Here is a 57671-nt window from a genome sequence, read left to right as displayed (position 1 = left end):
CTGAATCTCGTGCTCGGTGCCGCGCTGGAGGCCGTACAGGTAGTCGCGGGTGTCCAGGACGGAGATGTTGCCGTACGTCTCCACGCTCTTCAGGTAGTCCTTGGTGGGGCCATCGAAGAGCAACCGGTTCAGCGTGTGCTGGCGGGTCTTCGAGTCGGATTTCAAGGCGGCGCTGTCCTCGGAGCTCAGTTCGACGTCGCGGACCTTTACGCTCCTGCCCTGCAGGGCCTTGGTGCGGAAGGGCTCGGGCCAGCCTCCGGGAGGATCACCGAGCTCGCCGGACAGGAAGCCGATGACTGAGTCGGGGATGTCGTAGTTCTGCGGGTTCGCTTCGAAGTCCGCAGGATCGGCATTGAGGCCCACCAGGTGCAGGGCGAGGTCGCCCACCACCTTGGAGGACGGCGTAACCTTCACCAGGTGTCCCAGGATGCGGTCGGCGGCGGTGTACATATCCTCGATCGCTTCGAACCGCTCCCCCAGGCCCAGGGCCATGGCCTGCTGGCGCAGGTTGGACAGCTGGCCACCGGGGATCTCGTGCTTGTACACCCGGCCGGTGGGCCCGGGCAGCCCCGATTCGAAGGGGGCGTAGACGCGGCGGACCGCTTCCCAGTACGGCTCAAGTGAGCTGACGGCGTCCAGGCTGAGGCCGGTGTCCCGGGGTGTGTGGGCCAGGGCAGCAACAAGGGCCGACGCCGACACCTGGCTGGTGGTGCCGGCCAGGGACGCGGACGCCACGTCCACGGCATCCACGCCGGCGTCGACAGCGGCCAGCAGGGTGGCCAGCTGGCCGCCCGCGGTGTCGTGCGTGTGCAGGTGGACCGGCAGGTCGAAGCGCTCACGGAGCGCCGCAACGAGCTTGGCAGCAGCGGCGGGACGCAGCAGCCCGGCCATGTCCTTGATCGCCAGGATGTGGGCCCCGGCGTCGACGATCTTTTGCGCCAACCCCAGGTAGTAGTCCAGGGTGTAGAGCTTCTCTGCCGGGTCCAGCATGTCGCCGGTGTAGCAGAGCGCCACTTCCGCCACGGCGGTGCCGGTGGCACGGACGGCACGGATGGCCGGAGCCATTTGGTTGACGTCGTTCAGGGCATCGAAGATGCGGAAGATGTCGATGCCCGTGGCGGCGGCCTCGTTGACGAAGGCTTCGGTGACTTCTTCCGGGTAGGGCGTGTACCCCACCGTGTTGCGTCCGCGGAGCAGCATCTGGATGCAGACGTTTGGCATGGCCTTGCGCAGGGCCGCCAGCCGGTCCCAGGGGTCCTCGCCCAGGAAGCGCAGCGCCACGTCGTAGGTGGCTCCACCCCACGCCTCAACGGACAGCAGCTGCGGCATCAGGGCTGTAACGGCGGGGCCCGCCGCCACGAGGTCGCGGGTGCGGACGCGGGTGGCCAGCAGGGACTGGTGCGCGTCGCGGAAAGTGGTGTCGGTGACGGCAACGGCATTCTGCTCACGCAGTGCCTTCGCGAAGCCTTCCGGGCCCAGCTCAAGGAGCTTCTGCCGTGAACCGGGCTCTGCCTGCCTGTCCTTGACGTCGGGCAGCTTGTGGGCGGGATCCGAATGCACCGTCAGCTCGCCGTTGGGCTTGTTGACGGTGACGTCGGCCAGCCAGGTGAGGAGCTTGGTGCCGCGGTCGGCCGAGACCCGGGCCTTGAGCAGCTCCGGACGCTGATCGATGAAGTTGGTGGCAACGTCCCCGGCAATGAAGTCGGGATCGTCCAGCACGGCCTGGAGGAAGGGGATGTTCGTGGACACACCACGGATGCGGAACTCCGCCAAGGCACGACGGGCGCGGGCAACCGCGGTGGGGTAGTCCCTGCCGCGGCAGGTGAGCTTGACCAGCATGGAATCGAAGTGGGGGCTGATCTCGGCGCCCGAGTACACCGTGCCGCCGTCCAGGCGGACGCCGGCGCCGCCGGCGGAGCGGTACCCGGTGATCTTTCCGACATCGGGGCGGAAGCCGTTGGCGGGATCCTCCGTGGTGATGCGGCTCTGGAGGGCCGCGCCGCGAAGCTTGACCGTGTCCTGCGAGAGGCCAAGGTCGGCGAGGGTCTCGCCGGAGGCGATCCGCATCTGGGCCTGGACCAGGTCCACATCCGTGACTTCCTCGGTAACCGTGTGCTCCACCTGGATCCGCGGGTTCATTTCGATGAACACGTGCTGGCCTGCCCGCTCACCCTCGGTGTCCACCAGGAACTCCACCGTACCGGCGTTGACGTACTTCAATGCCTGGGCAAACTTCACGGCGTCCCGGTAGAGGGCCTGGCGGATATTGTCGTCCAGGTTGGGGGCGGGAGCGATCTCGATGACCTTCTGGTGCCGCCGCTGGATGGAACAGTCGCGCTCGAACAGGTGCATGACGTTGCCCTCGGCGTCCGCCAGGATCTGCACTTCGATGTGCCGGGGACGGAGGACCGCCTGCTCAAGGAACATGGTGGGATCACCGAACGCGGCGTCCGCTTCACGCATGGCCGACTTTAGGGCTTCGGGCAGGGCCTCGCGGGTATCCACCCGGCGCATGCCGCGGCCGCCACCGCCGGCAACAGCTTTGGCGAAGATGGGGAATCCGATCTCATCGGCCGCTGCCAGGAGCTCATCCAGGTCCTTGGAGGGCTCGCTGGACTTCAGGACCGGCACGCCGGCATCGCGGGCGGCCTTCAATGCCGCCACCTTGTTGCCTGCGAGCTCCAGCACTTCGGCCGGCGGCCCCACGAAGGTGATGCCCGCTTCCTTTGCCGCACGTGCCAGCCCGGGGTTCTCAGAGAGGAAGCCGTAGCCCGGGTAGATGGCGTCAGCGCCGGACTCCTTGGCAACGCGCACCACCTCCGCAACGTCAAGGTATGCCCGGACGGGGTGTCCTTCCTCGCCAATCAGGTAGGCCTCGTCCGCTTTCTGGCGGTGGATTGAGTTTCGGTCCTCTTGGGGAAAAACGGCAACGGTCTTGGCGCCCAGCTCGTAGCCTGCGCGGAAGGCCCTGATCGCGATTTCACCGCGGTTGGCCACCAGAACTTTGGAAAACATACTTCTCCTGCATCATTGCTGGGTGGATCGATGAGTGGTCACAGTGTCTAGGACCTACAAGGACAAACACAAATCTTTGTGGTCACGGTCACAGATTTTCCCGTCATGTCCCGAACGCTTTCAGCCTGGCTGGCGGAAACCGCCCCGGCAGCACAGTCGCTGGCATGCCGACGCCCGATAAAGCAGGATTCGCCGACGCATCAACATATGATGAGTAGGGCGGCAGGACCGTCCGGCTTCGGCTCTGCCGAGGCAAACATTACTCCCAACACGGCATCCGGCGTTAGGTTTTGGTCTCTCAAGTGCAAGTAGTCAGCATCAGCAGCCTCAAGGGTGGAGTCGGCAAGACTTCCGTCACCACAGGATTGGCGTCTGCGGCGCTGGCCGCGGGCGTACGCACGCTGGTGGTGGACCTCGACCCGCATGCCGACGCCACCACCGCCCTGGGTGTCCAGCCGGGCGACCAGTTGGACATAGGGAGGATGCTCAAGAGCCCCCGCAGGGCGAAACTGGCGGAGAACGTGGTCCGCAGCAGCTGGGCTGACCGCACCGCCTCGAACGGCTCCGGGCCCGCCGTCCTGGACGTCGCCGTCGGCTCCGCCTACACGGGCATCTACGACCGGCCGGACCTGGGCCGCCGCGACCTCCGCCGGCTTTCCGCCGTGCTTGCCGGCGCCGACGACTACCAGCTGGTGCTGATCGACTGCCCGCCGTCCCTCAACGGCCTGACGCGCATGGCCTGGGCCGCCAGCGACAAGGTTGCCCTGGTTGCCGAACCCGGCCTGTTCTCCGTGGCCGGAACGGAACGCACCATGCGGGCCATCCAGCTGTTCAAGCAGGAGTTCGCTCCGAACCTGTCTCCGGCCGGGATCGTGGCAAACCGTGTCCGGAGCGGCTCGTCGGAGCACACCTACCGCCTTGCGGAAATGGAGTCCATGTTCGGTGAACTCCTCCTGAGCCCGCGCATACCGGAACAGGCCAACTGGCAGCAGATCCAGGGCGCCGCCCATCCCGTCCATCACTGGCCCGGGGACTCGGCCAAGTCCGCCGCCGGCCTGTTTGACGACCTTTTGTCCAACCTGATGGCCACCCGCAGCGGCCTGCGGAGCCGGGCCAGATAGGCGGGAAGCTGGTCAACCTTTTAGCGCGCCCAGGCTTAAACGCCCAGGGGCCGTCCTCCAGCCGGAGGGCGGCCCCTGATGCGTTGTCCTACGGGTCAGCTGATTTTCCGCGCGGCCCGTCGCTTGCTGAGTTCGTCGTCGGGAAAGGACTGCTCGGCGGCGTGTTCGCTGGGCAGTGAAGCCAGGCTGCCTTCCACCTCGCGCCATACCCGCCCCACGGCAATGCCGAAGACGCCCTGGCCGCCCTGGACCAGGTCAATGACCTCATCTGCCGACGTGCATTCGTAGACGCTGGCGCCGTCGCTCATAAGCGTGATCTGCGCCAGGTCCTCAACCCCACGCTCGCGCAGGTGTTCCACTGCGGTGCGGATCTGCTGCAGGGACACACCGGTGTCGAGGAGCCGCTTGACCACCTTAAGCACCAGGATGTCGCGGAATCCGTACAGCCGCTGGGATCCGGATCCTGCGGCGCCACGGACGGCCGGTTCCACGAGGCCGGTACGGGCCCAGTAATCAAGTTGTCGGTAGGTGATGCCTGCAGCCTTGCAGGCGGTGGGTCCCCGGTAGCCGGCGTCTTCGTCCAGTACGGGAAGGTCCTCGGTGAACAGGAGGCCCTGGGCACCACTTACGGGCACAGCAACACCAGCCTTGGGCTGCTTTAGCCCGCCTGCTTCGCCTTTGGGACTCACCTGGATCCTCCTTGTCGTACGCTCCCTTGGTACTGATACGGCTGCCTGGGCCTGAAGACCATGCGTGTAATTTTTCCGCGGGGCGCACTTTCCAGTGTGACTTGCGCGGCTGCCGTAAGCAAGGAAACTTGATACTTCGACGTTAGGCCCGGCGGGTCCGGAGGTCAAAGACCTTCGGGGCTTTGAAGAGGCGTGTCGAAACTTTCAGCCTTAACTTTAACCTTAACGTGACCTTAGCCGTCGAAATCCTCGGGTTCCACGTCGTCCAGGAACTCGCGGAAGCGGCGCATTTCGCGTTCCTCATCGACGGTGGGGCCGGGCTCGGCGTCCTCCCCCTCGTCGTGCTCGGTGATGCGGACTCCTGCCTCGTCCATCACCGAATCGGCGCACCAGATCCGGCACTTGGCGCGCAGTGCCACCGCCAGCGCATCCGAGGCACGTGAGCTGACAGTGGTTCCGTTTTCAAACTGCAGCTGCCCGTAGAAGATGTTGTCCTCCACCGCCACGATGTTCACGCTGACCACGGAGTGGCCCAGGGTCTCCACGACATCCACGAGCAGGTCATGGGTCATGGGCCGGGGCGGGACCACGCCCTGCTGGGCCAGGGCAATGGCGCTGGCTTCCGGGGTGCCGATCCAGATGGGCACGTGGCGTTCGCCGTGCATCTCCTTAAGCAGGACCAGCGGCTGGTTGGAAGGCAGTTCAATGCGAACGCCTACAATCTCGACTTCGATCATCAGATGTCCATGCGTGAGATGTGGTCCTGCACCAGGGCCCTGTGCAGGGTGAGGCAGAGGTCGCTGATTTCGCGGGCGGCCTCGGCTGCCCGTGCCTGCGATGCCGAGTCCTTGCGGGAGGCAAGCGGCGCGACCGCACGTTCCACCAGGCCGAATTCCCTTTCGGCCGCTGCCTGGAAGGGCCTCAGGTGCCGGGGTTCCAGGCCGTGGCTTTCCAGCTGGACGCAGGCGCGGGCCACCTGGAGGGCGTGCTCGTCGAACTGTCCGTTGCTGTGGCTGATGAGGCCGAAGCTCAAGAGTGACTGCAGCAGGGGAACGCTGGCGCCGGATTCGGTGCGGAGCTGTTCCTCGCTGAGCTTCCGGCCGCGGTTCTGCAGCTCCGCAGCCAGCTCGTCGGAAACGATGCGTGGGGAAACCACGACGCCGGGCGGCAGGTTCTCCGGGCGCTCTCCCCTGTCGATGGCGTCAAGGTAGTCCTTGATGACTTTCAGGGGCAGGTACTGGTCCCGCTGCAGGGCCAGCACAAAGCGCAGCCGCTCCACGTCGCCGTCGGAATACTGGCGGTACCCGGCAGGGGTGCGCCGCGGGTTGATGAGTCCCTTTTCTTCAAGGAACCGGATTTTCGACGCGGTCATGCCCGGGAAGTCGGCGCTCAGCTGGGCGAGGACTTCGCCGATGTTCAGGACCTGGGGGCCCCGGCGTTCCGGTTGTGCCATTGCCACAGGCAGCGGTCCCCGGGTCAGCTGCGGCCTGCAGCCGTGGCAGGGCTCAGGTAGAAGGTGAGGCGGAACTTGCCAATCTGGACTTCGCTGCCGGACTTCAGCTCAACGCGGTCCACCCGGTCATGGTTGACGTAGGTGCCGTTGAGGCTGTTCTTGTCCACCACTTCGAAGCTGCGCGCGGTGCGCCGGAATTCGACGTGGCGGCGCGACACCGTGACGTCGTCCAGGAAGATGTCCGCATCCGGGTGGCGGCCCGCGGTGGTCACGTCCGAATCCAGCAGGAACCGGGCACCGGCATTCGGGCCGCTGTGGGCCACGAGCAGCGCCGAACCTGCGGGCAGCGCCTCAACCGAGTTGCGCTCGTCCGAGGACAGCTTGGGCGCGATGGTGGGTTCATCGGTGACGGGGGTGAGATGGATCGAGGTGGTCTCCGACGCCCTAGCCGCACCCGTGCCGTAATCCCCATCGGCAGGGTTGTGTCTGTGGCCAGCCATGGATTCCTCCTCTTAGACGTTGCGGGCACCAAACCCGCAACCAACGTTTGCTCTGCCGGCCCTGCCAGCAGGTCCGGCACCGGCTCCCGTTCCCGGCTTGACGTGCGAAGACGCGTTGCCTGCGGCGCGGGGCCGGACCGGAATTACCGGTTAGCTTTAGCCTACCTGTTGTTCGTACTCGGATGCACTGAGCAAAGACTCAACGGCGTCCGGTTCGGCGAGTTTGACCTCGATGAGCCAGCCGTCACCGTAGGGATCGGTGTTGATCAGGGCTGAATCGCTGTCCAGGGAGTCGTTGCGGCCCACGACCTCCCCGGAAACGGGTGCGTAGATGTCGCTCACGCTCTTGGTGGACTCGACTTCGCCCACCACTTCGTTTGCCGTAATCTTCGTGCCCACTTCGGGCATCTGGGCGTAAACGACATCTCCAAGGGCGTCCTGGGCAAAGTCGGTAATTCCCACGCGGACCACGCCATCGGCATTGGGGGCGGTGACCCACTCATGTTCCGCGGTGTAGGACAGGTCTTCGGGAATGTTGCTCATGGGGGGCCTTTCATCGGGGTACACGCCAATGTCAAAAGGGGCCCGCAAAACGGGCCGCCGCTGAAAGTATAGGCATAACTGCCGGGGCCGGCACCGGGGCTTTCTGACAAGATGGGGCCATGAATGAAAGCAACGGTGCAGCGTCCCCGGAACTGGGCGGGTAGGCCATGCCTGAACTGCCTGAAGTCGCCGGCCTCGCCGGGTTCCTGGATGAGCAACTGCGGGGCTGCGTGGTCACCAAACTGCAGATCGTCTCCTTTGCCGTGCTCAAGACGGCGGATCCGCCCTTCAACGCCATCGAAGGACGCACGGTGTCGGGCGTACGCAGATTCGGAAAATTCATCAGCGTCGACACGGAGGGCATATCACTGGTGTTCCACCTGGCGCGGGCAGGCTGGGTGCGTTTCACCGACTCCCCTGCCGACAGCCAGCTCCGGATGGGCAAGGGCCTCATAGCGGTCAGGTGTGCATTCTCGGGTCCGGAAGGGCCCCGCGGGCTGGACCTGACCGAGGCGGGCACCAAGAAGAGCCTGGCCGTCTACGTGGTGCGGGACCCGCAGGAGGTGCCGGGCATCGCCACGCTGGGTCCAGATCCCTTTACCGAGGCGTTCGACGCCGACATGCTGGCTGAAATCCTGGCCGGCAGTTCCCAGCAAATCAAGGGACTCCTGCGCAGCCAGAGCGTCATTGCAGGCATCGGGAATGCCTACAGCGACGAAATCCTGCATGCCGCCCGGATCTCGCCCTTCGCGATCGCAAAGTCCCTGGACCGGGACACCGTGCAGGTGTTGTACGACGCCATCCACAGCGTGTTGGGTGAAGCGCTGGCCGAGGCCAGCGGCAAGCCTCCAAAGGACCTGAAGGACGTCAAGCGCAGCCACATGCGCGTGCACGCCCGGGCCGGCCAGCCCTGCCCTGTATGCGGCGACACCGTCCGGGAGGTGTCGTTCGCGGACACGGCCCTGCAGTACTGCCCCACGTGCCAAACCAAGGGCAAGATCCTGGCGGACCGCAGGACCTCGAAGTTCCTCAAGTAGGGAAGGCCCGGCACCGAAGCCTGTAATTCGGGACTTCCGGTCCTGCCCGGACACACCCCTGGGGCGTAGCGTCTTGATCAAGGCTCGCAAGTCTCGATCAGTTCTAAGGGGCCACAATGCGCCGGTCTCGATTCGCCGTCCTCGGAACAGCCTTGGCCCTCGCCCTCGGCGGTGGTCCCGGGGGCACCGCCTTTGCGCCGCCCGTGGCCGCCGCGCCGGCGGTGGCTGCCCAGCGGAGCGTTCCAGCGTCCATAGCCGTTGAGCAGGCCGGCGATGACGCGATCGTCCAGCACTACGAGCAGCTCGGCGGCAGTGCATCATTCCTCGGCACGCCCGTCGGCGGCGCGTATGACATTGCTGGGGGCCGCGCCCAGGACTACACCGCCGGCACGATCTACTGGAGCGCCGGCACCGGGGCGCGCGAGGTGCACGGGGCCATCCGCGCACGCTATCTCGCGCTGGGCGGGCCCGCCGGGTTCTTTGGCTTTCCCCTGACCGACGAAAACGCCACCCCCGGCGGCGGCGGCCAGTACAACGACTTCGTCCGCGGCACAATCTACTGGAGCCCCGCCACCGGAGCACATGAAGTGCACGGGGCCATCCGCGCACGCTATCTCGCACTGGGCGGGCCCGCCGGGTTCTTTGGCTTCCCCGTGACGGACGAAAACGCCACGCCCGGCGGCGGCGGCCAGTACAACGACTTCGCCCGCGGCACAATCTACTGGAGCCCCGCCACCGGAGCGCACGAGGTGCACGGGGCCATCCGCGCACGCTATCTCGCACTGGGCGGGCCCGCCGGGTTCTTTGGCTTCCCCGTGACGGACGAAAACGCCACGCCCGGCGGCGGCCAATACAACGACTTCGCCCGCGGCACAATCTACTGGAGCCCCGCCACCGGAGTGCACGAGGTGCACGGGGCCATCCGCGGACGCTATTTGGAGCTCGGCGGGCCGGCCGGCGTGCTCGGATTTCCCGTGACGGACGAGACTGCCGCCCCCGACGGGGCCGGCAGGTACAACCACTTCAGCGGCACGAACGCCGGCTCGTCGATCTACTGGTCGCCTGCCACGGGAGCCCACGAAGTGTACGGAGCCATCCGGGCCCAGTGGGCGGCCCTCGGTTGGGAGCGCAGCCGGCTCGGTTACCCCACCAGCGGCGAGTACGGCATCACCGGCGGGCGAAGAAACGACTTCCAGCACGGTTCGATCCTGTGGCACGCGGCCAGCGGCAGGACCGAGGTCGTCTACACCAGCGTCCCCTCGGCGCTCCTGGGCGTAGACCTCGAGCGCATTCCGACTACCCAGAAGGTTGTCGCGCTCACGTTCGACGCCGGCGCGAACGACGCCGCTCTCCGCCCGGTCCTCGCCATCCTCGCAGCCAACGGCGTCCCTGGTACGTTCTTCCTCACCGGAGACTGGGTCAACCAGTTCCCCTCAGACCCGGCGCTGATCTACAACGCGGGGCATCGGATCGGCAACCATTCGATGACCCACCCGGATTTCACCACCCTGACCGACGCCGGGATCGCAGCTGAGATCAGCAGCGCACAGAGGACCATCGAGGCCGCTGGAGGCGACCCGCTCCCGTTCTTCCGCTTCCCGTTCGGGGCCCGCAATTCCCGCACGATCGCAGACGTCAACGCCGCCGGCTACGCGGCAGTCCGGTGGACCATTGACACCCTGGGCTGGGAAGGGACCATGAACGGAACGCGGGGCCCGGACTTTATCGTCCAGCGCGTCATGGCGTCCGCCCAGCCCGGGGAGATCGTCCTGATGCACCTCGGCTCGAACCCCGACGACGGCTCAACACTCGACGCCGCAGCCCTCCCACAGGTAATCTCCCAGCTTCGGGCGGCGGGCTACGGCTTCGTCACCCTCGACGCCGCCCTCGGCTGACTGTCCCCCGGGCCCGGCACCGCCCAGGACACCCTCAAGCGGACAAATCACCTCCGGCTTCCGGGGTGAGTTGTCCAAATGAAGGTGCGCGGGCAAAGAATGGCCAGGAACCCAAAAAAGCGGAAAGCGCCGGAGAAATTCTCCGGCGCTTTCCGCTTTTCGGTCGGGCTGACAGGATTTGAACCTGCGACCCCTTGACCCCCAGTCAAGTGCGCTACCAAGCTGCGCTACAGCCCGCTGGTTCCGCCGTTCTCCGCTGAATACAACCCGAAGGTTTTCATCAGCAGTCCGGCCGAACCACCTAGAAGAGCTTACACGATCCGGAGGGGTGCCTGTGACACTTTCCGGTGATCAGCCCCAAGGTGTGTCGCAATTAACGCTTCCGGCTGCGCTTCTCGCGCACGCGCATGCTGACTTCGATGGGGGTGCCTTCGAATCCGAAGGTTTCACGCAGCCGGCGCGTGATGAAACGGCGGTACCCGGGGTCCAGGAATCCGGTGGTGAACAACACGAACTTCGGCGGCCGGCTGGAGGCCTGGGTGCCGAAGAGGATGCGCGGCTGCTTGCCGCCGCGGACCGGGTGCGGGTGCGCGGCCACGAGCTCGCCGAGGAAGGCATTCAGGCGCCCGGTGGCAATGCGCCGGTCCCAGTTCTCCAGGGCCAGGTCCAGCGCAGGAACCAGGCGGTCCTTGTGCCAGCCGGTCTTTGCGGAGATATTGACGCGCGGAGCCCAGTCGACGTGCGCCAGGTCCTGCTCGATCTCGCGCTCCAGGTAGCGGCGGCGTTCGTCATCGAGCAGGTCCCACTTGTTGAAGGCCAGGACCAGGGCGCGCCCGGACTCGATGGCCAGCTGCAGGATGCGCACGTCCTGCTCGCTGAGGACCTCGTCCACGGCGAGGAGCACGACGGCGACCTCCGCCTTCTCGAGCGCGGCCTGCGTCCGGAGGGAGGCGTAGTAGTCCGCGCCCTGGGCCATGTGCTGGCGGCGGCGGATGCCGGCGGTATCAACAAAGCGCCAGGTGCGGCCGCCGAGTTCGATGAATTCGTCCACGGGGTCCCGGGTGGTGCCGGCGGTGTTGTCCACCACCACGCGTTCGGATCCGGCGAGCTTGTTCAGCAGCGAGGACTTGCCAACGTTGGGGCGGCCGATGAGGGCCACGCGCCGGGGACCGCCGGAGCGTTCCACGCCTTCGATGGTGGAGAACTCGGGCAGCACGTCCATGACGTGGTCCAGGAGGTCGGCAACCCCACGGCCGTGCAGCGCCGACACCGGGTAGGGCTCGCCGAAGCCGAGGCCCCAAAGCGCGGCGCTGTCGGCTTCCTGGGCAAAGTCGTCCACTTTGTTGGCCACCATGATGACCGGCTTCTTGCTGCGGCGGAGCATCTTCATGACGCCCTCGTCCGTGGCCGTGGCGCCCACCGCGGAGTCAACCACGAACAGCACGGCGTCGGCGAGTTCCACTGCCATCTCGGCCTGTTCGGCAACCCGGGCGTGGATGCCGCGCGCGTCATGCTCCCACCCGCCGGTGTCCACCAGCGTGAAGTTGCGGCCGTTCCAGTGCGCGGAGTACATCACGCGGTCCCGGGTGACACCCGGGGTGTCCTCCACCACTGCTTCGCGACGCCCGAGGATGCGGTTTACCAGGGTGGACTTGCCCACGTTCGGCCGGCCGATGATGGCCAGGACGGGATCCAGCTTGAGGGGGCCCTCAAAGTCCTCGTCGCCGTACTCGCCGCTCAGCAGGGCGGCGTCGTCCTCGTCAAGCTCGTAGTCCTCCAGGCCGGCCCGGAGGGAAGCGGCACGCAACTCCGCTTCGTCGTCGTCAATCGCTGCCAGCCGTTCGGCAACCTGGTCGGTGCCTGTGGGCCTGTAGTCGTCGTCGGCGCCGGAATGCCCGGAAGTCTGGGTGGTGTCGCTCATTGCAAGTCCTTTGTGGTCATCTGCCGGCGTCCCCGGCTACTGCTGTCAAGTCTTTTTGGTCAGCATTGGGCAGTGGCTGCCCGCTGACCTGGATAGTGTCCTGGACGTGCCCTGCCAGCGCTGCACGGATCTCCTGCGCCGCCCTGTCCATTGAAGCACGGCCGGTTTCGCCGGCCCGGCGTGCCAGGGTGAGGGCGGAGCCGAAACTGACGTGGAAGCGCCGCCCGGGCCGCGGAACGAAGTCCAGGTGCTCATCGCCCTGGCGTGTGCCCAGGATGGCGACCGGCACTACCGGCGCCCCGCTGTTCAGTGCCAGCCAGGCCACGCCGCCGTTGATGTCCGCGGCTGCCCCGCTCCCCCGGGTCCCTTCAGGAAGGATCCCAACGCACCGCCCGGCGTCGAGGACGTCCTTGCAGCGCTGCAGCGCGGTGCGGTCCCCGCGCCGGTCCACCGGAAGCTGGCCGGAGGCGGTGAGCACCCTGCCCAGGAATCCTTTGAACATCTCCTGCTTCACGAGGATGTGCATGGGCCGCGGCGCAGCGCCGAACATCACCGGCCCGTCAAGGAAGCTGATGTGGTTGCCTGCGAAGATCACCGGGCCGCCCGTGGGCACGTTGGTCCGGCCGGTCACGGTGGTCCGGTAGACCAGATGGTCAAGGATCCAGCCCACCGGCCGGCTCCATGCCATGGTCAGCCCGGACGGCAGGCCGGCGCCGGCGTCAGTCACGGTTGAGGACCTTGGTGACAATCACGAGGGCAGCATCCACGGTCTGTTCGAAGTCCAGGTCCGAGGAGTCCAGCGTCACTACGCCGGAGGCGGCCTGGGTGAAGTTCACCACGGTGGAGTCCTTGGCGTCCCGGTGCGTGACCTGGGCAGCCAGCTGCTCGGCGTCCTGTGTCCCACCCAGCTGGAGGCCGCGCCGGCGCAGCCGGGCTTCCTCGCTGGCGGTGAGGAGCATGCGCACCTCGGCCCCGGGCGCGACGACGGTGGTGATGTCCCTGCCTTCCACCACCATCCGGCGGTGGTGCTTTTCGATCAGGTCCCGCTGCCGCCGAATCAGTTCGGTCCGGGCGCCGAGGGTGGTGGCGACGGCGCTGACAGCGGCTGAGATGGCCGGCTCCCGGATGGCGTCCGTGACGTCCACGTCACCCACCCGGACATATTCCTCCAGCGGGCTGGTGCTCAGCTCAAGGACAAAGTCCCGGGAGGCCTGCTCCACGGCAGCCCCGTCCTCGAGGTCGATGCCTTCGGTGACGCAGTACCAGGTCAGGGCCCGGTACATGGCACCGGTGTCCAGGTAGGCCAGCCGCAGCCTGCGGGCAACTTCCTTGCTCACGCTGGATTTTCCGGAGCCGGACGGCCCGTCGATGGCCACCACCAGCGGGCGGCCGATACGCAGGGCGCGCATGGATTCGAGGAGTTCCTGTGTCATTACTGAAGTACCCGCCATCCGCGGTCGTTAAGGGCTTCGATCAAGTGGTCGTGCTTGTCCGGCAACACGGAGATTTCAACCATACCTACGTTTTGGCCCGACGAGTGGTCCAGCCGCATGTCCTCCAGATTGACGCCGATCTCGCCGATCTCGGTAAGCAGCTGTGCAATTTGGCCAGGCTTGTCGTCCACCAGGACGGTGAGCCACGCGTAGGCCTGCGGGGGCCCGCCGTGTTTCCCGGGGATCCGCGCCTGTCCGGCGTTCCCCTCACTGATGAGCTGGGCGAGATCCAGCCTGGCGCCGGGGGCAGCGGGGTTCTCCAAAGTGCCGATCAGTCGGTTCAGGTCTTCCCGGACACCGTAGAGGATCTCCACCACCTTGGCCGCGTTGCCGCCCAGGATCTGGACCCACAGGGTGGGGTCGCTTGCTGCGATCCGGGTGACGTCGCGCAGGCCGTTGCCCGCCAGGGACAGCGCGTGCAGCGGAGTCCCCTGCAGCCGGCTGGCCAGCAGCGAGGACATGACCTGGGGCAGGTGCGAGACCAGTGCCACCGCTTCATCGTGCTCATCTGCGGTGAACTGCGAGACGACAGCCCCAAGGTCGGAGGCGAGCGACCGGGCCACCTGCAACGCGTGGCCGGAGGTTTCCTCCGAGGGGCACAGCACCCACGGCATGGAAGTGAAGAGCTCGCCGCGCGCAGCTACCGGGCCGGACTTTTCGCGTCCTGCCATGGGGTGCGTCCCCACGTAGCGGGACAGGTCGACGCCGGATTCCCGCAGCCGGGCCAGGATCTCCGCCTTAACACTGGCGATATCGACAACCACGGCATCCGGGTAGTCCGACAGCGCGGCAAGGACGACGCCGGCCGTGACATCCGGCGGAGCAGCCACCACTACAAGCTGCGGCGAGGCGTCGCCCAGTTCCGGGAGCGGGCGGCCGGCACCGATGTCAACGGCCACCGCCTGGTTGGTGGGCGACGGGTCCGAAAGGAACACGGGCACGCCGCGCCCGCGCAGGCCCAGCCCAATGCTGGTTCCCAGCAGCCCGGTGCCAATGACCACCACCGGGCCATCCAGATGGCCGCGGCCTTGGCTTTTGAAGGCGGACATGCCTCAGAGCCCTACGGATGCCAGCAGGTGGCCGACTTCCTGCTTGCCCAGGTTGCGGATGCTGCCCTGGCGCTGGTCGCCCAGCCCGATGGGGCCCACCTTGACGCGGACCAGCCGCTGGACCGGGAAGCCGACCGCATCGAACATGCGGCGCACGATGCGGTTCTTGCCGGAGTGCAGCACAACTTCGATCAGCACGTGGCCAGGGGTGGAATCCACCAGGCGGAAGGAGTCGACGGCGGCCATGCCGTCTTCCAGCTCCACGCCGGCCTTCAGCTGGGCACCGACGCCCTGCGGGAACGGCCCGCGGACCTGCACCAGGTAGGTCTTGGGCACTTCGTAGGACGGGTGGGTCAGCCGGTTGGCCAGTTCGCCGTCGTTGGTCAGCAGCAGCAGGCCCTCGGTGGCGACGTCCAGCCGGCCCACGTGGAAGAGGCGTTCGCCGGTGTTCTTGTTGTTCTTGAGGAAATCGCTGATGCAGGGCCGGCCTTCGGGGTCCTCCATGGTGGACACCACGCCCTTGGGCTTGTTGAACACCATGTACACCAGGTTCTCGTCCAGCTGGATCCGCAGGCCGTCGACGTGGATCACTGCGGTCTTGGGATCAACGCGGACACCGAGCTCGGTGACAACCTGGCCGTCCACCTCGACGCGGCCCTCGGCGATCATTTCCTCGCAGACGCGCCGGGAGGCGACTCCTGCGGACGCCATGACCTTCTGGAGGCGCACGCCGTCGGCGTCGTGGAGTTCGGACTGGGGAACATTGCCGCGGGGATGCTTCTTCCGGGCCGGCTTGCGGACCGGCCCCAGGTTCTGGCCGAAGCGTTCGCTGCCGAATGCGCGGGAAGCTGCCGCCCCGGGCGCGCCGGTGCGGGGCTTGGGCTTGGGTGCGCCGGGAGTTCCGGGAGCCTTTTTGGCGCCGGGCTTCCTGGCGGCAGGCTTGCGCGACGACGGCTTGGCACCTTTGGCGCCCTCGGCGCCGCGTTCGGGCCGGCTCCCGGCGAGGTCGGGATCGATGAAGCGTTCCTCGCGCGGTTTCGGAGCGCGATGCGGACGGTCGCCGCCGAAGCCGGCAGAGCGTTTTCCTGTCCCGCCGCGGGAGCCCCCACTGAAGCTGCCTCCCTGTGAACCGCGCTGCTGGGAATTGTTGCGTTCGTTCCCGCCGCGTCCCGAACCGTTACGTGGTGAACCCTGGCGTCCCGCCTGTGTCATGACCCGTCCTTCAATATGTTTTGACCGGCAGCGATGTCCAAGGACAACCCTAGCCAGCCGTGCAGACTTCGTCTGCCCTGATAACTAAACCTGAAAATATTTGCTGCGGGCAGGGTGGCCTGCCTACATGGTTTCGGCGTCGTAGAACTCCGCGATTCCGTCGAGCCCCGGAAGGTGCGGCGAGAGCTGGGGCAAATCCTCAACGGAACTGATTCCCATCCGTTCGAGGAAATAGGAGGTAGTCCGGTACAGGATTGCGCCGGACTCGGGATCCGTTCCTGAGTCCTCGATCAGCCCGCGCTGGGTGAGCGTCCGCACGACGGAATCAACATTGACGCCGCGAATTGCAGACACACGGGCACGGGAGACTGGCTGCCGGTATGCGATGACTGCCAGTGTTTCCAAGGCCGCTTGGGTGAGCCTGGCAGTCTGCCCCTCCAGCACATATTTGCCAACAATGTCGGCGAATTCAGTGCGGGAGTAAATCCGCCAGCCACCAGCGATGTTCCGCAATTCAAAACCCCGGGGGCTGGAACCGATACCAGCGTGGCTGGCACTATCCATCTCCGGGGCTTTAACAGTATAGCCGTCAAACTCACGTTGCAGTTCGGCCAGAAGAGAACGGACTGCATGGACTGTCAAGCCAAGCCCTGCCGCCAATTCTTCCTCATTGGCGGGTTGGTCCAGGACCATGAGCACGGCCTCGAGGGCGGCTTTGGCACCGCCGGGAAGATGGTCGAGGTCGTGGTCGGAGTCCTCCTGCGGGTGGGTTTCGGGAAACTGGGGCGTCACGGTTGCTCCTCGTATTCTTCGCTCAGGTTGTCCGCTGACCAGTCCCGGCCTTCGGCCGTCCAGTGGATGGCAAGCTCCGCCAGCGGGGAGAGCTGGTCGAATGCGACTGCCCGGTCCCGGAACAGTTCCAGGAGTGCCAAAAACCGGGCCACCACCACCAGGGTGGAGCCGGCGTCGGCAATCAGCGAACGGAAGGTCATTGGTGACTCCTGCTGGAGCCTACGCCCCAGCAGTTCTGCCTGCTCCTTGACGCTGACGTTGCTGCCATGCAGGTGACCAAGCCCCACCTGCGGTGGCTGCGCCGGCGCCTTGGGCCGCAGCGCGGCCTCCGCCAGCGCTGCAAAATGCTGGGGCGTGTGTTTCCAGACCAGTTCGGGCAGCATCGCCGCGAAGTGTTCTTCCAGTGCCACTTGCCGTGGAAAGCGGCGGCCTTCCTGGTCCAGGGTTTCACCGAGGATGCCTGCCACCTGCTTGAAGGCCTTGTACTGAAGCAAGCGGGCGAAAAGGAGGTCCCGGGCCTCCAGCAGGGCGATGTCCTCGTCGTCCTCGACTTCGCCGGCAGGGAGGAGCCGCGCCGCCTTGAGGTCAAGCAAGGTGGCGGCAATCACCAGGAACTCGCTTGCCTCGTCCAAGGCCCATTCTTCACCTAGCTGCTGCAGCTTCCGGATGTACTTGATGAACTCATCGGTGACGGTGGCGATGGCCACTTCGGTAATGTCCAGCTGGTGCTTGGCGATCAGCCCCAGGAGGAGGTCGAACGGACCTGTGAAGTTGGCCAGCCGCACCTCGAAGCCGGGTTTGGATTCGGCCACGACGTGGTTAGGGTGCGCCGCCGCGGGAGATCAGCTCCTTGGCGAGCCGGCGGTAGGCGTCGGCGCCCACGTGGTTCCCCGCGTAGCTGGTGATGGGTTCAGCGGCCACGGTGGCGTCCGCGAACTTGATGGAGCGCTTGATGACGGTTTCGAAGACTTTGTCTCCGAACGCTTCCACCAGCCGGGTGATGACCTCGCGGCTGTGCAGCGTCCGTGCGTCGTACATGGTGGCCAGTACGCCGTCCACCTGCAGCCGCGGGTTCAACCGGTCCTGCACCTTGTCGATGGTTTCGACCAGGAGTGCCACTGCACGGAGGGCGAAGAACTCGCAGATGAGCGGGATGATGACGCCGTGGGCGGCCGTGAGGGCATTAACCGTGAGGAGCCCCAGGGACGGCTGGCAGTCGATCAGGACAACGTCGTAGTCGTCTTCGACTTTCTTCAGCGCACGGTCCAGGACCTGTTCACGTGCCACTTCATTGACCAGCTGCACTTCAGCCGCGGAGAGGTCGATGTTGGCCGGCAGCAGGTCCACGTTTTCGACGCCGGTCTGGTGGATGGCGTCCCGGATGTCCACCTTGCGGTCCATCAGGACGTTGTACACGGTGAGGTCCAGCTCGTGCGGGTTAACGCCCAGGCCGGCGGACAGCGCACCCTGGGGGTCGAAGTCCACCAGCAGGACGCGGCGGCCGTATTCCGCGAGCGCGGCGGCAAGGTTGATGGTGGAGGTGGTCTTCCCGACGCCGCCCTTCTGGTTGACCATGGCGATCACGCGGGCCGGCCCATGGGAGGACAGCGGTGCGGGTTCCGGGAACTCGCGGTACGGGCGACCCGTGGGGCCCATCACCGCGTTTTCCAGGTCGAATTCCGTGCCTTCCAGAGTTGCTGAACCCTGTTCGCTGCTCACGTATCTGTCCACACTTTCGATGACGGTGATTTCCTGCCGCCGGCTTGCCTGCGGCGTTCGTTCTGCTCCCAAGGTTACAGCGCCCGACACGGTATTCGACGGAACTTGACTTTCCGCGAATGTTGAGCCTTGACCCTCTAGCTGAGGTCGAAGGTTGAGGCACCGGGGATCGAAAAACCGCCCCCGCAGCCATGCTGCGGGGGCGGTTCTGGTTCGGTTGAGCGCGGGGGCTAGGCCTTCGAAGCCTCCAGTGCGCCTTCTTCCTTCGGAGCCATTTCGCCGTGGCCGGCGATCATGGTCTGCTCGTCGAAGGGCAGTTCGCCGGAGAGGACCCTGGAAACCTGGCCGCCGTCGATCTCCTTGACCCAGGTGCCCACCAGGACCGTGGCAACTGCGTTGCCCGTGAAGTTGGTCAGGGCGCGGGCCTCGGACATGAAGCGGTCGATGCCGACAATGATTCCCACACCGCCCAGCAGTTCGGGCCGGTGTGCCTGCAGGCCTGCTGCGAGGGTGGCCAGGCCGGCGCCGGTCACGCCGGCGGCGCCCTTGGAGGCGATGATCATGAAGACCAGCAGGGAGATCTGGGCGCCGAGGTCCAGCGGAGTTCCCATGGCGTTGGCCACGAAGAGGGACGCCATGGTCAGGTAGATGGCCGTGCCGTCCAGGTTGAAGGAGTAGCCGGTGGGAACGGTGACGCCGACGACGGGCTTGGAGACACCCAGGTGCTCCATCTTGGCGATCAGCCGCGGGAGGGCGGCCTCGGAGGACGAGGTGGAGAAGATGATGAGGTATTCGCGGGCCAGGTACTTCATCAGCTTGAAGATGTTGACGCCGGCGACCACCTGGAGAAGGCCGCCCAGGATGACGACGATGAACAGGGCGCAGGTGATGTAGAAGGCGATCATCAGGGTGAACATGCTCACGATGGCCTGGACGCCGGTTGCACCGACGACGGCGGCAATGGCGCCGAACGCACCTACCGGGGCGAGCCACATGATCATGATGAGGATGCGGAACACGAGCGCCTGTCCGTGGCCGATGGCCCGGAGGATGGGAGCACCCTGGGTGCCCATCTTCTGGAGTGCGAAGCCGACCAGGATGGCTGCCAGCAGGGTGGGCAGGACGGGGATGTCCCCGGGAATGATGCCGAGCAGGAAGTCCACGGTGCTGTCCGTGGCGGCCTTCTTGTTGGGATCGTAGGGGGTGAGCTTCAGGCCTTCGCCCGGGTGGATAATGTTGCCGACCACGAGGCCGATGGCCAGCGCGAAGGTGGACATGATGATGAAGTAGCCAAGCGCCAGGCCGCCCACCTTGCCGACCGTCGCCGCCTTGGCGATGGAACCGATGCCGAGCACGATGGTGCAGAAGATGACCGGTGCGATCATCATCTTGATCAGCTTGACGAAGCCGTCGCCCAGGGGCTTGAGGGACTTGCCCACCTCCGGGAACAGCAGGCCAACCAACGCACCAAGGACGACGGCGGCGATAACGGCGATGTAGAGGTAGTGGGACTTGTCCAGTCCCTTGCGCCGCGGCGTCGCGGTCTCGAGCGACTCTCCTCTTTGAGAAGCCATGTGTGTCTCCTTGTGGATATTCTGATAGACGCTGCGGCGCAGTCTCTGGGCTCAACACGTCCTTGCAATGTGATACCCATCATTCGGCACCCCGTGATCCAGCTCACCGTTGCGTTCATATTGGTCGCGGCGCCCGCAGGGTCAGATGGAGGTACGCATGATCCACCGCTGGAGCATTGCCCGCCGGCTGTTCCTGGCGAACCTGCTGATCGTCATCTCCTTTATCGCCATTGTGGGAACCGCCGCGTACGTGGACGCGAGGGACCGGACGTACGACGAAGAAGGCCGCCGCATGGAAGGGGTGGCAGCCGCCATCGCCGCCAATCCGCTGGTGCTCCAGGCCGCCACGACACCGGACCCGTCCGCCCTGCTGCAGCCGTACGCCAAGGATGTGGCCGCGGCGGCGCATGTCGATTTCATCACCATCATGGCGCCGGACCGGACGCGTTGGACACACCCGCGGGATGAGGAGCTGGGCAAACCCTATATCGGCTCCATTGACGCTGCACTTCAGGGCCGCGCCTTCACGGAAGTAACGGCGGGCACCCTTGGACCGTCCGTCCGGACCATTGTTCCGGTCAAGGACCCGTCCGGATCCGTCAAGGCGCTTGTGGCCGCCGGTGTCACCGTCCGCAGCGTCGACGTCGCCCTTGCCGGGCGCCTGCCGGCCCTGCTCGGCCTCGGCCTCGCGCTGCTGGTGGGCGGTTCCCTGGCCTCCTGGCTGCTGGGCCGATATCTCCGAGGCGTTACCCGGGGCTGGGGCCCGGAGCAGCTGGCACAGCTGTTCGCCTACTACGAATCGGTGCTGCATTCAGTACGCGAAGGCCTCATCCTGGTCGACTCCAGGAAGCGCGTGGTGATGTACAACGACCAGGCTGCCGAACTGCTGGGCCTGCCCCAAACCGGCAGCAACGATCCCACCCGTCCCCCATCGCTGGCGGAACTCCCCCTGGACAGCGAACTGCGCAGCCTGTTTGATTCCGGGCGCATCACCAAGGATGAGATGGTTTTGACGGGCTCGCGTGTGCTGGTGGTGAACCAGGGGCCCGCACGGGGGCCTGCGTCCCCCGGGTCGCGCGGGAAGGTTCCCGTCTACGGAACCGTGGCAACCCTCCGGGACCGTACGGAAATTGAAGCGCTGGGCAGCGAACTCCAGACCATGCGGACCCTTTCCGACGCCTTGCGGGCCCAGACCCACGAACACGCCAACCGCCTGCATACCATGGTTTCGCTCCTGGAACTGGGCCGGACCGGGGAAGCCCTGGACTTTGCCACGCAGGACCTGGCCCTGAGCCAGCAGTTGACCGATGACATGGTGAGCTCGATCGACGAACCGGTGCTGGGCGCGCTGGTGATGGGGAAAGTTGCGGAGGCCCACGAACGGGGCGTGCAGCTGGATGTATCCACCCTTGGTTCCGGCGCCGCGCCCGGGGTTGCCGTCCAGGACCTGGTGACGATTCTGGGCAACCTGCTGGACAACGCCATCGACGCCGCGGCCGACGCACCGCCGCCGCGGCGGGTGGTGCTGAGGCTGGAGGCTGATGAGGAAGGCCTGGACATCGCCGTCAACGATTCGGGAACGCCCATCGACCCGGCCGACTCGGACCGGATCTTCCGGCATGGATACAGCACCAAGCAGGCGGCGGCCGGGGGCAGGGGCATCGGCCTGGCCCTGGTCCGGCAGGCTGTGCAGCGATTGGGCGGTACGCTTGCCGTCAACGGCCGGCACGGTGCCAAGTTCGAAGTATTCCTGCCTGCAGCAGTGTCCGCGGAAAAGGAGCACAGACAGTGAGCAACATCCGGGTCCTCGTCGTCGAGGACGAAGCCGTTGCCTCAGCAGCCCATGCCGCTTACGTGGGGCGGCTGGAAGGATTTGAACTTGCCGGGACAGCGCCGGACGGCCAGTCGGCGCTGCGGCTGCTGAATGAATTCGTGGCTGCCGGCGAGCCGGTGGAACTGGTCCTGCTGGACATGAACCTGCCCGACCTGCACGGCCTGGACATCGCCCGGCGCATGCGTTCGGCGGGAATCCTCGCCGACATCATTGCCATCACCGCTGTACGCGAGTTGGCGATCGTCCGCAGCGCCGTGGCCATCGGCGTGGTCCAGTACCTGATCAAGCCCTTCACGTTCGCCACGTTCTCAGACAAGCTCGCAAATTATCGCCAGTTCCGCCAGCAGCTGGCCGGTTCCAGCGCTGCTCCGGGCAAGGGGGGCGGCACCTCCCAGGGCGAGGTTGACCGTGCCTTTGCCAGCCTTCGGGCGCCCTCGGAACTCCCGCTTCCCAAGGGCCTCTCCACCTCGACCCTCGGCTCCGTACAGGAGTTCCTTCGCGGGCAGCCGGAAGCGGTGTCCGCCACCGAGGTAATGGATGCCCTGGGCATGTCCCGCGTAACGGCCCGGCGCTACCTTGAGTATCTTGCCGACGCCGGGACTGTTTCCCGGACAGCCCGCTACGGCACGCCTGGCAGGCCGGAGAACGAATACCGCTGGAACGCCCGCTGACCTGCCGCGCTGGACGTTCCAGCCACAAGTGTCAGCCGGCCTGGGACCTGCCCACCCGAAGCACTCCAGCCAACTGGTCAATGACCCCTGGATCTTCGATGGTGGACGGCACCGTGTATTCCTCGCCGTCAGCTATCTGGCGCATGGTCTTGCGCAGGATCTTCCCGGAGCGCGTCTTGGGCAGTGCGTCCACCACCGTGACGTGCTTGAAGTCCGCAACGGCGCCGATATCCCGTCGGACCAGCGCCACCAGATCCTTGGCCAGGACGTCTTCAGGGATGTCCACCCCGGATTTGAGCACCACGTAGCCGCTGGGACGCTGGCCCTTGAGGGGGTCCGCGAGGCCAATGACAGCACATTCGGCCACTGCCGGGTGCTGCCCAATGACCTGTTCCATGGCACCGGTGGAGAGCCGGTGGCCGGCGACGTTGATGATGTCGTCGGTGCGGCCCATGACGAACAGGTAGCCGTCCTCATCGCGGTACCCGGAATCACCCGTGGCGTAGCAGCCTTCAAAGGCCTGCAAGTAGGAGGAGATGAAGCGTTCGTCGTTGCCCCACAACGTGGTGAGGGTGCCCGGTGGCAGTGGCAGGCCCAGCACGATGTTGCCTTCGGTTCCGGCCTCCACTTCCCCGCCCGCGCCGTCGAGGATCTGCAGCCGGAAACCAGGCATCGGAACGCTTGGGGAGCCGGCCTTGATGGGGAGCCGCTCCAGGCCGCGCGGGTTGGCACAGATGGCCCAGCCGGTTTCGGTCTGCCACCAGTGGTCCACCACCGGCACGCCGAGGACCCGGGACGCCCAGTGGAAGGTGTCCGTGTCCAGCCGCTCACCGGCCGTGAAGAGCGTCCGCAGGCTGGAGACGTCATAGTCCGCCAGCAGCGACGCCTCCGGATCGGCCTTGCGGATGGCCCGCAGCGCCGTGGGGGCGGTAAAGAGCACGTTGACCTTGTGGTCCTGGACCACCCGCCAGAATGCACCGGCGTCCGGCGTCCCCACCGGTTTGCCTTCGTACATCACGGTGGTGGCCCCGGCCAGCAGCGGACCGTACACGATGTACGAGTGCCCCACCACCCAGCCAACGTCCGAGGCGGTCCACATCACGTCGCCGGGACCGACGTCGTAAATATTTTCAAGCGTCCAGCGCAGGGCGACGGCGTGGCCGCCGTTGTCCCGTACCACACCCTTGGGCGTGCCGGTGGTGCCGGATGTGTAAAGGATGTAGAGCGGGTCGGTAGCTTTCACATCGACCGGATCGGCGGGCTGGGCGGATGCCATGGCCGAATCCCAGTCCAGCCAGCCGGCGTGGTCCGCCGCCGTTGACGCAAAGCCTTGGCGCGCTTTGACCAGCACGGGGAGGTCCCGCGCGCCAGCCAACTCAAGCGCCTCAGCGACGGCCGGCAGGTAGTCAATGCGGCGGGTGGGTTCGATCCCGCCCGAAGCGGTGACCACGGCCGCAGGTGCTGCATCCTTGATCCGGGCGGCGAGTTCCTTGGGCGCAAAGCCGCCAAACACCACGGAGTGGACCGCGCCCAGCCTGGCAGTGGCCAGCATGGCTATGGCGGCTTCCGGGATCATCGGCATGTAGATCACCACCCGGTCCCCCCGCCCCACGCCATTGCTGCGCAGCACGCCGGCAAACCGCGCCACGAGATCAGTGAGCTCCGCGTAGGTATACCGCTGCTGCGTCCCCAGCATGGCGGAGTCATGGATCAGGGCGTCCTGCCCTCCCCGGCCCTCGGCAACATGCCGGTCCAGCGCGTTGTAGCAGGTGTTCAGGACGCCGTCCGGAAACCAGCTGTACAGCGGCGCCCGGCCGGCGTCCAGGGCCTGGCTGGGAGGAGTAGTCCAGGAAATCTTTTGCGCTGCCTCCAGCCAGAAATCTTCGGGCTGTTCAACGCTGCGCCGGTAACTGTCCCGGTAGCTGGTGGTGACCATGAGGTAATCCCGTCCACGACATTGTGATGCAGCTCATGCTAATGGGAAAGCAGCCTTGGTTACAAGAGACTTGTATACATAAGTTCCAGCCCCTAAGGATAAGACGGCAAATCACTGTTATTCCGTGGGTGCTGTGTATACACTGGTCAGGTTATCGAGGAAGGAGGACGGCATGCGCGCCAGCGACAAAGCGTATGCGGCCCTGCGAGAGGACATCATCGAATGGCGCCTGGCGCCCGGAACGGTCCTTGCCGAAGTGGAACAGTCCGAACGCCTGGGCGTCTCGCGCACACCGCTGCGGGAAGCGCTGGGGCGTCTCACAGCTGAAGGGCTGACGACGGCGGGCGGTCGCGGCGTCGTCGTTACCGACATTTCCCTGGAGGACATCGACGAGCTCTTCGAACTCCGCGAAACGCTCGAGGGCAGGGCCGCTGCGTTGGCCGCCCGGCGCGGCGACCCCGCGACGTTCCAGCGCCTGCAGCACGAGCTGCTCCTGGCCCCCGAGCTCATCAGCGGCGGTGAGCCCGGCCTCCATGACTATTACCAACTGGTGGGGCGGCTGGACACCGCCATCGACGCAGCCATCTCCAATTCCTACCTGGCCCAGGCCATGCGCAGCCTGCGCGTCCACCTGGTCCGGATCCGGCGCCTGGCAGCCGACGACGCGCGCCGCCTCACCGCCGCAGCCGCAGAACACGCCGCCATCGCTGAGGCGATTGCAGCCGGCAACCCCAAGCTCGCCGAGGCGGCCACCATCGTCCACCTGCACCGCAGCCTCTCCCACGTCAAAGCAACCCACGCATCCCACCCAAAGGAGCATCATGGTTAAGGAACACCACGTCCGCGTCTACAAGAGCGAAGAGAACCTCCCCCGCGAGGACCAGCTCGCCTACAAGATCGCCCAGGTGGCAGCGGATCCCGTCGCCGTCTCCGATGAGGTGACTGACATGGTGATCAACCGCATCATCGACAACGCCTCGGTGGCCATCGCCTCCCTGAACCGGGCTCCCATTGTTGCGGCCCGCGCCCAGGCACTCACCCACGGCCCCAGCACCGGTGGCCAGGGCTCCAAGGTGTTCGGCATCGAGGAGCGGGTGGCGCCGGAATGGGCCGCCTGGGCCAACGGCGTGGCCGTCCGCGAGCTGGACTACCACGACACTTTCCTCGCCGCCGAGTACTCCCACCCCGGCGACAACATCCCGCCGATCCTGGCCGTCGCACAGCACGTTGGGTCCAGCGGCCACGACCTGATCCGCGGCATCGCCACCGGCTATGAAATCCAGGTCAACCTGGTCAAGGCCATCTGCCTGCACAAGCACAAGATCGATCACGTGGCGCACCTGGGCCCCTCCGCGGCCGCCGGCATTGGCACCCTGTTGGGCCTCGACGTCGAAACCATCTTCCAGTCGATCGGCCAGGCGCTGCACACCACCACCGCCACCCGGCAGTCCCGCAAGGGCGAGATCTCCACCTGGAAGGCCCATGCCCCGGCGTTCGCCGGCAAGATGGCCATCGAATCCGCGGACCGGGCCATGCGCGGGCAGACCTCCCCCGTGCCCATCTACGAAGGCGAAGACGGCGTTATCGCGTGGATGCTGGACGGGCCGGACGCGTCCTACATGGTCCCGCTCCCCACCCCCGGCGAAGCCAAGCGCGCCATCCTGGACACCTACACCAAGGAACACTCGGCCGAGTACCAGGCCCAGGCCTGGATCGACCTGGCCCGCAAGCTGCACCGCGAACACCCGGAGGTGACCGACCCGGCCAACGTCGAATCCGTGCTGATCAAGACCAGCCACCACACGCACTACGTTATCGGATCCGGCGCCAACGACCCCCAAAAGTACAGCCCCACCGCGTCCCGGGAAACTTTGGACCACTCCATCCCGTACATCTTCACCGTCGCCCTGCAGGACGGCGCCTGGCACCACGTGGACTCCTACGCCCCGGCACGCGCTGCCCGCCCGGACACCGTGGAGCTGTGGCACAAGGTCACCACCGTGGAAGACCCCGAATGGACCCGCCGCTACCACTCCCTGGACATCTCCGAGAAGGCTTTCGGCGGCTCCGTCGAAATCACGCTCAAGGACGGCACCGTCATCACCGACCAGATCGCCGTCGCCGACGCCCACCCGCTGGGCGCCCGGCCGTTCGCCCGCGAGCAGTACGTCAACAAGTTCCGCACCCTCGCCGCAGGACTGGTGGAGGAGGCGGAAATCGAAAGGTTCCTTGCCGCCGCCGAACGCCTCCCGGAGCTCGCCGCCGGCGAACTGGACCAGCTGAACATCACCGCCGCCCCCGGCGTCATCGACCTGGCCGCGGCACCGAAGGGACTCTTCTGATGCTGTACTCCAAGACCACCCCGGAGCAGAAGCGGATCCGCTTCCGCGAACTGCTCTCCTCCGGCACCATCCAGCAGTTCCCCGGCGCGTTCAACCCCCTCTCCGCCCGCTTGATCGAGGAAAAGGGCTTCGCCGGGGTCTACATTTCCGGTGCCGTCCTGGCCAACGACCTTGGCCTCCCGGACATCGGGCTGACCACGCTGACCGAGGTGGCCACCCGTGCCGGCCAGATTGCCCGCATGACGGACCTGCCCTCGATCGTCGACGCCGACACCGGCTTCGGCGAGCCCATGAACGTGGCCCGCACCGTGCAGGAACTCGAGAACGCGGGCCTGGCCGGCTGCCACATCGAGGACCAGTTCAACCCCAAGCGCTGCGGCCATTTGGACGGCAAGAACGTGGTGGACCTGGATACTGCCACCAAGCGGATCCGCGCCGCCGCCGACGCCCGCCGTGACCCCAACTTCCTGATCATGGCCCGGACCGATATCCGTGCCACCGACGGGCTGGAAGCGGCCCAGGACCGGGCAAAGGCCCTGGTTGAGGCCGGAGCGGACGCCATCTTCCCGGAGGCCATGAAGGATCTCAGCGAGTTCCAGGCCATCCGGGACGCCGTGGACGTGCCGATCCTGGCCAACATGACCGAGTTCGGCAAAAGCGATCTGTTTACCGTGGACCAGCTGGCCGGCGTCGGCGTCAACATGATCATTTATCCGGTCACGCTTCTCCGTAGTGCCATGGGCGCTGCCGAGCGTACTCTGGAAGCGATCAAGTCCGACGGCACCCAGGAGGCACAGGTCCCAAGCATGCTGACCCGTGCCCGGCTCTACGACCTCGTCGACTATGAGGCCTACAACCGCTTTGACACCGGGGTGTTCAACTTCCAAATCCCCGGCATCTGACACCCAACCCTCACACCACGGGGATGCCGGCAGCAGCCGGCACCCCGCTCCAGGAACACAGGCTTTAGGAACAAAGGAGTTTCAGCATGGCTGAAAATGAGATCAAAAAGGGCCTTGCCGGCGTCGTGGTGGACTACACCGCGGTTTCCAAGGTCAACCCGGACACGAACTCCCTCCTGTACCGGGGCTACCCGGTCCAGGAGCTGGCCGCCAAGTGCAGCTTCGAGGAGGTGGCCTACCTGCTCTGGAACGGCGAGCTGCCCACCGAGCAGCAGCTGGCGGAGTTCACGGCGAAGGAGCGCGCCGGCCGTGCCCTGGACCCGGTGGTGAAGCAGGTGATTGACGCCTTGCCCACCACGTCCCACCCGATGGATGTCTGCCGGACTGCAGCTTCCGTGATGGGCGCCCGGCACCCGCTGGCCGAGGACTCCTCCCGCGACGCGAACATGGCCAAGGCCGTGGACCTGTTCGCGGCCATGCCCGCGGTGGTGGCCTACGACCAGCGCCGCCGCCACGGGCAGGACGTCGTGGAACCCCGGGACGACCTGGGTTACTCGGCCAACTTCCTGTGGATGGCCTTCGGCGAGGAACAGGTCCCGGAGGTGGTGGAGGCCTTCAACGTGTCGATGATCCTGTATGCCGAGCACTCCTTCAATGCGTCCACCTTCACCGCCCGGGTTATCACCTCAACACTCTCCGACCTGCACTCCGCGGTGACTGGAGCGATCGGGGCCCTGAAGGGTCCGCTGCACGGCGGCGCAAACGAGGCCGTGATGCACACCTTCGACGAGATCGGCATCCGCCAGGAGGAGTCGCTCGAGGAGGCCGCGGCGCGGGCGAAGGCCTGGATGGAAGACGCCCTGGCGAAGAAGAAGAAGGTCATGGGCTTCGGCCACCGCGTCTACAAGCACGGCGATTCCCGGGTTCCCACCATGAAGGCCGCGCTGGACAAGATGATCGCCCACTACGGCCGCCCCGAGTTGCTGGGGCTGTACAACGGACTGGAAACGGCGATGGACGAGGCCAAGGCCATCAAGCCGAACCTCGACTACCCGGCCGGCCCTACGTACCACCTGATGGGCTTCGACACCCCCACGTTCACTCCCCTGTTCGTGGCAAGCCGGATCACCGGCTGGACCGCGCATATCATGGAGCAACTGGACGCCAACTCTTTGATCAGACCGTTGAGCGAATACAACGGCGTGGAGGAACGGCACCTTCCGTAGCTCCTGGCAGGAAGATGACGACGGCGGGTGGGCACTTTGGTGGCCGCCCGCCGTCGGACGTTTATCAGCACGGGCACTGCCGGGGTTTACTCCAGGCGGCTTTCGGACGAAGCAACCGACTCGTTGTCGGTGTGCATGGTGACCACCACGTTGACCCTGCCGCCTTCGAGCACCACCGGCAGCCAATGGTCGGCGTCCTGCCACATCCGCTCCACCGGCAGGGCCGCAACGCTGAACCATTCAGGCAGGATCTCGTCGCTGGGGGCCGGCTCACCCTGCCAGGTGCGCGCCGTGAAAAGGGTGGTCTTCATGTCCCACTCGGGCCTGGCCGGGAACACGAAGTGCACCGCCCCGGCGTCGGCCAGGGCCGCTTCCTCGAGCACCACCCCGGTTTCCTCCAGGACTTCCCGGACTACGGCCTGGGCGGAGGTCTCCCCCGGCTCCACGTGGCCGCCAATGCCAACGATCTTGCCCCTGCCGAAGCCTGTCTGCTTCAGCCCCAGGAGCACCTCCGTGCCGTTCTCCCCCTCCCGCAGGAGGAAGCAGAGGGTTACTGCCGCTGCAGCCATACCTGTCCCCTAGCCCAGGGCCCGGGGATGGGCCGCAGCATAGACCTCGCGCAGAGTGTCCGCAGTGACCAGCGTGTACACCTGGGTGGTGGTTACGGACGCGTGGCCCAGCAGTTCCTGCACCACGCGCACGTCGGCGCCCCCTTCGAGCAAATGGGTGGCGAACGAGTGCCTCAAGGTGTGCGGCGAGACGTCCCGGGTGATGTTTGCTTTCTCCGCCGCCGCCTTCAGGATGGTCCAGGCGCTTTGCCGGCTGATCCTCCCGCCGCGGGCATTCAGGAACAGAGCCGGGGTGCCCTTTCCCTTGGCGGCGAGCAGCGGCCGGCCGCGGACCAAATAGGCATCCAGCGCACGCGCGCCGTAGGAGCCCAGCGGCACCATCCGTTCCTTCGATCCCTTGCCGAAGAGGCGGACAACAGCGGGCCCGGATTCCGGTTCCGCCAGGGAGATGTCGTCCACGTCCAGGCCTACGGCTTCGCTGATCCTGGCGCCGGTGGAGTAGAGGAATTCCAGGAGGGCGCGGTCCCGCAATCCCGTTGCGGTGTCGGTTCCCGCGGCCTCCAGGATACGGGTCACCTCATCGACGCTGATGGCTTTGGGCAGCCGCTTGCCGGCCATCGGCGGGTGGACTTCGCTGGCTGGGTCCGCGGGCGTGAAGCCCTCCAGGGCCCAGAACTTATGCAGCCCCCGGACGGCCACCACCGTCCGGGCTGCCGAGCGCACCCCAAGGGTGGACCCGCCGTCGGACCCATCGGAGAGGGCACGGACGTAGCCTGTGACATGGTGCCGGGTGATCTCCTCCGGCCGGGTGCACCCGGCAGCGGCCAGGTAGCGGGCGTAGCGGGCCAGGTCGCGGCGGTAGGCCGCCAGGGTGTTCGCTGCCAGACCCCGTTCCACGCCCATGTGCTGGAGGTAGTCAGTGATTCCCCGGTCAATGGCGGGAGGAACGTCCGTCCGGGCCGCGCCGGCAGCCGGTGCCGCGGCCGGCTGGACGGAAGGAACTGCTTCAGCCGAAGGACCCGGGACCATCAGCGCTGGCTGGGGTGGGCGGGCCAGGGGGCGTCGGCGGGGCGGAGGTCTTGGTAGTTGCCGGACCGGGCGGCCGCGGCGGCAAGGATCCCGACGACGGCGGACGGGTTGTGCAGGCGGCCGGACAGTACGGAGGCCACGGCATCGTCAAGGCTGATCCAGTGGAACTCGATTTCCGCTTCCTCGTCCGTCCGCTCATGGCGTTCGTGGTGCGGCACCTCGGTGAGGTCCCGGGCAAGGTAGATCCGGATGGCCTCGCTGGAGGATCCCGGGGAGTTGAAGACATCGGCCAGGACGTTCCAGGTACCGGCCGCCAGATCCGCTTCCTCGGCAAGTTCGCGTGCCGCCCCCACCACGAAGTCTTCACCTTCGACGTCCAGCAGGCCCGCGGGAACCTCCCAAAGGTCCATGCCAACCGGGTGCCGGTACTGCTTCAGGAGGAGGATCTGGCCCTTGTCGTTCATGGGCAGGACCGCGACTGCGCCGGGATGGTCGATGTAGTCGCGGGTGAGGGCGTCTCCGGACTCGGAGAGCTGGAATGTGTCGCTGACGACGTCCCAGATCCGGCCCTCATAGACCTTCTCGGAAGACAAAAGACGGCGCGGGCTTGGTGCATCCGAAACCTGTTTGGCAGGGGTGGCTTCAGGTGTACCAGGCATCGCGCCGTCCTTTGTGTTCTCTTGACTACTTAGCGGTAACGCTACCCGATGCTGCCGGCTCGCCGTCCGCGGGCGCTGCCGTGTCGGCTGCACCCTGGTGGTTGGCGTTCTGGTGGTCCAGGGCAGCCTTGACCAGGCCGGCGAACAGCGGGTGGGGGCGCGTGGGCCGCGAGCTCAGCTCGGGGTGCGCCTGGGTGGCAACGTAGTACGGATGGACGTCGGCGGGCAGCTCGACGAACTCCACCAGCTTGCCGTCCGGGGAGGTGCCGGAGAAGACCAGGCCCTTGTCCGCGATCTGCTGGCGGTATTTGTTGTTGACCTCGTAGCGGTGCCGGTGGCGTTCGCTGACGGTGGTCTTGCCGTAGGTTCCGGCGATGACCGAGCCTTCGTCGAGCTTGGCTTCGTACAGGCCCAGGCGCATGGTGCCGCCCAGGTCGCCGCGGCCCTCGACGTACTCCAGCTGCTCTTCCATGGTGGCGATGACCGGGTACTTGGAGTCCGGCTCGAACTCGCTGGAGGAGGCGCCTTCCAGGCCCACCACGTTGCGGGCGTATTCGATGACCATGCACTGCAGGCCAAGGCACAGGCCCAGAACCGGCAGCTTGGTTTCGCGGGCGAACTTCAGGGCGCCCAGCTTGCCTTCGAGACCGCGGATGCCGAAGCCGCCCGGCACGCAGATGGCGTCCACGCCGTCGAGCGCCTTGATGGCGCCCTCACGGGTCTCGCACTCATCCGACGGGACCCAGCGGATCTTGACCTTGGCCTCGTTGGCGAAGCCGCCGGCGCGCAGCGCCTCGGTGACCGAAAGGTAGGCGTCCGGCAGGTCGATGTACTTGCCCACCAGGGCGATCTCGACGTGGTGCTTCGGGTTGTGGACGGCCTCAAGGAGGCGGTCCCAGCTGGTCCAGTCGACGTCCTTGAACGGCAGGTCCAGGGCACGGACGATGTAGGAGTCCAGTCCCTGGCCGTGCAGGGTCTTGGGGATGTCATAGATGCTGGGGGCATCGGCGGCGTTCACCACGGCGTCGATGTCGACGTCGCACATGCGGCCGATCTTTTCCCGCATGGCCTCGGGCACTTCGCGGTCCGAGCGGATCACGATGGCCTCCGGCTGGATGCCGATGGAGCGCAGCGCTGCCACGGAATGCTGGGTGGGCTTGGTCTTCAGTTCCTGGGACGGGCCGATGTAGGGCACCAGGGAGACGTGGAGGAAGAACACATTGTTCCGGCCGATGTCCTGGCGGACCTGACGGGCGGATTCAAGGAAGGGCTGGGACTCGATGTCGCCAACGGTGCCGCCGATTTCGGTGATGATGACGTCCGGCGCGTTCTTGCCCTCGGCGGGCAGGCGCATGCGGCGCTTGATCTCATCGGTGATGTGCGGGATGACCTGGACGGTGTCCCCGAGGTACTCGCCGCGGCGTTCCTTGGCAATTACCGTGGAGTAAACCTGGCCGGTGGTCACGTTGGCGGAACCCTCGAGGTTCTCATCGAGGAAGCGCTCGTAGTGCCCGATGTCCAGGTCCGTTTCGGCGCCGTCGTCCGTGACGAAGACCTCACCGTGCTGGAAGGGGTTCATTGTGCCCGGATCCACGTTCAGGTAGGGATCGAGCTTCTGCATCGTGACGGACAGGCCGCGCGCCCGCAGGAGGTGACCAAGGCTGGACGCCGTCAGTCCCTTGCCGAGCGAGGATGCCACACCGCCGGTGACAAAAATGTGCTTCGTCGTCTTGGAGGAGCCCGGGAACCGGGAATTTACACGGGAATTTGATCGCTGCACCACGGAATTCGAGCCTATCATCATTTACGCCTTCCCGTGGCTGCGCAGGTCAGGCCCGCTGCGGCAGCAGCTTGGCGTCATCCAGCAGCTCCCGGGCATGGGCCTGCGCCGATTCGGAGTCCTCCTGGCCGGCAAGCATCCGGGCCAGCTCACGTACCCGCTCCGGTTCGTCAAGGAGGCGGACATCACTGGAGGTGAACCCGCTGGCGGTGCCGCCGTCGGCTCCCCTGACCGAGGTTTTGGTCACCGTGATGTGCTGGTCCGCGAAAGCGGCCACCTGCGGCAGGTGGGTGACCACCAGCACCTGCACGTGGCGTGCCAGCATGGCCAGGCGGCGGCCGATCTCGACGGCGGCGCGTCCGCCCACGCCGGCGTCCACTTCGTCGAAGACGAACGTGGGGACGGGATCGACGGCGGCCAGCACCACTTCGATGGCGAGCATGACGCGTGACAGTTCACCGCCGGACGCGCCCTTGCCCAGCGGCCGGGCCGGGGCGCCGGAGTGCGGCTGCAGCAGGAAGCTGATCTCGTCCGCGCCGTAAGGACTCAGCTGTGCAGCCGGATCGAGGTTGATCACCAGCGTGGCGTCGGCCATGGCCAGGGCCTTCAGTTCGGCGCTGACCCGGGCGGACAGGTCTTTGGCGGCCTTGGCACGGATCTTGCTGATGGCGGCCGACTGCTTCTTCAGTTCCGCTTCGGCACGGACCACTTCCGCGTCCAGGGCCTCGATGCGGGAGGAATCGTCCTGCAGTTCGTCGAACCGGACGCGTGCCTTGTCCGCCCACTCCAGCACCTCGTCGATGGTGGGGGCGTATTTTCGGACCAGCTTGGCCAGGGCGGCGCGCCGGTCCTCAATCTCGGCGAGCCGTTCCGGGCCCTCGGAGTCCAGGCCTGCCTGGTAGCTGGCCAACTCGGTGGCGATGTCGTTGAGCAGGAAGCCCACTTCCGCCAGCCGGGCGGCCGCTGACCCCAGTTCGGCGTCGTGCTCAGCCACGTGCTCAAGGGTCCGTTTGGCCGAGTCCACCAATGTGGTGGCGTCACCGGCCTCACCGAAGTCCTCGGCGATGAGGGCCTGGTGCGCGGTGCTGGCGGCAATCCGCAGCTCCTCAACGTTGGCAAGCTTCACGGCTTCGGCCTTGAGCAGCTCGTCCTCCCCCGGCTGGGGATCCACGTCATCGATCTCCGCCAGGGCCGCCTCGAGCGATTCGGCTTCGCGGAGCCTGTCGCGGGCGGCACTGCGGAGGCTGTCCAGTTCCGCCTGGCTGGCCTTCCACCGGCTGTAAAGGTCCTGGTAGGCGGCAAGCGGTTTGGCCAGCGCTTCGCCGGCGAACTTGTCCAGGGCTTCGCGTTGAGCCGTGGCGCCCTTGAGCCGGATCTGGTCCGTCTGGCCGTGCACCACCACCAGCGATTCTCCGATCTCGGCCAGGACGCCCACGGGGGCGGCGCGGCCGCCAAGGAACGCCCGGCTCCGTCCGTCCGCGCCCAGGCGGCGGGCCAGGATCAGTTCCGTGCCGCCGTCGAACTCCTCCGCGTCGGCGCCTGCGTCGAGGGCACGGACGACGGCGGGATGTCCGGTTTCGAGCTTGAGCACGGCTTCGGCGGTGGCGCTTTTGGCCCCGCTGCGGACGGCCCCTGCGTCCGAGCGGGCGCCCAGCAGCAGTCCGACGGCGGTGACCACCATGGTCTTGCCGGCGCCTGTTTCGCCGGTGACCACGCTCAGTCCCGGGCCGAGCGGAAGCGTTGCGTCGGTGATGACGCCCAGATCGCGGATTCTCAGTTCTTCAAGCATGGATTCACTTTGCAGTCGACGGATCGGGTTCGCTGCCCGGGTTCTCAACGTGCGGTACGGGCAGCGGCGGCATGGGCCGGGGCGTCCGCACCACGGGAATGGGGCCGGTGTGCACGGCCTCGGACTTGGGCAGCGGGCCGCGCCAACCGTGGATGGGAAGCTCGAACTTGCGGACCAGGCGTGCCGAGAACGGGGTCTGGTGGGTGCGGGCCAGCCGGACGGGGGTGGCCGATTTGGTCACTTCCACGCGGGCACCGGGCGGCAGGTCGACGGAGCGCCGGCCGTCGCACCACAGGACCCCCTGGGCGTCGGTGCGGCCCAGCACCTCAACAGCCAGCTTGGACCTGGGCGACACGACCAGGGGCTTGGCGAAGAGCGCGTGGGCACTGATGGGCACGATCACCAGCGCCTCCACTTCCGGCCACACCACGGGTCCGCCGGCGGAGAACGCGTAGGCGGTGGATCCGGTGGGGGTGGCCAGCACAATGCCGTCAGAGCCGAAGGACGTCAGCGGACGCTCGTCCACCTCGGTCACCACTTCCAGCATCCGTTCCCGATTGGCTTTCTCGATGGCGGCCTCGTTTAAAGCCCAGGTGTGCCAAATCTTCTGGCCGCGGACCCACACCTGCACGTCGATGGTCATGCGCTCTTCCACCGTGTACTCGCGACTGGCGACCCACTCGACGGTCTGGGCCAGGTCCGCGCGCTCACTTTCGGCCAGGAAACCCACGTGGCCAAGGTTGACGCCGAGCAGCGGCACGTCCACCTCGCGGACCAGTTCAGCGGCGCGCAGGATGGTTCCGTCGCCGCCGAGAACCATGACGAGTTCGACGTCGGGCAGCTGGACATGGTCGTGGAGCACCTCCACAGGCTGGGCCAGGTGCCCGAAGAACCGCTCCATGTCCCCCAGCTCGGATTCCTGCATCACTGGGACCATGCCGGAGGCGTGCAGCAGGGCGCAGGCTTCCCAGGCGGCTTTCAGTGACTCCTCACGGCCGGTGTGGGCAAGGACCAGTACACGCCTGCTCATCAGGTTCCGCTCTCTAGTGGTTCGGCCAGATTTGTCCGAGCAACGCAGCGGCTGCTGCCTCTCGCTCTTCGATCTTAGGCAAGTCTTTGCTGATCCTGCGTTTTATCCACAGGAAGTATTCGACGTTTCCGTCCTGTCCGGGCAACGGACTAGGCGCCAGTCCGCAAAGGTCCAACCCGGCGTCGAGCGCTGCCCTGGCAACCTTTTCCACCGCCATCCGCCGCTCGCGCTCCGAGGTGACCACGCCGGTACGGCCCAGCCGGTCCTTGCCAATCTCGAACTGTGGCTTGACCATCAGCACCAGGTCGCCGCCGGGTTCGGTGCAGTCCGCCAGCGGCTGCACCACCAGGGTGAGGGAGATGAAGGACAGGTCCGCCACAGTCAGGGCGGCGGGTCCGCCGATGTCCTCAGGCGCCATATACCTGACGTTCATGCCCTCGTGGACATCCACGCGCGGGTCCTCGCGGAGCTGCGGCACCAACTGGCCGTGCCCGACGTCGACCGCCACCACCTGCGCGGCACCGCGCCGAAGGAGGACGTCCGTGAAACCGCCGGTGGAAGCACCGGCATCGAGGCACCTTTTGCCCTGCGCCGACACTTCGGGGAAGGCGTCCAGGGCACCGGCCAGCTTGTGGGCGGCCCGGCTGGCATAGGTGTCCTGGTCATCAAGTTCGACGGCGAGGTCCCGGGTTTCGTCAACCTGCAGGGAGGCCTTGGCCAGGACCTGGCCTCCCGAGGTGACCTTGCCTTCGGCGATAAGCGAGGCTGCATGCGTGCGGGACCTCGCCAGGCCTCGGGCCACAAGGGCCTGGTCGAGTCGAACCGGCATCAGGCCGCCCCGCCGGCGCGGCCGGTTGCCGCCCTGACCTGGTCGATGGGATCACTGTTCAGGGCGGCCAGCAGTTCGTCGTGGAGTTCGTTATACACAGCTTCGTGATCCGACGCAGGTAGGCCGGGTATGTCGGAAAGCCTGGCCACGGCCCGCGCCACCTGCGGATCGTTGATCTCCTGCCCGCTGTCCGGGGAGGCCGCGCGAGGCCACTCCGGGGTGGGCTGGGCTGTCGAGTCGTCCGGTTCGGTCAGCTCAGTCATTGAACCAGTCTAGTGATTGAGCCACACCAGCTTGGGTGCCTGCGGGGTTGCGGCGTCGGGGGTCTCCGCCCACCAGGCAGCGCACGCCGCGCGCCAGGAGTCCAAGTCGTCCTGGCTGCCGATGATGCCCACCGCTCCGTTGGCCACGCGGGCCGTCGCTTCCCCGCACGCGTAGGTGCCGTCGTCGTGCGTCACGTCGGGGTAGGGGCGGTGCAGGTCCGTCAGGTTGCCGATGATGTAGTTGGGCCGTTCGGCGGAACGCGCCGCAAGGATAGTCTCGCGCGTGTCGACGCCGGTCAGCACCGCCACGGTGGCAAAGCCGGCGTTGTTGCCGCCCAGGATGTCCGTGTCCAGCCGGTCCCCCACCACCAGGGGACGCTCGGCCCCGAGCCGTTTGGCGGCGGAGTGGAACAGCGGAGCCTCCGGCTTGCCCGCGACCTTTGGCTGCTGGGCAGTAGCGGCAGCGACGGCAGCAACCAGCGTTCCGTTCCCCGGCGCGATCCCGCGCGCTTGCGGGATGGTCATGTCCGTGTTGGTGGCCACCCAGAGGGCTCCGGCGTTCACCACGTAAGTGGCCTCCGCCAGCTCCTTCCAGCCAATGGCGGGGCTGAAGCCCTGAACCACGGCCACCGGCTCCTCGTCCTGGCTGCCCACCGGCACCAAACCGGCCAGCTCGATTTCCTTTGCCAGCGCCGGGCTGCCCGTGATGAGGATCCGTGACCCGGGTGCCAGCAGCGAAGCGAGCAGGTCCGCGGCTGCCTGGGAGGAGCTGACCACCTGGTTGTCTTCGGCGGGTGCGCCGAGTTCGCGCAGGTGGGCTGCCACCTCTGCGGGGGAACGGGAGGCATTGTTCGTCACGTAGCCCAAGCCGATGCCCAGTCCGGAGAGCTGCTTCAGCGACTCCACGGCGCCGGGGATGGCGTGCGGACCTGCGTACACCACGCCATCCAGGTCGGCCAGCAGGGCGTCGAAGCGGGAAACCAGGGAAACGTCAGTCATGGGTGCCTAGTCCCGCCGTTCTTCATCCGCAAAGATTTCGGCGCTGTCGTGGTGTTCCACGGCGTCCTGGTCTTCCATGGCGTCCACGTTGCCGGCCTCGTCCCCAGGTGCTGAACCGAGCTCAAGCTCGTCGTGTTCCACCGAGTCCTGATTCGACTCGGCGTCGTCGGAAACGAAGTAATCGGCGTCCTGGTCATCGACGCTGCTGTCCTGGACGGCCTTCGCTTCGGTGACGCGCGGGTTCCCAGTTGCAGCAGCTTCCGGGGAAGCTGCCGTAGTTTCGGGGTTCGTTACCGCTCCGGAGGCCTTGGAAGCACGGTCCAGCATCCGGCGGCGCTCAGCCTCTTCCCGGGCCTCTTCTTCCTCGTCCCAGCCGAGGTCGATGATCTCCGGTTCCTCATCCATACCTTGGCCCAGGGCGTTTTCCGCCACTACGGCCTGGCGGCTCCACTTCTGCGACTCTTCGTCACGCCCCACCGCTGCCAGTGCGTCGGCGTAGGCGCGGAAGAGGCGCGGGCTGTAAGAGAAAGCGCGGTTGATGTCCAGTTGCGGGATCTCAAGCTCCGCCACTGCCGCATCCAGTTGACCGAGGTCGGTCCGGGCGCCGGCGGCAACAATGGCCAATTCGACCTTGCCTGGAGCGTCCAGATCCTGGGCTTCCTCGGAGCGGGCAACGTCAAGGGCGCGGTCGGGCCGGCCAAGGCCACGCTCGCAGTCGGCCATCACGGGCAGGTGCACGTTGGAGCCGCTGATGCGCCGGAAGGTGCGGAACTCCCGGAGCGCTTCGCCGTAGTGTCCGGCAGCGTAAGCAGTCAGTCCAACGGCTTCGCGCACGGCAGCGAGCCTTCCACCGCGGCGGCTGGCGGCAAGGGCGTGCTGGAAGGCCAGCTCGGGCTCGTCGTCAATCAGGCGGCCGGCCATGACCAGGTGGCGGGCGACCCATTCCGAGCTCTTGGATTCGAGGGTCTTGATCTGGTGCTGCGTGGCGCGGTCCAGTTCCTTGCCCGTGACGTCCTCGTCGATTTCGGGTGAGCGCTCCCGGTCCGGCCGGTTGGCGCTGCGAAGATCGGCAGCGTTGGGCACGCGTGCAGGGCGCTCTTCCTGGCGGTCGCGGCCGAAGCTGCGGGGGCCTGCGCCGCGGCCGGACTCAGCACGGGCGTCGCCACGGTCGAAGCTGCGGGGCGCACGTTCCTGCCGGTCTCCGAAGGGCTTGCGGTTGTCGCCGCCGAAACCACGACGGTCACCTTCGCCTTCACGGCGCGGACGATCACCAAACGGCTTACGATCACGATCACCGTAGGGCTTACGGTCGCGGTCGCCGTAGGGCTTACGGTCGCGGTCGCCACCGCCGAAACCACGGCGCTCGCCTTCGCCTTCACGGCGCGGACGATCACCAAACGGCTTACGATCACGATCACCGTAGGGCTTACGGTCGCGGTCGCCGAACTGGCGGCGCTCACCCTCACCATCACGACGCGGACGATCACCAAACGGCTTACGATCACGATCACCGTAGGGCTTACGATCACGGTCGCCACCGCCGATACCACGACGGTCACCATCACCATCACGACGGGGACGATCACCAAACGCCCTACGATCACGATCACCGAACTGACGGCGCTCACCCTCGCCGTCACGACGGGGACGATCACCAAACAGCTTACGATCACGATCACCGTAGGGCTTTCGGTCCCGATCGCCGAACTGCCGACGGTCGCCGTCACCATCACGGCGCGGACGATCACCGAACGGCTTCCGGTCGCGATCACCGTAGGATTTACGCTCCCCGCCACCGGTGGCTCCGCCGCGGGAGAAGTTGTTGCCGTCACGGTCGGACCGCGACCTAAAACCGCGGGGCTCACCGCCGGAATTGTTGTTGCCGCGGAATGCGCCGCGGTCGTTGCCGCGGTTGCCACCGTTGTGCTCGGCCATATGGATTCCTCCTGTTGTGAGCCGACCACTGGCGCAACTGCAGCCGCTCGTTTCGTTTCCTACGCAACCCGAAATCAAGCGCTTCGAAGTCCGTACATCTTCATCAATTCTAGTGGAGCCGCAAAATTCCCCGGAACGGTAGAAGCCCTGGCAGCGGCATCGTGGCCATCTTCACACCAAGCCCTGCCCCTCTGCCTTAAAGCCCGCTCACATCGTGCACGTTCCCTCCCGACGCCCGCTCACGTCCTGCACGTTCCCTCCCGACGCCCGCTCATCTCTGGCAGGTTGATGGTGAACGCCCGCTCATCTCTGGCAGGTTGATGGTGAACGCCCGCTCGCATCCTGCAGGTTCCCTCCCGGCGCCCGCTCACATCCTGCACGTTCCCTCCCGGCGCCCGCTCACCTCTGGCAGGGTTCGCTGGAGGGGCCGCGGATGTGCCGCGAGAAGGACGTGAGCGGGGATTCCTGATTTTCCTGTCAGAGGTGAGCTGGGGTTGGGTGTTTACCCGTCAGAGGTGAGCGGGGGTTCGTGCCCTGGCTGCCGGAAGTGAGCGGGCGTTCCGCACGTGCCTTGTTGGTTTAAATGTGGGAGGCCCCAACCATGTGTGGTTGGGGCCTCGACCTAATAGTTGTTCCGGCGGTGACCTACTCTCCCACACCCTCCCGGGTGCAGTACCATCGGCGCTGTGGGTCTTAGCTTCCGGGTTCGGAATGGGACCGGGCGTTTCCCCCACGCTATGACCGCCGTAACCCTTTCACCCGTCACCGACCCCGTCGGGGGTGGTGTGGGAAGACTGGTGGTTACAACATTGTCCGTGTTGTTGGACTGGTGGTGTTGTTATTCAGTTATGGTTCCACCAACAGGGGTTGTTGGTTGGGAACCACATAGTGGACGCAAGCAGAATGTTTTTCTGTGTGGTGTAAGTTGTTGGCCTATTAGTACCGGTCAGCTTCACGAGTCGTTAGTCCTCGCTTCCACATCCGGCCTATCAACCCAGTGGTCTGGCTGGGGGCCTCTCACACACAAGGTGTATGGAAATCTCATCTTGAAGCGAGCTTCCCGCTTAGATGCTTTCAGCGGTTATCCCATCCGAACGTAGCTAATCAGCGGTGCACTTGGCAGTACAACTGACACACCAGAGGTTCGTCCGTCCCGGTCCTCTCGTACTAAGGACAGCCCTTCTCAAATTTCCTGCGCGCGCAGCGGATAGGGACCGAACTGTCTCACGACGTTCTAAACCCAGCTCGCGTACCGCTTTAATGGGCGAACAGCCCAACCCTTGGGACCTACTCCAGCCCCAGGATGCGACGAGCCGACATCGAGGTGCCAAACCATGCCGTCGATATGGACTCTTGGGCAAGATCAGCCTGTTATCCCCGAGGTACCTTTTATCCGTTGAGCGACGGCCATTCCACAATGTACCGCCGGATCACTAGTCCCGACTTTCGTCCCTGCTCGAGATGTCTCTCTCACAGTCAAGCTCCCTTGTGCACTTACACTCGACACCTGATTGCCAACCAGGCTGAGGGAACCTTTGGGCGCCTCCGTTACTTTTTAGGAGGCAACCGCCCCAGTTAAACTACCCATCAGGCACTGTCCCTGACCCGGATTACGGGCCGAAGTTAGATGTCCAAAGTGACCAGAGTGGTATTTCAACGATGACTCCACCCGAACTGGCGTCCGGGCTTCAACGTCTCCCACCTATCCTACACAAGCCACTCCGAACACCAATACCAAACTATAGTAAAGGTCTCGGGGTCTTTCCGTCCTGCTGCGCGTAACGAGCATCTTTACTCGTACTGCAATTTCGCCGAGTTTATGGTTGAGACAGCGGGGAAGTCGTTACTCCATTCGTGCAGGTCGGAACTTACCCGACAAGGAATTTCGCTACCTTAGGATGGTTATAGTTACCACCGCCGTTTACTGGGGCTTAAATTCTCAGCTTCGCCGTGAGGCTAACCGGTCCTCTTAACCTTCCAGCACCGGGCAGGAGTCAGTCCGTATACATCGTCTTGCGACTTCGCACGGACCTGTGTTTTTAGTAAACAGTCGCTTCCCCCTGGTCTCTGCGGCCCCGATCCCCTCCCACCAGCAAGTGGTGTTCAAGGTTGGGGCCCCCCTTCTCCCGAAGTTACGGGGGCATTTTGCCGAGTTCCTTAACCATAATTCTCTCGATCGCCTTGGTATTCTCTACCTGATCACCTGTGTCGGTTTGGGGTACGGGCGGCTAAAACCTCGCGTCGATGCTTTTCTCGGCAGCATAGGATCACCGAATCCCCCCATACGGGGGTCCCATCAGATCTCAGGCTATATGAATGGCGGATTTGCCTACCATTCGCCCTACATCCTTAGACCGGGACAACCATCGCCCGGCTCGGCTACCTTCCTGCGTCACACCTGTTAATACGCTTGCCTCCCGGGATCAGGTCCTGCGCTCCACCAAAACCCTTCACCCACAAGGGGTGTCAGGCAGGTTTCGGGCAGTTAGTATCCCCCGCTCAGCATGGGCGGTTTTTCGCCGGTACGGGAATATCAACCCGTTGTCCATCGACTACGCCTGTCGGCCTCGCCTTAGGTCCCGACTTACCCAGGGCAGATTAGCTTGACCCTGGAACCCTTGATCATTCGGCGGACGGGTTTCTCACCCGTCTTTCGCTACTCATGCCTGCATTCTCACTCGTGTAGGCTCCACCACTGGTTTACACCGCAGCTTCACCGCCCACACGACGCTCCCCTACCCATCCACACTCCTGAACCACGAAGGCTAGGAACAAGTGTGAATGCCACAACTTCGGCGGTGTACTTGAGCCCCGCTACATTGTCGGCGCGGAATCACTTGACCAGTGAGCTATTACGCACTCTTTTAAGGGTGGCTGCTTCTAAGCCAACCTCCTGGTTGTCTGGGCAACTCCACATCCTTTCCCACTTAGCACACGCTTAGGGGCCTTAGTTGGTGGTCTGGGCTGTTTCCCTCTCGACTATGAAGCTTATCCCCCACAGTCTCACTGCTGCGCTCTCACTTACCGGCATTCGGAGTTTGGCTGACGTCAGTAACCTTGTAGGGCCCATTAGCCATCCAGTAGCTCTACCTCCAGCAAGAAACACGCAACGCTGCACCTAAATGCATTTCGGGGAGAACCAGCTATCACGAAGTTTGATTGGCCTTTCACCCCTACCCACAGCTCATCCCCTCCATTTTCAACTGAAGTGGGTTCGGTCCTCCACGACGTCTTACCGTCGCTTCAACCTGGCCATGGGTAGATCACTTCGCTTCGGGTCTAGATCACGCCACTCACACGCCCTATTCAGACTCGCTTTCGCTACGGCTGCCCCACACGGGTTAACCTCGCGACGTAACACTAACTCGCAGGCTCATTCTTCAAAAGGCACGCCGTCACCACAACAAAGATGGCTCCGACGGATTGTAAGCACACGGTTTCAGGTACTGTTTCACTCCCCTCCCGGGGTACTTTTCACCTTTCCCTCACGGTACTGGTCCGCTATCGGTCATTAGGGAGTATTTAGGCTTATCAGGTGGTCCTGACAGATTCGCACGGGATTCCTCGGGCCCCGTACTACTTGGGATACTCTCACAGGCGGTACAAACACATTACGGTTACGGGACTAACACCCTCTCTGGCCGGCCTTTCAAAACCGTTCACCTATGCGCGCACATCACACCCCACCAGCCCGGCAGAACTGGTACGGAAAGTCCCACAACCCCGACCATGCAACGCCCGCCGGCTATCACACATGGAACGGTTTAGCCTGATCCGCGTTCGCTCGCCACTACTAACGGAATCACTATTGTTTTCTCTTCCTGCGGGTACTGAGATGTTTCACTTCCCCGCGTTCCCCCCACGCACCCTATGTGTTCAGGTACGGGTCACCAAGTCACTCGCGCGCTCAGCGGGGTTTCCCCATTCGGACACCCTGGGATCACAGTCCGGTTATCGACTCCCCCAGGCTTATCGCAGATTCCTACGTCCTTCTTCGGCTCCTAATGCCAAGGCATCCACCGTGTGCTCTTAAAAACTTGACCACAAAGATCAAAAACAAGCTCACTCGAGAGAACCACGAAACCAACCACACCAAAGTGCGGCCAGATCCAGGTTCAAATATCTTGGAAATTGCTTCTTATACAAGATGCTCGCGTCCACTATGTAGTTCTCAAACAACAACCCCACACCACACAACCCACACACACAAAGCACGTGAACCGTCATGGCAGGGAAACCAGAAACAAACAAACCCACCCGGCAACCCCCACAAACGGAGACCACCACATGGTCCTGTTGCCTCAGGACCCAACAGTGTGCCAAACACTAAACCATCCCCACCCGCACCCACCGTTCCAGAACCACCAGGGTTCGTACTAGAGAAGAAGCGCAGGAAGAAACAGCCGCTATTTGTTGATATTCCACCCTTGAGCACCCGCCACGAAACATTCGTCCGTGCAACGGGCCTTTACTCCTGACAACCCCCACCACCAACATGCGTCCGTGATGAGAAAGTTGTAGGTGCTCCTTAGAAAGGAGGTGATCCAGCCGCACCTTCCGGTACGGCTACCTTGTTACGACTTAGTCCCAATCGCCAGTCCCACCTTCGACAGCTCCCTCCCACAAGGGGTTAGGCCACCGGCTTCGGGTGTTACCAACTTTCGTGACTTGACGGGCGGTGTGTACAAGGCCCGGGAACGTATTCACCGCAGCGTTGCTGATCTGCGATTACTAGCGACTCCGACTTCATGGGGTCGAGTTGCAGACCCCAATCCGAACTGAGACCGGCTTTTTGGGATTAGCTCCACCTCACAGTATCGCAACCCTTTGTACCGGCCATTGTAGCATGCGTGAAGCCCAAGACATAAGGGGCATGATGATTTGACGTCGTCCCCACCTTCCTCCGAGTTGACCCCGGCAGTCTCCCATGAGTCCCCGGCACTACCCGCTGGCAACATGGAACGAGGGTTGCGCTCGTTGCGGGACTTAACCCAACATCTCACGACACGAGCTGACGACAACCATGCACCACCTGTAAACCAACCCCAAAGGGGAAACCACATTTCTGCGGCGGTCTGGTTCATGTCAAGCCTTGGTAAGGTTCTTCGCGTTGCATCGAATTAATCCGCATGCTCCGCCGCTTGTGCGGGCCCCCGTCAATTCCTTTGAGTTTTAGCCTTGCGGCCGTACTCCCCAGGCGGGGCACTTAATGCGTTAGCTACGGCGCGGAAAACGTGGAATGTCCCCCACACCTAGTGCCCAACGTTTACGGCATGGACTACCAGGGTATCTAATCCTGTTCGCTCCCCATGCTTTCGCTCCTCAGCGTCAGTTAATGCCCAGAGACCTGCCTTCGCCATCGGTGTTCCTCCTGATATCTGCGCATTTCACCGCTACACCAGGAATTCCAGTCTCCCCTACATCACTCTAGTCTGCCCGTACCCACCGCAGATCCGGAGTTGAGCCCCGGACTTTCACGGCAGACGCGACAAACCGCCTACGAGCTCTTTACGCCCAATAATTCCGGATAACGCTTGCGCCCTACGTATTACCGCGGCTGCTGGCACGTAGTTAGCCGGCGCTTCTTCTGCAGGTACCGTCACTCTCGCTTCTTCCCTACTGAAAGAGGTTTACAACCCGAAGGCCGTCATCCCTCACGCGGCGTCGCTGCATCAGGCTTGCGCCCATTGTGCAATATTCCCCACTGCTGCCTCCCGTAGGAGTCTGGGCCGTGTCTCAGTCCCAGTGTGGCCGGTCACCCTCTCAGGCCGGCTACCCGTCGTCGCCTTGGTAGGCCATTACCCCACCAACAAGCTGATAGGCCGCGAGTCCATCCAAAACCACAAAAGCTTTCCACCAACCACCATGCGATGGAAGGTCATATCCGGTATTAGACCCAGTTTCCCAGGCTTATCCCAGAGTCAAGGGCAGGTTACTCACGTGTTACTCACCCGTTCGCCACTAATCCAGGAGCAAGCTCCCTTCATCGTTCGACTTGCATGTGTTAAGCACGCCGCCAGCGTTCATCCTGAGCCAGGATCAAACTCTCCGTTGAAAACAAACAGACACAACCAAAACCACCGGAAATAACGGCAAAAATTGGCTGCACAAAATTTGAAACCAGCTAAAAACACCAAACCAGCACCACAGGGGCGGCACGATTCGGCAAATTCAACCAATTACATACATAATCGGTATCAACAAACTTGGCACACTATTGAGTTCTCAAACAACAGACACATTTCGAATACTTCCCGGAAACAATTCAAAGAATTTCTATTCCGTATTTCTTCGCTGCGATGTTTTTATCTTATTTCATTCATATTCACTTTTGCAAATCCGGCGATTCTCCCGGAATTCACTCGGTGGAATGAATCCGCCCAGCAGAATAAGAAGCAATTTCTCCAAGTCCGCGTGATCCGCGGCAAGAATTGCTTCTCATTAGTTGGGGGTTTGTCACCACTCAGCGGCGGCGACTCAGAAAACAATACACGCGCCCCAGCGGCCGTGCAAATCGGCTGCCGAAGGGCGTGCATGCAGGTGCGGAAGGTGTTAGGGAACCAGCACCTCAACAGTGGCCAGGTTCTTCTTGCCCCGGCGTAGCAACAGGTACTGGCCGTGCAGGAGTTCGTCTTCAGAAATCACGGCTTCAGGATCGGACACCTTCTCGTTGTTCACGTAGGCGCCGCCCTCCCCCACAGTCCGGCGGGCGGCAGACTTGCTCTCGGACAGACCGGACGCCACCAGCAGGTCCACGATCCCCATTCCATCCACCTGCACGGTGGCGGTGGGAAGTTCGGAAGTCGCGGCCTGGAGGGTTGCCTTGTCCAGCGCGGCCAGGTCGCCATTGCCAAACAGGGCTGCGGAGGCGGCGATCACCTTCTCGGTAGCTTCCACGCCGTGCACCAGCGAGGTCACCTCGAAAGCGAGCTTCCGCTGTCCTTCACGGGCGAAGGGGCGCTCCGCCACGGACACTGCGATCTCTTCAATCTGGGCCCGCGTCAGGAAGGTGAACACCTTGAGTCGGTCCACAACGTCGGCATCTGCCGTGTTGAGCCAGAACTGGTAGAAGGCGTACGGGCTGCACATGCCGGCGTCGAGCCAGATGGCGTTACCCTCGCTCTTGCCGAACTTGGTTCCGTCCGAGTTGGTGATCAGCGGCGTTCCCAGTGCATGGACGCTCTTGCCCTCTACCTTGCGGATCAGCTCCGTACCGCTGGTGAGGTTGCCCCACTGGTCCGAGCCACCGGTCTGCAGCACGCAGCCGTAGTCGCGGTAGAGCTGGAGGTAGTCCATACCCTGCAGGATCTGGTAGCTGAACTCCGTGTAGCTGATGCCCTCGTCCGAGTTCAGGCGGGATGCCACGGCGTCTTTGCGCAGCATGGTGCCCACGCGGAAGTGCTTGCCCACCTCGCGCAGGAAGTCGATGGCGCTTAAGGGAGCCGTCCAGTCCAGGTTGTTGACCATCCTGGCCGCGTTGTCCCCCTCGAAGCTGAGGAAGCGCTGCACCTGGGCCTGGAGGTAGCCCACCCACTCCGCCACTGTGTCCTTGGTGTTCAAGGTGCGTTCCGCCGTCGGACGTGGATCGCCGATCATTCCGGTGGAGCCGCCCACCAGTCCCAGCGGCTTGTGGCCGGCAAGCTGGAGGCGGCGCATGACCAGCAGCTGGACCAGGTTGCCCAGGTGCAGGCTCGGCGCAGTGGGGTCGAAGCCGCAATAGTAGGTGACCGGCCCGTTGGCGAGGAGCTTTTCCAGCTCTGCTTCGTCGGTGGAGACATGGACCAGCCCACGCCACTTCAGTTCCTGCCAAATGTTGGCGAAAGTGGGGTCGTTGCGCTGCGGTTCGAGATTGTTCAGTTCTGGCACGCTTCCTAAGTTAGCAGTAACGCCGAAGGCCCTGTCAGCCGGCAATCCCGGCCGGTACCGGTTCCGCCGCAATCAGCCGCAGCCGCTGGGTGGCGCGGGTCATGGCGACGTAAAGGTCCCCCACCTTGCCGTGTTCGTGGTTGAGCATTGCTGACGGTTCCAGCACCACCACGCCGTCGAACTCCAGGCCCTTCGCCTCACGGGGGCTGATCACCACAATGTCCTGTTCGTAGCTGCCCGCCCCACTGCCAATCCGGCGCCCATACACGGTACGCAGGGCTGCGGTGGCCTCGGGCAGCAGGTCACCGTCGGCAATCACGGCGAGCAGGCCGCCGTCGAGCGCTTCAAGTTCCTGCGGGAGGACCTCAACGAGCCGGTCCACGATGCCGCCGGCGGATACTTCGTCGATGATGGGCTCCCAGCGCCCCTCCCGGACTGCCTTAGGCGCGGAAACCACCAGCCCGGCGGCGTTGGCCATCCGGACCGCTGCCTCCGCGATTTGCGAGGGCGTGCGGTAGTTGACGGTCAATTCCTCCAGCTGCCACCGGTCGCCGAACATCGGTGCCAGGGCCCCCTGCCAGGAGTTGGCACCGGCAACGGAACTGGTCTGGGCAATGTCGCCGACGATGGTGAAGGACTTCAGCGGGCAGCGGCGCACCAGCAGCCGCCACTGCATGGGCGACAGTTCCTGGGCCTCATCCACCACAATGTGCCCGAAGGCCCAGGTGCGGTCGCTGGTTGCCCGTTCGGCGGCGGTCTGCCGTGCTTCCTGCTCCCGGTTCTGCTCGGCCAGCTCTTCGGCGGACATGAGCGGGTCCACTCCGGCGGCCTCCATGTTGACCAGGGTCTGCTTGGCGTTGGCCAGGTCCCGGGCACGGTCGTGCTCCTGTTGCGCCAGCCCACGCCCGGCCGCAGGGTCCAGCTCGCCGAGCAGTTCGGCGGCCTCGTCCAACAGCGGGACATCGGACTCGGTCCAGGGGGCATCGGCTGGGCGCTGCAGCAGCGCGCGCTCGGCCGGGCTCAGGTTGGGGGTGCAGAACTCCAGGATTTCCGGCTTGCTGAACAGATCGGAGATCAGCTTCTCCGGCGTCATGGGCATCCAGCACAGGTTCAGGGCAATCCGCACGTCGCGGGCGGTGCGGACGTCCTCGGCAAGGTAGGAGCGGTCCGCGTTGTTGCCGATGTTGCCGGCCTCAACCAGCTCGGTCATCTGCTCGGTCAGCTCGCGCAGCAGGATCTTCACGAACGTCACGCGTGCCTCGTTGTACGGCTTCCCGGTGGCGCGGGCACGTTCCCGGGCCCGGCGGACCTGCCGGGGCGTCAGGGTGAGCTTGCGTCCGTCCACCTCGAGGACCCGGTTCTGCGGCGGGACGCGCATGCGGTTGGACACGGCGTTGGCCACGATGGCAGCCATATCCAGGCGGCCCTTGATGGCGGCGACGTCCGAGTTCGTTTCGGGCACCGCGTTTATGCCGGGCATCAGGCGGCCCAGGCTGGCCATGACCACGCCGGTCTCGCCGAGCGAGGGCAGCACCCGTTCGATGTACTTCATGAACGACGACGACGGGCCCACCAGGAGCACGCCTGCACTCTTGAGGCGGTCGCGGTGGGTGTAGAGCAGGTAGGCGGCGCGGTGCAGGGCCACGGCGGTCTTGCCCGTGCCCGGGCCGCCCTGGACCACGACGGCGCCGGAGATGGAGGACCGGATGATGCGGTCCTGCTCGGATTGGATGGTGCTGACGATGTCCGACATGCGGCCCGTCCGCTTGGAGTTCAGCGCAGCCAGCAGGGCGCCTTCGCCTTGGAGGGTATCGGCGTCCGTGAGCATGGAGGCGTCCAGCACATCGTCTTCGATGGCCTTGACCTCGCGTCCCTGCAGGATCAGGTGCCGGCGGCGGCGCACGCCCTGCCGGTCAAACGCGGTGGCCTGGTAGAAGTGCCCTGCCTCGGGGGCGCGCCAGTCCACCATCAGCCGCTGCAGGTCCTCGGTGGTGAGCCCGATGCGGCCGATGTACTGCGCTTCCCCGGAGTCCAGGTCCAGGCGGCCGAAGACCAGCCGGTCATCCACCGCATCCAGCTGCGCCAGGCGGTCCTCATACAGTGCGGCGAACGCGTCACGTTCGGAAACGTTCTGCATGGTGCCCACGGCTCCGGCACGACGGACTTGCGCCAACTGGCGGCGCTTTTCCTCCCGGAGTTCCTCCAGCCGGGCGTACAGGCCGGCTACATACTCCCGTTCGTGGGCCAATTCGGCGTCGAGCATTAACGTTCCCCTATCGCGAAAGACAGACCGTCCATTCTACTACCATTTCGATTAACGCTTGTGAAACGTTGCACCGCGCGGCGCCGCCGCGGGCCGCGCCCGGCTGCGGGGCTTGGCGGCCTTGTATTTGGACACGGTGGGGTCGCCGGTGAGCCAGAACCGCCACGCGTATTCGTCGGATCCGCCGGCGCCTGCCACGCCCACCCGCGGGCCTGAACTGACGGGGCCGCGGGGGCCGGGCGGAAGCTCCAGGCCGAAAGGCGGAGCCAGCGCATCCCGGCCGCTGTCCGCCGTCGTCAATCCCAGCGCTTTGGCGAGACGGGCGGGCCCGCTGGCCAGGTCGGCGGGACTTTTCGACGTCGGCCGGCGCAGCTGGGCCAGTTCCAGTCCGTCCACAACTTCCCCGGCCCGGAGCAGCAGGGCGGAAGCGACCCCCGCGGGACCGCAGACGATGTTGGTGCAGTGGTGCATCCCATAGGTGAAGTAAACGTAGAGGTGCCCGGCGGGACCGAACATGGGGGCGTTGCGGGGCGTGGGGCCGCGGTAGGTGTGCGAGCCGGGATCGGGGTGCAGGGAGTCCTCGGGGCCCATGTAGGCCTCCACCTCGGTGAGCCGGATGGACACGGCGCCATCACGGGACTCATGGGTGAGCACAGCGCCCAACAGCTGCGGGGCGAGCTCGCGGGCGTCGGCGGACAGGAAGTTCCGCAGCCCGTCCGCGCCCAAAGTGCTTTCATCCATTGCTTGACCTTACCCAGTTGCTGCGGATTTCATCCCCGTTGGAGCGCGGCCCGGCGACAGTTTTCACCGCCCACGGCCATGTCCGATTTCCGCTAGTAGCAGCGGAGGCAGGCTGGCAGGATGGAGGAATGGACTTCTGGCAGCGCTACCGGGCAATCGATGCCCGCGACACCCGCTTCGACGGCCAGTTCTTCACCGCAGTCCGAAGCACCGGGATTTACTGCCGCCCCTCCTGCCCAGCCCGGACCCCCAAGGCAGCCAATGTGACGTTCTATGAAACGTCAGCAGCGGCACACGAGGCAGGGTATAGGGCGTGCAAGCGCTGCCTGCCTGAGGCGGTGCCTGGCACCCCGGCCTGGAACGTGCGGCAGGACATTGCGGGCCGGGCGATGCGGCTGATCAACGACGGCGTGATCAACCGGGACGGGGTGGCAGGCCTTGCCGCCCGGCTGGGTTATTCACCGCGGCAGCTCAACCGGATCCTGGGCCAGGAACTCGGCGCCGGTCCCCTTTCCCTGGCCCGCGCGGCGAGGGCGCAGACGGCACGCACCCTGCTGGTGTCCACCTCCATGAAGCTCGCCGACGTGGCGTTTGCAGCGGGCTTCAGCAGCGTCCGGCAGTTCAATGAGACCATCGCCGAGGTGTTCGCGATGACGCCCACTGCCCTGCGTCAAACGTCCCGGCACCCGGCACACGCCGGCGGAACCACCGCCCTGACGCTGGGCCTGCCCTTCCGCCCGCCGTTCGACCCGGGCATTTTCTCCTTCCTTGCTGCCCGCGCCATCCCCGGAATCGAGGAGGGGACGCCCACCTCCTACGCCCGAACCCTGCGGCTCCCCCACGGCGACGCGCGCTTCCGGGTGGAGTACGACGGCGGCACCCGGGAGCGGCAGTTGAGGCTCACCGTCGGCGCGGTGGATCTGCGCGACCTGCCGGCGCTGCTCAGCCGCGTGCGCAGGCTGTTCGACCTGGACGCCGATCCGGAGGCGATCGACGAGGCCCTCGCCGCCGACCCCCGGTTGGCCACCTCCGTTGACCAGGCACCGGGGATGCGGATGCCCGGGACGCTGGATCCCCAGGAACTGCTGGTCCGGGCCATGGTGGGCCAGCAGATCACGGTGGCGGCTGCCCGGACCGCGCTGACCCAGCTGTCCGCGGCGGGCAGTCCCTCGAGTGCCATCGGCGAAGGCCTGGACCGGCTGTTCCCTACCCCCGAGCAGATCGCGGCGGCGGGCCATCTGCTCCGCGGTCCCCGGCGCAGAACGGAATCGCTGCTGCATGCCGCGGCGGCGATGGCTGAAGGACACCTCGAGTTCGGATACGGGGACGACCTGGCCGGCCTGCGCGCGAAACTGCTGCCCGTGCCCGGTGTGGGCCCGTGGACCGTGGGGTATGTGGCAATGCGCGTCTTGGGCGCCCCGGACATCTTCCTTGCCAACGACGCCGCGGTGCGGAACGGGATCCGTGCCCTCGATAATGGGAACTACGCCACCGGGGACAGCGCCCTGTACCCCGACTTCCGCGAGACCAGCCCGTGGCGTTCCTACGCCACCATGCACCTTTGGCGCGCTGCTGCCCGGCCCGCCCTGACAACCACCGCTCCTGCGAAAGGGATGCCATGAAAGCCCAACTGCTGCAGCTGTCCACGCCGGACGGTCCATTCACGGTCCTTGCAAGGGACGGCGTGGTCCTTGCCTCGGGCTGGACTGCCGGCCTTGCCGAACTCACCGGGCAGGTCCATCCCACCCTCCGCCCCGACACCGTAGAGGAGGTGGCGGACCTCGGGGACATCTCAGCCGCCGTCGAGGCCTTTTACGCCGGCGACCCTGCCCCTGCCATGGCCGTCCCCGTCCTTCAGCAGTCCGGCCCGTTCCGCGCCCATGCCTGGGACGTCCTGCGCCAGATCAAGCCGGGTTCACCGGTCACGTACACCGAGTACGCTGCCCTGGCCGGCAACCCGCGCGCCGTCCGCGCCGCCGCAAGTGCGTGCGCTTTCAACGCCGCCGCACTGTTCGTTCCATGCCACCGCGTGATCCGGACGGACGGCTCGCTGGGCGGCTTCCGCTGGGGCCTGCGCATCAAGGAGAGCCTGCTCGCCCGGGAAGCCGTCTGACGCCTGCTCCATCACTTATGGCTCCTAAAACCCGGGTTTAAGGGACCATAAGTGATGGAGCAACGGTGTGCTATTTGGGGTCCGGCATCGCCGACGGCCACGGCAGCAGGTTGGGAAGGTCCGTGCTGTCCCCGGCGGCGGTGGCGCGCAGGCTGTCCAGGGAGGGCTTCCGCCCGGCCAGCCAGGCGGCGATGTCGGTAACCATGCCGCTGACGACGACGGTGCTGCCGCCGGCTCCGAGGGCCAGCGGCGGAAGTGCCACAGGCTGCAGGACCAGCCTTGTTTCGGCGGGGACGCGGGCGGCGAGGAAATCGAACAGGTGGGAGCAGAATTCCTTGTTCCAGGTTTCGGGGCCCGTTCCGGTGTCCAGGTCCGAGGTGTGGATGACAAGTTCCCGCCAAAGTGCCAGGCCGGCGTCGAAAATTACGCCGTCGCGGAAGGCGATATGGGTCTGCCACTCGTCCTCGGTCAACGCATCAAAGGCGGTGAGGGCATGCTGCATGGCCGCGGCGACGTCGTCGCGGTGCTCCTGAAGGCTATGCCCGGCGGCGAGTTCGATGGCCCGGTTGCGGCCGTCCACGCCGCCGTCGTAAAGCTCCACGGTTTCACCGCGCCGGCCGTATTCCACTTGGCGGGCCAACGCATTGCAGATACCGGCGATGTGGGCCAGGAGGTGTCCGCGGCTCCAGCGGGGAAGGGTGGACGGAGCGCGTTCGCCGCCGTCGGGAATGCGGTCCATGGCCGCGGTCAGCGCCGTTGCGGCCTTGTGCAGCTCAGCCAGCAGGGCGGCTGGAGTTGGAGAGGTCATGCGGCCAGCCTAGCGGAGCTGTCAGCCCAGCGGCTGTCCGTCTGCGCCGACACGGTGGCGCACGTGTTGGCCGTCGTTGCTGGCCTGCCAGAACTCGATCTCGGTGGGCTGCAGGGCGTACAGCTGCCAGTGCGGATTGTCACTGCCATCGGCCCGGGGCCGCTCGTGCCAATCGACGGCGGATGCTTCGGCGGACAGTTCGGACACGGCGCCCACCACGCGGACTTGCCGGCCCAGACCGGGCCAGTAAAAGTTCATCGCGGCCTTGGGCGACTCCGACAGTTCCCGGCCCTTCCGGGAGGTGCGGGACGTGGCAAAGTGCCAGCCGTCGTCGTCAATGTTCTTGAGAATCAGCATCCTTGAGGACGGCTGCGCCCCGCCGTCCGACCCGGCGCCCACCGTGGAGAGACTGAACGCGTGCGGCTGCTGCTCCCCCGCATCGAGCGCCTCGTCCAGCCACTGCTTGAAGAGCAGGGCCGGATCCTGCGGCGCGTTCTCCGGGTCAAAGGAGGGCAGGTCGGACGGGAAGTCGGGCAGGGTGCGAAGGAACTTGCGGAACGTTTCGCTCATGGACCCAGCCTAGCCGCGGGTCAACGCCCCTCAACCCCCAACGCCCGCTCAGGTTTTGCAGGTTAGAGAGCAACGCCCGCTCACTTTCCTGGGGAAAGTGAGCGGGCGTCTCCTCAAAACATGCAGGAAGTGAGCGGGCGTGTCAGCCAGCGTACTCCCGCACGCCGGCCAGCTCGCCTTCCAGCGCAGCCAGTTGGCGTTCGACGGCGGCCGGTGCCGTTCCGCCCTGGGAGTTGCGGCTGTTTAGCGAACCCTCGGTGGAGAGGACGGTGCGGACCTCCGGGGTCAGGTGCTCCGAGATCGCTGCGTACTCTTCGTCCGTCAGGTCCCACAGCTCAACGCCGCGGGACTCCGCCTGCTTGACGGCGGCACCGGACAGCTCGTGGGCTTCGCGGAACGGCACGCCCTGGCGGACCAGCCATTCGGCGATGTCCGTCGCCAGCGCGAAGCCCTGCGGGGCCAGCGATTCCATCCGTTCGGTATTGAACTTCAGGGTGGCGATCATGCCGGAGACGGCCGGGAGCAGCAGCTCCAGGGTGTCGGCGGCGTCGAACACCGGCTCCTTGTCCTCCTGCAGGTCGCGGTTGTACGCCAGCGGCAGTCCCTTGAGCGTGGCCAGCAGCCCGGTCAGGTTGCCGATCAGGCGCCCCGCCTTGCCGCGGGCCAGTTCGGCCACGTCCGGGTTCTTCTTCTGCGGCATGATCGAGGACCCCGTGGAGTACGAGTCATCAAGCGTGACGAAGGAGAACTCCTTGGTGGCCCAGAAGATGACTTCCTCGGAAATCCGGGAAAGGTCCACGCCGATCATCGAGCAGACCCAGGCGAACTCGGCGAAGACGTCGCGGGACGCGGTGCCGTCGATCGAATTGTGCACGGCGGAGAAGAAACCGAGGTCGGCCGCCACCGCTTCCGGGTCCAGGCCCAGCGAGGAACCGGCCAGTGCGCCTGAACCGTACGGCGAAACGCCGGCCCGCTTGTCCCAGTCCTGGAGCCGCTGCACGTCGCGCAGCAGGGCCCAGGCGTGGGCCAGCAGGTGGTGGCTGAGCAGGACCGGCTGGGCGTGCTGCAGGTGGGTGCGGCCCGGCATGGCGACACCGTGGTGCGCCCTGGCCTGCTCCACGAGCGCGTCCACGGTGGCCAGGACACCGCGGGCGATGATCCGGGCGTGGTCGCGCAGGAACATCCGGCCCAGGGTGGCCACCTGGTCGTTGCGGGACCGGCCCGCGCGGAGCTTGCCGCCCAGCTGGGCACCGGCTCGCTCTATCAGGCCGCGTTCCAGGGAACCGTGCACGTCCTCGTCAGACTCGGCGGGCAGGTAGGCACCAGATGCCACGTCCTCGTCCAGCTGCGTCAGGGCGGCCAGCATGCCTTCCAGCTCGGCGTCGTCCAGCAGCCGGGCCTTATGCAGCACGCGGGCGTGCGCCTTGGAGCCGGCGATGTCGTAGCGGGCCAGCCGCCAGTCGAAATCGGTGGACTTGCTCAGCGCCGCGAGGGCGTCCGCGGGGCCGCCGGCGAAGCGGCCGCCCCACAGCGCACCTGTGTTGGTTGCCTCCGTTTTTTGCTCAGCCACGCGGGCTACTTTCCTGCGACGCGGATGTCGCGGCCGGAGGCAACCTTGGCGGACATGCCCCACAGCTCGATGAAGCCCTTGGCCTGGGACTGGTCGAAGGTGTCACCGGTGTCGTAGGTGGCCAGTGAGAAGTCGTACAGCGAGGTGTCGGAGCGGCGGCCGTTGACGATGGCCTGGCCGCCGTGCAGGGTCATGCGGATGTCGCCGGAGACGTACTTCTGGGTGTCCTCGATGAAGGCGTCCAGGGAGCGCTTCAGCGGGGAGAACCACTGGCCGTCGTACACCAGCTCGGCCCAGCGCTGGCCAACGGTGGCCTTGAAGCGGGCCTGCTCGCGTTCGATGGTGATGTCCTCAAGGTGCTTGTGTGCGGTGATCAGCGCCATGGCACCCGGGGCCTCGTAGATTTCGCGGGACTTGATGCCCACCAGGCGGTCCTCGACAACGTCGATGCGGCCCACACCCTGTGCACCGGCGCGGCGGTTGAGTTCCTTGATGGCCTGCAGCGGGGTGACCTTGACGCCGTCAATCGCCACGGGCACGCCTGCCTCGAAGGAGATGGTGACCTCATCCGGTGCCGGCGGGAACTCCGGGGTGGCGGTGTAGTCGTAGATGTCCTTGGTGGGGGCGTTCCAGATGTCCTCGAGGTAGCCGGTTTCCACGGCGCGGCCCCAGACGTTCTGGTCGATGGAGTACGGGTTCTTCTTGGTGGTCTCGATGGGCAGTCCCTTTTCCTCGGCGAAGGCGATGGCCTTGTCGCGGGTCAGGGCGAGGTCGCGGACCGGTGCGATGCACTTCAGGTCCGGGCCCAGGGTCTGGATGCCCACTTCGAAGCGGACCTGGTCGTTGCCCTTGCCGGTGCAGCCGTGGGCCACGGTGGTGGCGCCGAAGTCGCGGGCGGCCTTCACCAGGTGCTTGACGATCACCGGGCGGGAGATGGCGGAAACCAGCGGGTAGTGGCCCTGGTAGAGGGCGTTGGCTTTAAGGGTGGGCACGCAGTATTCGTTGGCGAACTCGTCCGATGCGTCGGCCACGTAGGCCTCCACGGCACCGCAGCCCAGGGCGCGCTGGCGGATGGTTTCCAGCGATTCCCCGCCCTGTCCGACGTCGACCGCCACGGCGATGACCTCGGCACCGGTGGCTTCACCGATCCAGCCGATGGCGACGGACGTGTCAAGGCCGCCGGAGTAGGCCAGCACAATGCGTTCAGTCACTTTTGATGCTCCTTGTTGGGGTTGGTTGGTTCTTTGTCTTCAAGCTTATTGCCCGGCTTCCTCGGCCAGTTGCAGGAAGCGGGCGGCGAGGTCCTGGCCCCCGAGCGGATCGCGGGAGACCAGCAGGACGGTATCGTCGCCGGCGATGGTGCCCAGGATGGACGGCATCACCGAGTGGTCGATGGCCAGGGCCAGGAAGTTGGCGGCTCCGGGCGGCGTCCGGAGGACGGCGATGTTGGCGGACGCCTCTGCCGTGACCAGCAGTTCGCTGCAGAGCCGCGCCAGCCGGGCGTCCAGGATTTCCTGGGTCACGCCGCTCTTGGCGCCGCGTTCGCCGCCTTCGCCGGGGACCGCGTACACCAGCACGCCTTCCTTGCCGCGCACCCGGACGGCCCCGAGTTCCACGAGGTCGCGGGACAGCGTGGCCTGGGTGACCTGTACACCGTCGTCCGCCAGCAATGCCGCCAGTTCCGCCTGGGAACGCACAGACTGCCCGGTGAGGATGGCGGTGATGCGCGCCTGCCGGGCAGTCTTGGTGGCAGGGCTGGTGCCCGGGGAGGACGGCTGGGCGGACACTAGAACGTGCTTTCTCCGGTGCCTTCGACCGGTGCAAGTCCGTGAACGAATGCCAGGCCGGAGCGGTGCATGAGCCAGGCCATCAGCGCCTTCTGCGCGTGAAGGCGGTTTTCCGCCTCGTCCCAGATGATGGACTGCGGGCCGTCG

General features: G+C 65.6%; 45 protein-coding genes, 1 tRNA gene, 3 rRNA genes and 1 pseudogene (2 of these 50 running past the window's edge). 11 read left to right on the top strand and 39 right to left on the bottom strand.

The features are described from left to right. A protein-coding gene (locus ACIGJD_RS07600) for a pyruvate carboxylase (RefSeq protein WP_483688983.1) crosses the window boundary here: on the bottom strand, nt 1-3015 show its 5' portion. Its footprint begins 384 nt before the window's first position; the window shows 3015 of its 3399 coding nt (coding positions 1-3015); its start codon is at nt 3013-3015; its stop codon lies off the left edge, out of view. Nucleotides 3016-3317: 302 nt separating this feature from the next. On the opposite strand from ACIGJD_RS07600, the gene ACIGJD_RS07595 reads away from it, so the two are divergent. Next, nucleotides 3318-4136, top strand: a complete 819-nt coding sequence (locus tag ACIGJD_RS07595) for a ParA family protein (protein WP_483688982.1) — start codon at nt 3318-3320, stop codon at nt 4134-4136. A 95-nt stretch (nt 4137-4231) separates the two neighbouring features. On the opposite strand, the gene ACIGJD_RS07590 is transcribed toward ACIGJD_RS07595, so the two are convergent. The 5 genes from ACIGJD_RS07590 to gcvH form a co-directional block, all read right to left on the bottom strand. Further along, nucleotides 4232-4825, bottom strand: a complete 594-nt coding sequence (locus ACIGJD_RS07590) for a MerR family transcriptional regulator (protein ID WP_142134380.1) — start codon at nt 4823-4825, stop codon at nt 4232-4234. 233 nt (nt 4826-5058) lie between these two features. Continuing rightward, complete coding sequence (locus ACIGJD_RS07585) at nt 5059-5562, bottom strand: bifunctional nuclease family protein (protein WP_483688981.1); 504 nt, start codon at nt 5560-5562, stop codon at nt 5059-5061. Next, entirely contained in the window at nt 5562-6278 is a 717-nt protein-coding gene (gene ftsR, locus ACIGJD_RS07580; RefSeq protein ID WP_018763526.1) for a transcriptional regulator FtsR, read from the bottom strand. The genes ACIGJD_RS07585 and ftsR overlap by 1 nt, the downstream gene beginning before the upstream one ends. 23 nt (nt 6279-6301) lie before the next feature. Further along, on the bottom strand, nt 6302-6778 hold the full coding sequence (locus ACIGJD_RS07575; protein WP_142134384.1) for an FHA domain-containing protein: 477 nt from the start codon (nt 6776-6778) through the stop codon (nt 6302-6304). Nucleotides 6779-6934: 156 nt separating this feature from the next. After that, entirely contained in the window at nt 6935-7321 is a 387-nt protein-coding gene (gene gcvH / locus ACIGJD_RS07570) for a glycine cleavage system protein GcvH (RefSeq protein ID WP_142134386.1), read from the bottom strand. 167 nt (nt 7322-7488) lie between these two features. Here gcvH and ACIGJD_RS07565 point away from each other — a divergent pair, with 167 nt between their 5' ends. Together ACIGJD_RS07565 and ACIGJD_RS07560 are read left to right on the top strand one after the other, a co-directional pair. Then, complete coding sequence (locus ACIGJD_RS07565) at nt 7489-8358, top strand: Fpg/Nei family DNA glycosylase (protein ID WP_483688980.1); 870 nt, start codon at nt 7489-7491, stop codon at nt 8356-8358. 116 nt (nt 8359-8474) lie between these two features. Next, nucleotides 8475-10253 carry a polysaccharide deacetylase family protein gene (locus ACIGJD_RS07560; RefSeq protein ID WP_483688979.1) on the top strand — a complete coding sequence of 593 codons (1779 nt, stop codon included), beginning with the start codon at nt 8475-8477 and terminating at the stop codon, nt 10251-10253. 163 nt (nt 10254-10416) lie between these two features. Here the strand turns inward: ACIGJD_RS07560 and ACIGJD_RS07555 are convergent. The 10 genes and pseudogenes from ACIGJD_RS07555 to ACIGJD_RS07510 form a co-directional block, all read right to left on the bottom strand. Continuing rightward, nucleotides 10417-10490: transfer RNA gene (locus tag ACIGJD_RS07555), tRNA-Pro, on the bottom strand. A gap of 136 nt (nt 10491-10626) precedes the next feature. After that, a complete protein-coding gene (gene der, locus ACIGJD_RS07550) occupies nt 10627-12174 on the bottom strand; it encodes a ribosome biogenesis GTPase Der (RefSeq protein ID WP_483689452.1) in 1548 nt (515 codons plus the stop codon). A gap of 12 nt (nt 12175-12186) precedes the next feature. After that, nucleotides 12187-12862, bottom strand: a pseudogene (locus tag ACIGJD_RS07545) (lysophospholipid acyltransferase family protein); the annotation flags it as partial. Nucleotides 12863-12893: 31 nt separating this feature from the next. Further along, entirely contained in the window at nt 12894-13607 is a 714-nt protein-coding gene (gene cmk / locus ACIGJD_RS07540) for a (d)CMP kinase (RefSeq protein WP_483688978.1), read from the bottom strand. Next, a complete protein-coding gene (locus ACIGJD_RS07535) occupies nt 13607-14716 on the bottom strand; it encodes a prephenate dehydrogenase (RefSeq protein WP_483688977.1) in 1110 nt (369 codons plus the stop codon). The genes cmk and ACIGJD_RS07535 overlap by 1 nt, the downstream gene beginning before the upstream one ends. Before the next feature lie 3 nt (nt 14717-14719). After that, nucleotides 14720-15928 (bottom strand): pseudouridine synthase, encoded by a 1209-nt coding sequence (locus ACIGJD_RS07530; RefSeq protein ID WP_483688976.1) that lies wholly within the window; start codon nt 15926-15928, stop codon nt 14720-14722. Nucleotides 15929-16051: 123 nt separating this feature from the next. Then, nucleotides 16052-16720, bottom strand: a complete 669-nt coding sequence (gene scpB, locus ACIGJD_RS07525) for an SMC-Scp complex subunit ScpB (RefSeq protein ID WP_483688975.1) — start codon at nt 16718-16720, stop codon at nt 16052-16054. Beyond that, a complete protein-coding gene (locus ACIGJD_RS07520) occupies nt 16717-17532 on the bottom strand; it encodes a segregation and condensation protein A (RefSeq protein ID WP_483688974.1) in 816 nt (271 codons plus the stop codon). The genes scpB and ACIGJD_RS07520 overlap by 4 nt, the downstream gene beginning before the upstream one ends. A gap of 7 nt (nt 17533-17539) precedes the next feature. Next, nucleotides 17540-18439: a ParA family protein gene (locus tag ACIGJD_RS07515; protein WP_079597205.1), complete on the bottom strand. Its 900-nt coding sequence runs from the start codon at nt 18437-18439 to the stop codon at nt 17540-17542. Between the two features lie 230 nt (nt 18440-18669). Next, the gene (locus tag ACIGJD_RS07510) at nt 18670-20013 is read right to left on the bottom strand and encodes a cation:dicarboxylate symporter family transporter (protein WP_483688973.1); all 1344 of its coding nucleotides are present in this window, start codon (nt 20011-20013) and stop codon (nt 18670-18672) included. Between the two features lie 157 nt (nt 20014-20170). On the opposite strand from ACIGJD_RS07510, the gene ACIGJD_RS07505 reads away from it, so the two are divergent. Further along, nucleotides 20171-21805: a sensor histidine kinase gene (locus ACIGJD_RS07505; protein WP_483688972.1), complete on the top strand. Its 1635-nt coding sequence runs from the start codon at nt 20171-20173 to the stop codon at nt 21803-21805. Next, nucleotides 21802-22518 carry a response regulator gene (locus tag ACIGJD_RS07500; RefSeq protein WP_483688971.1) on the top strand — a complete coding sequence of 239 codons (717 nt, stop codon included), beginning with the start codon at nt 21802-21804 and terminating at the stop codon, nt 22516-22518. The genes ACIGJD_RS07505 and ACIGJD_RS07500 overlap by 4 nt, the downstream gene beginning before the upstream one ends. 31 nt (nt 22519-22549) lie before the next feature. Here ACIGJD_RS07500 and ACIGJD_RS07495 read toward each other — a convergent pair whose 3' ends face one another. Continuing rightward, the gene (locus ACIGJD_RS07495) at nt 22550-24454 is read right to left on the bottom strand and encodes a propionyl-CoA synthetase (RefSeq protein WP_483688970.1); all 1905 of its coding nucleotides are present in this window, start codon (nt 24452-24454) and stop codon (nt 22550-22552) included. A gap of 172 nt (nt 24455-24626) precedes the next feature. Between ACIGJD_RS07495 and ACIGJD_RS07490 the strand changes: the two genes are divergently transcribed. The 4 genes from ACIGJD_RS07490 to ACIGJD_RS07475 all read left to right on the top strand — a co-directional run bounded on the left by ACIGJD_RS07490 (nt 24627) and on the right by ACIGJD_RS07475 (nt 28924). Beyond that, a complete protein-coding gene (locus ACIGJD_RS07490; protein WP_483688969.1) occupies nt 24627-25283 on the top strand; it encodes a GntR family transcriptional regulator in 657 nt (218 codons plus the stop codon). Then, nucleotides 25276-26796 carry an MmgE/PrpD family protein gene (locus ACIGJD_RS07485; protein ID WP_483688968.1) on the top strand — a complete coding sequence of 507 codons (1521 nt, stop codon included), beginning with the start codon at nt 25276-25278 and terminating at the stop codon, nt 26794-26796. Before ACIGJD_RS07490 ends, ACIGJD_RS07485 begins: the two co-directional genes overlap by 8 nt. After that, complete coding sequence (gene prpB, locus ACIGJD_RS07480) at nt 26796-27698, top strand: methylisocitrate lyase (RefSeq protein WP_483688967.1); 903 nt, start codon at nt 26796-26798, stop codon at nt 27696-27698. Before ACIGJD_RS07485 ends, prpB begins: the two co-directional genes overlap by 1 nt. A gap of 86 nt (nt 27699-27784) precedes the next feature. Then, the gene (locus tag ACIGJD_RS07475; protein ID WP_483688966.1) at nt 27785-28924 is read left to right on the top strand and encodes a bifunctional 2-methylcitrate synthase/citrate synthase; all 1140 of its coding nucleotides are present in this window, start codon (nt 27785-27787) and stop codon (nt 28922-28924) included. Between the two features lie 86 nt (nt 28925-29010). On the opposite strand, the gene ACIGJD_RS07470 is transcribed toward ACIGJD_RS07475, so the two are convergent. The 16 genes from ACIGJD_RS07470 to ACIGJD_RS07395 form a co-directional block, all read right to left on the bottom strand. Beyond that, nucleotides 29011-29493, bottom strand: a complete 483-nt coding sequence (locus ACIGJD_RS07470) for an 8-oxo-dGTP diphosphatase (protein ID WP_483688965.1) — start codon at nt 29491-29493, stop codon at nt 29011-29013. Nucleotides 29494-29502: 9 nt separating this feature from the next. Further along, entirely contained in the window at nt 29503-30522 is a 1020-nt protein-coding gene (xerD, locus tag ACIGJD_RS07465) for a site-specific tyrosine recombinase XerD (RefSeq protein ID WP_483688964.1), read from the bottom strand. After that, nucleotides 30522-31181: an NUDIX domain-containing protein gene (locus ACIGJD_RS07460; protein ID WP_483688963.1), complete on the bottom strand. Its 660-nt coding sequence runs from the start codon at nt 31179-31181 to the stop codon at nt 30522-30524. Before ACIGJD_RS07460 ends, xerD begins: the two co-directional genes overlap by 1 nt. A 25-nt stretch (nt 31182-31206) precedes the next feature. Further along, nucleotides 31207-32982, bottom strand: a complete 1776-nt coding sequence (locus ACIGJD_RS07455; RefSeq protein WP_142135468.1) for a CTP synthase — start codon at nt 32980-32982, stop codon at nt 31207-31209. Between the two features lie 28 nt (nt 32983-33010). Further along, entirely contained in the window at nt 33011-34750 is a 1740-nt protein-coding gene (gene recN / locus ACIGJD_RS07450; RefSeq protein WP_483688962.1) for a DNA repair protein RecN, read from the bottom strand. A gap of 4 nt (nt 34751-34754) precedes the next feature. Then, entirely contained in the window at nt 34755-35780 is a 1026-nt protein-coding gene (locus ACIGJD_RS07445; protein ID WP_483688961.1) for an NAD kinase, read from the bottom strand. Between the two features lie 13 nt (nt 35781-35793). Beyond that, nucleotides 35794-36609: a TlyA family RNA methyltransferase gene (locus tag ACIGJD_RS07440; protein WP_483688960.1), complete on the bottom strand. Its 816-nt coding sequence runs from the start codon at nt 36607-36609 to the stop codon at nt 35794-35796. After that, nucleotides 36609-36872 carry a hypothetical protein gene (locus tag ACIGJD_RS07435; protein ID WP_483688959.1) on the bottom strand — a complete coding sequence of 88 codons (264 nt, stop codon included), beginning with the start codon at nt 36870-36872 and terminating at the stop codon, nt 36609-36611. The genes ACIGJD_RS07440 and ACIGJD_RS07435 overlap by 1 nt, the downstream gene beginning before the upstream one ends. 9 nt (nt 36873-36881) lie before the next feature. Beyond that, complete coding sequence (locus ACIGJD_RS07430) at nt 36882-37871, bottom strand: HAD-IIA family hydrolase (RefSeq protein WP_483688958.1); 990 nt, start codon at nt 37869-37871, stop codon at nt 36882-36884. Nucleotides 37872-37877: 6 nt separating this feature from the next. Further along, on the bottom strand, nt 37878-39806 hold the full coding sequence (locus ACIGJD_RS07425; protein ID WP_483688957.1) for a tetratricopeptide repeat protein: 1929 nt from the start codon (nt 39804-39806) through the stop codon (nt 37878-37880). A 632-nt stretch (nt 39807-40438) separates the two neighbouring features. After that, nucleotides 40439-40555 (bottom strand): 5S ribosomal RNA (gene rrf / locus ACIGJD_RS07420). Between the two features lie 166 nt (nt 40556-40721). Further along, nucleotides 40722-43849: ribosomal RNA gene (locus ACIGJD_RS07415) — 23S ribosomal RNA — on the bottom strand. Between the two features lie 489 nt (nt 43850-44338). Next, nucleotides 44339-45861 (bottom strand): 16S ribosomal RNA (locus tag ACIGJD_RS07410). Together the 16S, 23S and 5S rRNA genes form the textbook arrangement of a ribosomal RNA operon. A 497-nt stretch (nt 45862-46358) precedes the next feature. Then, entirely contained in the window at nt 46359-47672 is a 1314-nt protein-coding gene (gene tyrS, locus ACIGJD_RS07405) for a tyrosine--tRNA ligase (protein ID WP_483688956.1), read from the bottom strand. 34 nt (nt 47673-47706) lie between these two features. After that, nucleotides 47707-49935, bottom strand: a complete 2229-nt coding sequence (locus ACIGJD_RS07400) for a HelD family protein (protein WP_483688955.1) — start codon at nt 49933-49935, stop codon at nt 47707-47709. Between the two features lie 51 nt (nt 49936-49986). After that, the gene (locus ACIGJD_RS07395; protein ID WP_483688954.1) at nt 49987-50676 is read right to left on the bottom strand and encodes a DNA-3-methyladenine glycosylase; all 690 of its coding nucleotides are present in this window, start codon (nt 50674-50676) and stop codon (nt 49987-49989) included. A gap of 128 nt (nt 50677-50804) precedes the next feature. Between ACIGJD_RS07395 and ACIGJD_RS07390 the strand changes: the two genes are divergently transcribed. Together ACIGJD_RS07390 and ACIGJD_RS07385 are read left to right on the top strand one after the other, a co-directional pair. Next, nucleotides 50805-52298, top strand: a complete 1494-nt coding sequence (locus ACIGJD_RS07390) for a DNA-3-methyladenine glycosylase 2 family protein (RefSeq protein WP_483688953.1) — start codon at nt 50805-50807, stop codon at nt 52296-52298. Then, nucleotides 52295-52789 carry a methylated-DNA--[protein]-cysteine S-methyltransferase gene (locus ACIGJD_RS07385; RefSeq protein WP_483688952.1) on the top strand — a complete coding sequence of 165 codons (495 nt, stop codon included), beginning with the start codon at nt 52295-52297 and terminating at the stop codon, nt 52787-52789. Before ACIGJD_RS07390 ends, ACIGJD_RS07385 begins: the two co-directional genes overlap by 4 nt. 70 nt (nt 52790-52859) lie before the next feature. Here the strand turns inward: ACIGJD_RS07385 and ACIGJD_RS07380 are convergent, their stop codons facing one another. The 6 genes from ACIGJD_RS07380 to argF form a co-directional block, all read right to left on the bottom strand. Then, nucleotides 52860-53597 carry a maleylpyruvate isomerase family mycothiol-dependent enzyme gene (locus ACIGJD_RS07380; RefSeq protein ID WP_483688951.1) on the bottom strand — a complete coding sequence of 246 codons (738 nt, stop codon included), beginning with the start codon at nt 53595-53597 and terminating at the stop codon, nt 52860-52862. A gap of 21 nt (nt 53598-53618) precedes the next feature. Continuing rightward, nucleotides 53619-54167 carry a pyridoxine/pyridoxamine 5'-phosphate oxidase gene (locus ACIGJD_RS07375; RefSeq protein ID WP_483688950.1) on the bottom strand — a complete coding sequence of 183 codons (549 nt, stop codon included), beginning with the start codon at nt 54165-54167 and terminating at the stop codon, nt 53619-53621. Nucleotides 54168-54309: 142 nt separating this feature from the next. Continuing rightward, nucleotides 54310-55737, bottom strand: a complete 1428-nt coding sequence (gene argH, locus ACIGJD_RS07370; protein WP_483688949.1) for an argininosuccinate lyase — start codon at nt 55735-55737, stop codon at nt 54310-54312. Between the two features lie 5 nt (nt 55738-55742). Further along, a complete protein-coding gene (locus ACIGJD_RS07365; protein WP_483688948.1) occupies nt 55743-56948 on the bottom strand; it encodes an argininosuccinate synthase in 1206 nt (401 codons plus the stop codon). A 45-nt stretch (nt 56949-56993) separates the two neighbouring features. Further along, entirely contained in the window at nt 56994-57524 is a 531-nt protein-coding gene (locus tag ACIGJD_RS07360; protein ID WP_286403245.1) for an arginine repressor, read from the bottom strand. Next, on the bottom strand, nt 57524-57671 hold the 3' portion of the coding sequence (gene argF, locus ACIGJD_RS07355; protein ID WP_483688947.1) for an ornithine carbamoyltransferase. It continues 854 nt past the right edge of the window; the window shows 148 of its 1002 coding nt (coding positions 855-1002); its start codon lies off the right edge, out of view — the gene reads right to left on this strand; it ends in the stop codon at nt 57524-57526. The genes ACIGJD_RS07360 and argF overlap by 1 nt, the downstream gene beginning before the upstream one ends.

This window comes from Arthrobacter sp. E1SS-5, assembly GCF_057073715.1.
Note: the sequence above shows the minus strand (reverse complement) of the source record. Positions and strands in the feature narration are given on the sequence as shown.

What these genes read in the sequence shown, in the direction of transcription:
- ACIGJD_RS07475 (WP_483688966.1), top strand. Translation starts at nt 27,785, where the DNA reads ATGGCTGAAAATGAGATCAAAAAGGGCCTTGCCGGCGTCGTGGTGGAC.
- gcvH (WP_142134386.1), bottom strand. Translation starts at nt 7,321, where the DNA reads ATGAGCAACATTCCCGAAGACCTGTCCTACACCGCGGAACATGAGTGG.
- ACIGJD_RS07490 (WP_483688969.1), top strand. Translation starts at nt 24,627, where the DNA reads ATGCGCGCCAGCGACAAAGCGTATGCGGCCCTGCGAGAGGACATCATC.
- ACIGJD_RS07530 (WP_483688976.1), bottom strand. Translation starts at nt 15,928, where the DNA reads ATGACACAGGCGGGACGCCAGGGTTCACCACGTAACGGTTCGGGACGC.
- ACIGJD_RS07585 (WP_483688981.1), bottom strand. Translation starts at nt 5,562, where the DNA reads ATGATCGAAGTCGAGATTGTAGGCGTTCGCATTGAACTGCCTTCCAAC.
- ACIGJD_RS07575 (WP_142134384.1), bottom strand. Translation starts at nt 6,778, where the DNA reads ATGGCTGGCCACAGACACAACCCTGCCGATGGGGATTACGGCACGGGT.
- xerD (WP_483688964.1), bottom strand. Translation starts at nt 30,522, where the DNA reads ATGGTCCCGGGTCCTTCGGCTGAAGCAGTTCCTTCCGTCCAGCCGGCC.
- prpB (WP_483688967.1), top strand. Translation starts at nt 26,796, where the DNA reads ATGCTGTACTCCAAGACCACCCCGGAGCAGAAGCGGATCCGCTTCCGC.
- cmk (WP_483688978.1), bottom strand. Translation starts at nt 13,607, where the DNA reads ATGACACAGGAACTCCTCGAATCCATGCGCGCCCTGCGTATCGGCCGC.
- ACIGJD_RS07445 (WP_483688961.1), bottom strand. Translation starts at nt 35,780, where the DNA reads ATGAGCAGGCGTGTACTGGTCCTTGCCCACACCGGCCGTGAGGAGTCA.
- ACIGJD_RS07470 (WP_483688965.1), bottom strand. Translation starts at nt 29,493, where the DNA reads ATGGCTGCAGCGGCAGTAACCCTCTGCTTCCTCCTGCGGGAGGGGGAG.
- ACIGJD_RS07395 (WP_483688954.1), bottom strand. Translation starts at nt 50,676, where the DNA reads ATGGATGAAAGCACTTTGGGCGCGGACGGGCTGCGGAACTTCCTGTCC.
- ACIGJD_RS07425 (WP_483688957.1), bottom strand. Translation starts at nt 39,806, where the DNA reads ATGGCCGAGCACAACGGTGGCAACCGCGGCAACGACCGCGGCGCATTC.
- ACIGJD_RS07485 (WP_483688968.1), top strand. Translation starts at nt 25,276, where the DNA reads ATGGTTAAGGAACACCACGTCCGCGTCTACAAGAGCGAAGAGAACCTC.
- ACIGJD_RS07390 (WP_483688953.1), top strand. Translation starts at nt 50,805, where the DNA reads ATGGACTTCTGGCAGCGCTACCGGGCAATCGATGCCCGCGACACCCGC.
- ACIGJD_RS07430 (WP_483688958.1), bottom strand. Translation starts at nt 37,871, where the DNA reads ATGACTGACGTTTCCCTGGTTTCCCGCTTCGACGCCCTGCTGGCCGAC.
- ftsR (WP_018763526.1), bottom strand. Translation starts at nt 6,278, where the DNA reads ATGGCACAACCGGAACGCCGGGGCCCCCAGGTCCTGAACATCGGCGAA.
- ACIGJD_RS07495 (WP_483688970.1), bottom strand. Translation starts at nt 24,454, where the DNA reads ATGGTCACCACCAGCTACCGGGACAGTTACCGGCGCAGCGTTGAACAG.
- ACIGJD_RS07565 (WP_483688980.1), top strand. Translation starts at nt 7,489, where the DNA reads ATGCCTGAACTGCCTGAAGTCGCCGGCCTCGCCGGGTTCCTGGATGAG.
- recN (WP_483688962.1), bottom strand. Translation starts at nt 34,750, where the DNA reads ATGCTTGAAGAACTGAGAATCCGCGATCTGGGCGTCATCACCGACGCA.
- ACIGJD_RS07380 (WP_483688951.1), bottom strand. Translation starts at nt 53,597, where the DNA reads ATGACCTCTCCAACTCCAGCCGCCCTGCTGGCTGAGCTGCACAAGGCC.
- ACIGJD_RS07510 (WP_483688973.1), bottom strand. Translation starts at nt 20,013, where the DNA reads ATGGCTTCTCAAAGAGGAGAGTCGCTCGAGACCGCGACGCCGCGGCGC.
- ACIGJD_RS07455 (WP_142135468.1), bottom strand. Translation starts at nt 32,982, where the DNA reads ATGATAGGCTCGAATTCCGTGGTGCAGCGATCAAATTCCCGTGTAAAT.
- der (WP_483689452.1), bottom strand. Translation starts at nt 12,174, where the DNA reads ATGAGCGACACCACCCAGACTTCCGGGCATTCCGGCGCCGACGACGAC.
- ACIGJD_RS07385 (WP_483688952.1), top strand. Translation starts at nt 52,295, where the DNA reads ATGAAAGCCCAACTGCTGCAGCTGTCCACGCCGGACGGTCCATTCACG.
- ACIGJD_RS07375 (WP_483688950.1), bottom strand. Translation starts at nt 54,167, where the DNA reads ATGAGCGAAACGTTCCGCAAGTTCCTTCGCACCCTGCCCGACTTCCCG.
- ACIGJD_RS07460 (WP_483688963.1), bottom strand. Translation starts at nt 31,181, where the DNA reads ATGCCTGGTACACCTGAAGCCACCCCTGCCAAACAGGTTTCGGATGCA.
- ACIGJD_RS07400 (WP_483688955.1), bottom strand. Translation starts at nt 49,935, where the DNA reads ATGCTCGACGCCGAATTGGCCCACGAACGGGAGTATGTAGCCGGCCTG.
- ACIGJD_RS07505 (WP_483688972.1), top strand. Translation starts at nt 20,171, where the DNA reads ATGATCCACCGCTGGAGCATTGCCCGCCGGCTGTTCCTGGCGAACCTG.
- ACIGJD_RS07560 (WP_483688979.1), top strand. Translation starts at nt 8,475, where the DNA reads ATGCGCCGGTCTCGATTCGCCGTCCTCGGAACAGCCTTGGCCCTCGCC.
- ACIGJD_RS07535 (WP_483688977.1), bottom strand. Translation starts at nt 14,716, where the DNA reads ATGTCCGCCTTCAAAAGCCAAGGCCGCGGCCATCTGGATGGCCCGGTG.
- ACIGJD_RS07435 (WP_483688959.1), bottom strand. Translation starts at nt 36,872, where the DNA reads ATGACTGAGCTGACCGAACCGGACGACTCGACAGCCCAGCCCACCCCG.
- ACIGJD_RS07440 (WP_483688960.1), bottom strand. Translation starts at nt 36,609, where the DNA reads ATGCCGGTTCGACTCGACCAGGCCCTTGTGGCCCGAGGCCTGGCGAGG.